We start from the raw sequence: 55,749 nt of genomic DNA on the forward strand, positions 1-55,749 counted from the left end.
CCGCCAGGCGCATCGGATCGGGCACCACCTCGTAGCTGGTGACCTTGCCGCCCAGCGTGTTCACATCGGCCACGCCGGGCACCGAACGCAGGGCCGGGCGTATCACCCAGTCGAGCAGGCTGCGCCGCTCCGCCAGCGTCATGGTGGGCGATTCCACGGTGAACATGAACATCTCGCCCAGCGGGGTGGTGACCGGCGCCATGCCGCCGCTCACGCCCTCGGGCAGCTGGTCGCGGGCATTGGCCAGGCGTTCGGCCACCTGCTGGCGGGCCCAGAAAATGTCGGTGCCGTCCTCGAAATTCAGGGTCACGTCCACCAGCCCGTACTTGGACATGGAGCGCAGCATCTGCTGGCGCGGAATGCCCAGCAGCTCGATCTCCAGCGGCACGGCGACCCGGGTCTCGATCTCCTCCGGCGGCATGCCGGGGGATTTCATGATGATCTTCACCTGCGTGTTCGACACCTCCGGGAAGGCGTCGATCGGCAGGTTCTGGAAGGCGAACCAGCCCGCCACACCCACCGCCAGCGCGGCGAGCACGACGAACAGGCGCTGCGAGAGCGCCGCTTGCACGATCCTGGCCAGCATCTCACTTCTCCGCCGGGTGGGCGGCCTGCCAGGCCGATTTCAGCGCGGCGATGGCGCCGATGGCGATCTCCTGCCGCGCATCGAGCGCGCCGCGGATGCGGGTGGTCTCGCCCGCGGCGGCCAGCACCTGCACCGGCGTGGCCACCAGGCCGGCCGCCGAACGCACGAAGACCAGGGTGCGGCCCCGGTCGCGCACGACGGCCTGGGTGGGCACCGCCCAGCCGTCGGCCGAGGCCTGGCTGGCGAAGGGCACACGCACCTGCACATATTCGCCGGGCCGCAGCTGGGCGGCGCCCCTGGCGACTTCGGCGCGCAGCACGAAGGTCTGGCTGGCGCTGACGGTGGCCGAGGCGCTGGTCAGCTTCGCCCGGGCGTCATGGCCGACCACCACGACCGGCGTGCCGGGCGCGGAGGCGACGGCGTCGCGCCGCACGCTGGGCACCTGGATGTCCAGCCAGAGCGTGGACACATCGGCCACCCGCAGCAGCGGCTCGGTCTGCGGCACCCGCTGGCCGGGCTTGGCCAGCATCTGGGTGACGATGCCGGCCGAGCGGGCGCGCACCAGCACGGCGGATTCGGCCTCGCCGCCGGCCATCACGCGCTGGATGCTGTCGCGGTCCAGCCCGGCCAGGCGCAGCGCGGCCTGGGCCTGGCGCAGCCGGGCATCGCTCTGGGCTGCGGCGGCCTGGGCTTCCTGCACCCGGCGCTGGGGCACGATGCCTTCCTGGAACAGCGACTGCTCGCGCTGCAGGGTGCTGCGGGCCAGCCGGTCTTGCGTGGCGGACTCCATCAGGCGCAGCTGCAGCTCTCCGACCTCGGGGCTGGCCAGTCGCACCAGCGGCGTGCCGGCCTTCACCGCCTGGTTCTCGGTGACGAATATCTGCTCGATCACGCCGGGCAGGGGCGCGCTGACCACCTGGTCGTTGGCCGGCGGCAGCACCACCTGGGCGGGGTAGGCGCTGCCTTCTATGTCGCCGGGCGCACCCAGGGGCTTGAATTCAACGCCCAGGGTCTTGAGCTGGGCGGGGCTGAGCTTGAGTTCCTGCGCATGGGCGGCGGGCAGGGCGGCGCACAGCAGGGCAAGGGCCAGCGCGATGGCTGGCCTGGGGAAACACGACATGAAAACTCCACGGCCGAGGCTCGGCCAAGCATGAGGAAAGCGAAAAAGGGCTTCTCAGGCTTGGACGGGCGGCGCGTGGGGTGGAGGCGGCAGGCTTCGCCAGCTGTCGGGCGGGGCGCGGGGGCCGCCGGCGCCCCAGCGCATGGCGATGGCCTCGCGCGGCGATGCAGCTTTGGCCACCTGCGGGTTGGCCGGCGCCAGGGCGATCTCGTAGCTGCCGTGGTCGGGCTGGGCGATGGCCGCGCGGCCCACGGTGGTGGAGGCGGTGCCCAGCAGCGGCACTTCCTCGTCCTGGCTGCCCGCATAGGCCTGGCCGTCGGCGGGCGTGGGTTGGTGCCAGTGGCTCAGCCAGTCCATGTCCACGCAGGAGTCGCGCTGGAAGACGTGCCAGGGCGAGGAGGCCTGCTCGACGATCGCGAAGAGCACGAACAGCCAGCGGGCCAGCAGGATCATCCAGGCGCGGCGGCCTGCGGTGCTCGACATGGGGCGAAGGAGAGGGGAAAGAAGGGGCCGGTGGAACTGCAAAAACGGTGCCAGCCGGGCAGGTCCCGCCCGCGGCAGGCGGCGAGTATAGGCAGGCCGCATGCCGGTTCGATGACAGCCCCGCGCGGGGGCCGGGCTTCAGGCCGCGGGGTCGAAGGGCACCCGCACCCAGCCTTCCATCAGCACCCGGGCGCTGCGGCTCATCAGGGCCTTGGTGACCTGCCACTGCCCATCGACCAGCCGCGCCTCGGCGCCCACCCGCAGGCTGCCCGAGGGATGGCCGAAGCGCACCGCCTGGCGCTCGCCGCCGCCGGCCGCCAGGTTGACCAGGGTGCCGGGAATCGCCGCCGCGGTGCCGATGGCGACCGCCGCCGTGCCCATCATGGCGTGGTGCAGCTTGCCCATGGAGAGCGCCCGCACCAGCAGGTCCACGTCGCCCGCCGCGACCTGTTTGCCGCTGGAAGCTGTGTAGCCGACGGGTTTGGCGACGAAGGCCACCTTGGGTGTGTGCTGGCGTTTGGCGGCTTCGTCGATGGTGGAGATGAGGCCCATGCGGACGGCGCCGTGGGCGCGGATCGTCTCGAAGCGTTCCAGCGCCTTGGGGTCGCCGTTGATGGCGTCCTGCAGCTCGGTGCCGGTGTAGCCGATGTCCTCGGCGTTGACGAAGATGGTCGGGATGCCGGCGTTGATCATCGTGGCCTTGAAGGTGCCGACGCCGGGCACCTCCAGGTCATCGACCAGCTGGCCGGTGGGGAACATGGCGCCGCCGCCTTCGCCGTCGCCCTCGTCGGCCGGGTCGATGAATTCGAGCTGCACCTCGGCGGCGGGGAAGGTAACGCCGTCGAGTTCGAAGTCGCCGGTTTCCTGCACCGCGCCGTTCGTCATCGGGATGTGGGCGACGATGGTCTTGCCGATATTGGCTTGCCAGATGCGCACGGTGGCGATGCCGTCGCGCGGCACCTGGGCCGGGTCGATCAGGCCGTTGGTGATGGCGAAGGGGCCGACGGCGGCGGTGAGGTTGCCGCAGTTGCCCGACCAGTCGACGAAGGGCTGGTCGATGGAGACCTGGCCGAAGAGGTAGTCCACGTCGTGGCCGGGCCTGGTGCTTTTGGACAGCAGCACGGTCTTGCTGGTGCTGGAGGTGGCAGCTCCCATGCCGTCTATCTGCTTGCCGTAGGGGTCGGGGCTGCCTATGACCCGCAGCAGGAGCCTGTCTCTTGCGGGGCCTGGTTTTTGCGCTGCTTCCGGCAGGTCCGGGACGTGGAAGAAGACGCCCTTGCTGGTGCCGCCTCGCATGTAGGTGGCGGGGATCTTGATTTGGGGTGCGGTGCTCATTTTGTTTGGCTCCATTGGTGTTCAGGGCGAGGTCCGAGGCTGCCGGGTAGTCCCCTCCGCGAATGTCCCCCGGAATACGCTGCGCGTATTCCTCCTCCTTGATTTCGCTGCGGGGACTACCCGACACCCTCGGACCAGGACACGCTCTGCGTGCGCGCTGGTGAGGCACGCTCTGACCCGATCATGACGATGGCGTGCCCTGCGCAGCGAAATAAAGGAGGAGGCCGAAGGCCGGGGGACATTCGCGGAGCAGGGTACGCCGTCGGCATGATCCCGCGCGATGCCCGACGGCCTACGGTCGGTTTTCATGCCGCCTGTGTTTCAGCCAGGAAATCCTGAGCGAACCGCTGCAGCACCCCCCCGGCCTCGTAGATCGAAACCTCTTCGGCCGTATCCAGCCGGCAGGTCACAGGCACTTCCACCCGCTCGCCATCCCGGCGATGGATGACCAGGGTGAGATCGGACCGAGGCTGACGAAGCCCGACCACGTCATAGGTTTCGGTTCCGTCCAGACCCAGGGTCAGACGGTTGGTACCCGGCTTGAACTCCAGCGGAAGAACCCCCATCCCGATCAGGTTGGTACGGTGGATCCGCTCGAATCCCTCGGCCACGATGGTCTCCACACCCGCCAGCCGCACGCCCTTGGCCGCCCAGTCGCGTGAACTGCCCTGGCCGTAGTCGGCGCCGGCGATGATGATCAAGGGCTGCTTGCGGGTCATGTAGGCCTCGATGCCCTCCCACATGCGCACGACGGTGCCTTCGGGCTCCAGGCGGGTCAGCGATCCCTTCTTCACCTTGCCGTCGACCACGGCCATCTCGTTGACCAGCTGCGGGTTGGCGAAGGTGGCGCGCTGGGCGGTCAGGTGGTCGCCGCGGTGGGTGGCGTAGGAATTGAAGTCCTCCTCGGGCAGGCCCATCATGTGCAGGTACTCGCCGGCCGCGCTGTCGAGCAGGATGGCGTTGGACGGCGAGAGGTGGTCGGTGGTGATGTTGTCCGGCAGCAGGGCCAGCGGGCGCAGGCCGCGCAGGGTGCGTTCGCCCGCCAGGGCGCCTTCCCAGTAGGGCGGGCGGCGGATGTAGGTGCTTTGCGGGCGCCAGTCGTAGAGCGGGCTGATCGCCTCGCTGCTGGCCACGCCGATCTTGAACATGGGGTCGTACACCCGGCGGAAATGCTCGGGCTTGACGCTGCTGGCGACGATGGCGTCGATCTCCTCGTCGGTCGGCCAGAGGTCCTTCAAGGTGACCGGGTTACCCGCGGCATCGGTGCCCAGCACGTCCTTCTCGATGTCGAAGCGCACCGTGCCGGCGATCGCATAGGCCACCACCAGCGGCGGCGAGGCCAGGAAGGCCTGCTTGGCATAGGGATGGATGCGGCCGTCGAAATTGCGGTTGCCAGACAGCACCGCCGTGGCGTAGAGGTCGCGGTCGATGATCTCCTGCTGGATGGCAGGGTCCAGCGCGCCGCTCATGCCGTTGCAGGTGGTGCAGGCGAAGGCGACGATGCCGAAGCCGAGCTTCTCCAGTTCTGTCAGCAGGCCGGCTTCCTTCAGGTACAGCTCGACGGCCTTGGAGCCGGGGGCCAGGGAGCTTTTCACCCAGGGCTTGCGCACCAGCCCGCGCGCGTTGGCGTTGCGCGCCAGCAGGCCGGCGGCGATCACGTTGCGTGGATTGCTGGTGTTGGTGCAGCTGGTGATGGCCGCGATGATGACGGCGCCGTCGGGCATCTGCCCGGGCACTTCCTGCCAGGGCGCGGCGATGCCGCGGGCCGCCAGGTCGGAGGTGGGCAGGCGTTTGTGCGGGTTGGAAGGGCCGGCCATGTTGCGCACGACGGTGGACAGGTCGAACTTCAGCACCCGCGGGTATTCGGCGGTGGCCAGGGCGTCGGACCACAGGCCGGTGTGCCTGGCGTACAGCTCCACCAGGCGCACCTGCTCGTCTTCCCGGCCGGTCAGGCGCAGGTAGTCGATGGTCATCTGGTCGATCGAGAACATGGCCGCGGTGGCGCCGAACTCGGGGTCATGTTGGAGATGGTGGCGCGGTCGCCCAAAGTCAGCGCCGCCGCGCCCTCGCCGAAGAACTCCAGATAGGCTCCGACCACCTTCTGCTGGCGCAGGTATTCGGTCAGCGCCAGCACGATGTCGGTGGCGGTGATGCCGGGCTGCGGCCGGCCGCTCAGTTCCACGCCGACGATGTCGGGCAGGCGCATCCAGGAGGCGCGGCCCAGCATCACGTTCTCGGCCTCCAGGCCGCCGACGCCGATGGCGATCACGCCCAGCGCATCGACATGGGGCGTGTGGCTGTCGGTGCCGACGAGGGTGTCGGGATAGGCCACGCCGTCCTTGGCATGCACCACGGGGCTCATTCGCTCCAGGTTGATCTGGTGCATGATCCCGTTGCCCGGGGGGATCACCTCCACGTTCTCGAAGGCCTTCTTGGTCCATTCGATGAAGTGGAAACGGTCCTCGTTGCGGCGGTCTTCCACCGCGCGGTTCTTCTCGAAGGCGTCGGGGTCGAAGCCGGCGAATTCCACCGCCAGGGAATGGTCCACGATCAGCTGGGTCTGCACGACGGGGTTGACCTTGGCGGGGTCGCCGCCCATGTCGGCGATGGCGTCGCGCAGGCCGGCCAGGTCGACCAGGGCGGTCTGGCCCAGGATGTCGTGGCAGACCACGCGGGCCGGGTACCAGGGGAAGTCGTGGTCGCTCCGGCGCTCGATCAGCTGGCGCAGGGACTGCTCCAGCATCGCCGGATCGCAGCGGCGCACCAGGTTCTCGGCATGCACACGCGAGGTGTAGGGCAGCTTGTCGTAGGCGCCGGGCTGGATCGCGTCGACGGCTTCGCGGGTGTCGAAGTAGTCGAGTTGGGTGCCGGGGAGGGGTTTTCGGTATTGCTGGTTCATGGTGGGTGTTTGTGGTCTCCGGGCTATTCGGTGGCCTTGATGCCTGCGTCCCGGATGACCTTGCCGTAGCGGATGATTTCGGCCTGCAGCAGGGCGGCGAACTGCTCGGGTGAGCCGCCGCCCGCGCCCACGCCGGTGGGCTCCAGGCGGGCTTCCATTTCCTTGCTTTTCAGGCCGGTGTTGAGTTCCTGGTTGATCCGGGAAACGATGGCCGGCGGCACGCCGCGCGGGGCCACCAGGCCGTGCCAGGCGACCACGTCGTAGTCGGGCAGGCCGCTCTCGGCCACCGAGGGAATGTCGGGATAGGCCGCCAGCCGTTGTTTGGTGCCCACCGCCAGGGCGCGCAGCTTGCCTGCCTTGACGTGCTGCATCAGCGCCTCGGTGCCGGCGAAGAGCATGTCCACGCTGCCGGCCAGCAGGTCGTTGACGGCCGGGCCTGTGCCCTTGTAGGGGATGTGGGTGCACTTCACCTTGGCCATGTCCATCATGTAGGCGGTCACCACATGCAGGTGGCCGCCCGCGCCGCTGGAGGCATAGGTGAGCTTGCCCGGCTCCTTGCGCGCCAGGGCCAGCAGCTCCTGCAGGTTCTTCGCCGGCACCTTGGGGTTGACGCACAGCACATAGGCGCCGCGCGAGAGCTGGATCACCGGCGCGATGTCCTTGACCGGGTCGAAGTGCAGCGGATAGAGCGCCGGGTTCACCGTGTAGCTGCCGGCCACCAGCAGCAGGGTGTAGCCGTCCGGCGCGGTCTTGACCGCGTATTCGGTGCCCAGCAGGCCGCCGGCGCCGGGGCGGTTCTCCACCACCACCGACTGGCCCAGGCGTTCGGTGAGCACGCCGGCCGCCACGCGCGCCATGAAGTCCGAGCCGCCGCCGGGCGTGAACGGGCAGATGATGCGCAGCGGCTTGTTGGGAAAGCCCGTCTGCGCCCGCGCCAGGGGCGCGAAGGCGGCGGCTGCTGCTGCGGCGGTGAAAGTGCGGCGATCGAGGGTCATGCGGCTGTCTCCTGTCGGTGGTGTTCTATGGACACCCAGGAAGCTGGAGCCCTCAGGTCCGCTCGGCAATCGGTACAAACCGCAGGTCTTCCGGGCCGGTGTAGTTGGCGCTGGGGCGGATGATCTTGTTGTCGATGCGCTGCTCGATCACATGCGCGGCCCAGCCGGCGGTGCGGGCGATGACGAAGAGCGGGGTGAACATGGCGGTCGGCACACCCATCATGTGGTAGCTCACGGCGCTGAACCAGTCGAGGTTGGGGAACATCTTCTTGGCGTCCCACATCACCGTCTCCAGGCGCTCGGCGATGTCGAACATCTTGCGCGAGCCGGCCTCGTCGGAGAGCTTCTTGGCCACTTCCTTGATGACCACGTTGCGCGGGTCGCTGACGGTGTAGACCGGGTGGCCGAAGCCGATGACGACCTCCTTGGCCTCGACGCGGCGGCGCACGTCGGCCTCGGCCTCATCCGGGCTGTCGTAGCGCTTCTGCACCTCGAAGGCCACCTCGTTGGCACCGCCGTGCTTGGGGCCGCGCAGGGCGCCTATGCCGGCGGTGATGGCCGAATGCATGTCGGAGCCGGTGCCGGCCACCACGCGGCAGGCGAAGGTGGAGGCGTTGAACTCGTGCTCGGCATAGAGGTTGAGCGAGACATGCATGGCGCGCTCCCAGCTCTCGGAAGGCTTGTGGCCGTGCAACAGGTGCAGGAAATGGCCGCCGATGGATTCGTCGTCGGTGTCGGTCTCGATGCGCACGCCGTTGTGCGACCAGTGGTACCAGTACAGCAGCATGGAGCCGAGCGAGGCCATCAGCTTGTCGGCGATGTCGCGGGCACCGGGAACGTTGTGGTCGTCCTTCTCAGGCACCACGCAGCCGATGGCCGAGACGGCGGTGCGCATCACGTCCATGGGATGGGCGGCGGCGGGGATGTTCTCCAGCACGGTGCGCACGGCGGCCGGCACGCCGCGCAGGGACTTCAGCTTGGCCTTGTAGCCGCGCAGCTCGGCCTCGGTGGGCAGCTTGCCGTGCACCAGCAGGTAGGCGATCTCCTCGAACTCGCAGCGGGTGGCGATGTCCAGGATGTCGTAGCCGCGGTAGTGCAGGTCGTTGCCGGTGCGGCCCACGGTGCACAGCGCGGTGTTGCCGGCGGTGACGCCGGACAGGGCGACGGATTTCTTGGGCTTGAAGCCGGGGGTGGCGGTGGCTTCGGGGGTGGTCGTGCTCATGTGGCGGTCTCCGGTGCAAATCTGTGGTTGTGCTGCTTCGCAATCTACGCAAAATAGCGCTCCGCGTGAATAGCTGAAAGGGCGAAGATTTGCGAACGCTGACAACAAAGCTTGCGAATCCTGCGAATAACGGGGTGGCCCCATGAGGAAGATGTTCATGGGCGTGCGCCTGCGCCGCCTGCGTGCCGAGCGCGGCATGACCCAGGCCGCGCTGGCCCAGGCGCTGGACCTGTCGCCCAGCTACCTCAACCAGCTGGAGCAGAACCGCAGGCCGCTGACGGTGGCCGTGCTGCTGAAGATCCAGCATGCGCTGGGCGTGGACATCCAGGAGTTCTCCGAGGACGAAAGCTCGCGCCTGGTGGCCGGCCTGCGGGAGGCGCTGGCCGATCCGGCCGAGTCGATCACGCTGCCGGAGCTGCAGGAACTGGCCGCCCAGATGCCGGCGCTGGCGCGGGCGGTACTGGTGCTGCACCGGCGCAATGCCGCCCTGGCGGACCAGGTGGAGGCGCTGACCCTGCGCCTGGGCGACGACCGCACCGAACTCGGCGTGCCGCAGGCCACGGCCTTCGAAGTGGTGCGCGACTTCTTCTTCGCCCACGGCAACTACTTCGATGTGCTGGACCGCGCGGCCGAGGCGATGGCCGCGAAGCTCGGCACGGCCGTGGGGCCGGACTGGCTGGCCCGGCGCCTGCAGCGCGAGCACGGCGTGAGCATCCGCCTGGAAACCATGACCGACAGCAAGCGCCGTTTCGACTCCGCCGCGCGTGTGCTGCACCTGCCCGCCGGCCTGCAGCCGGCGCAGCTGGCCTTCCAGCTGGCCACCCAGCTCGCGCTGGCCGAGCAGGAGGAGGCCATCACCCGCCTGACCGACGCCCCCACGCTGCAGCAGGACGAGGCCGCCCGCAAGCTGGCGCGCATCGGCCTGGCCAACTATTTCGCGGGCGCGCTGCTGCTGCCCTACGGCGAATTCCTGCGGGCGGCCGAGGAGCTGCGTTTCGACATCGACCTGCTGGCCCAGCGCTACGGCGTGGGTTTCGAGACGGTGTGCCACCGGCTCAGCACCCTGCAGCGGCCGGGCACGCCGGGCGTGCCCTTCTTCTTCGTGCGGGTGGACCGGGCGGGCAATATCTCCAAGCGCCAGTCGGCCACGCATTTCCACTTCAGCCGCACGGGCGGCACCTGCCCGCTGTGGAATGTGTACGAAGCCTTCGGCCAGCCGGGGCGCATCATGCCGCAGCTCGCGCGCATGCCCGATGGGCGGGTCTACCTCTGGATCGCCCGCACCGTCACCGGCCATTCGACCGGCTTCGGCTCGCCGCAGAAGACCTTCTCGATCGGCCTGGGCTGCGATGTGCGGCACGCCGGCCGCATGGTGTATGCCAAGGGCCTGGACCTTCAGGACCCGGACGTGGCCACGCCCATCGGCATGGGCTGCAAGATCTGCGAGCGCGAGAGCTGCGCCCAGCGCGCCTTCCCCTTCGTGGGCCGGCCGCTGGCGGTGGACGAGAACCAGAGCCGGTTCGCGCCCTACGGCTTCAGCCCCTGAGCGGGCGGCTCAGGGCTTGGCGGTCTTCTTGATCTCGGCGGCCAGGGCCTCGAACTGCGGCCTTTCCTTGGCCACGAAGGCGCTGACTTCCTGGGTGTTCATGTAGCGGATGGTCAGGCCGCGGCTGCTCATGAAATCGGTGAAGGACTTCTCCTGCATGCCCTTGGCGAAGCCGTCGTGCAGCTGCTTGACGACCTCGTCGGACATGCCGGCCGGCCCGCCGATGGCGCGCCAGGTGCCGATGGACAGGTCGATGCCCTTCTCCTTGAGCGTGGGCACGTCGGGCAGGATGGCGCTGCGTTTGTCGGCCATCACCGCGATCACCCGCATCTTGCCGGCCTGCACCTGGGGCAGCACCTCGGGCGGGCTGGCCACGAAGGCCTCGATGAAGTTGCCCAGCAGCGCCTGCACCGTGGGTGCCGAGCCGTTGTAGGGAATCTGCAGCAGGTCCACGCCGGCCTTGTTGGCGAAGGCGGCGGCCGACAGGTGCCAGATGTTGCCGAAGCCCGAGTTGCCCACGCTGATGCGGCCCGGCGCGGCGCGCGCGGCGGCCAGGAAGGATTCGAGGCTGTCGTACTTGGAGTCGGCGGAGACCACCAGGCAGGCCGGATCCTCGTTGACCATGATGATGGGGCGGAAGTCCTTGCCGGAGAAGGTCAGCGGCTGGAACACCGGCAGGGTGAAGATCTCGGAGGTGTAGGAGTTGAGGAAGAGCCCGTTGGCCGGCTTGATCGCCGCCTGCGACAGGCCCACCGCGCCGCCGGCGCCGGGCAGGTTGAGGACCACGACGGTGCGGTCCAGGTGCTTGCGCGAGGCTTCCATCAGCGCGCGGAAGGTCAGGTCGGTGCCGCCGGCCGGCGGCACCGGGATGATGAAGTTGATCGGGCCTTCGGGCAGCGGCGCCGCCCGGGCTGCCGCGGGCAGCAGGGCGGCGATGCCCGTCAGGGCGAGGCTGGCGCAGAGGGTGCGGCGCTGGAACTTGGGGGTCATGTCTTGTCTCCTGCTGGTTTTATGCGGATCTTCTGGCGGGCTTTCGGGGCTGGCCCGCCGGCAGCTTCATGCCTCAGAGCGCCTGCACCAGGCGCTGCACGGCGACCATGCCGGGGTCGTCCAGGCCCACGCTGCGTTCGGCGAACATGCGGGCCCGGCCGATGCGGTTGGGCTGGTCGCGCAAGGTGTGCAGCGCGGCGTCCGTGGCCTGGCGCGCGGTGGCGGCGAGCGCGGCCGGCGAGGTGTCGGCGGCCGACTGCAGGGCGCGGGCGATGGCGTCGATGCTGTCGAGCATGGTCTTGTCGCCCGGCTTGGCGCCGCCGCGTTGCGACAGCGCCTGGCCGATGCGGTCGAGCAGGGCGACCAGGGCTTCGCGGTCCAGCGCCGGGGTGCCGGCCGTGGCCTTGGCCGCTTCCAGGAAGGCCACGGCCAGCAGGGTGCCGAAGCTGGACCCCGAAGCCTTGGCGCAGGCCTGGGCGCAGGCCTTGAAGAGGCTGGCCAGCGTGGCGGACGGCGCGGCCAGCACCGGGGCCAGGTGCTGCGCGCAGCGCGACAGGGTGGTGCCCAGGTCGCCGTCGCCCAGCCGGGCATCGAGTGCATTGAGTTCGGGCGCGGCGGCCTCCATGGCCTGCGCGCAGCGTTGCAGGCCGGCGTGCACGGCGGGCAGGTCGAGTGGGTGCAGGGTCTCGGTCGTCATCACACCCTCCAGAACGGGCAATGGGCGGGGGCCCGCAGCAGGCGTTCGAGTTCGCTGTCGAGCTTCAGCAGGCTGAGCGAGGCGCCGGCCATTTCCATGGAGGTGGCATAGCGCCCCACCAGCGGCATCACCGGCACCACGCCGCGTTCGCCCAGCACCTGCGCGACGCGGCGGTAGAGGATGTAGAGCTCCTCGTGCGGTGTGGCGCCCAGGCTGTTGACCAGCACCGCCACCCGGTCGCCGCGGACCAGCGAGAGTTCGGGCAGCAGCTGCTCCAGCATCTCGTCGGCCAGGCGGTCAGCGGTCTTCAGCGGACCGCGCCAGATGCCGGGTTCGCCATGGATGCCCATGCCGAACTCGATCTCGTCCTCTGCGATGCTGAAGCTGGGCTGGCCCGACTCCGGCACGATGCAGGGTGTGAGCGCCACGCCGATGGAGCGGCAGCCGTCCGCCGCGCGGCGGGCGGTGTCGGCCACCTCGGCGAGCGAGGCGCCTTCGGCCGCGCGGGCACCGGCGAGCTTGTAGGCATAGACCAGGCCGGCCACGCCGCGGCGCTTCTCACGCTCGGCCAGCGGCGCGCTGGCCACGTCGTCGGCCACCCGCACCGACTGCACGGGCACATCGTCCATCTCCAGGAACTCCTGGGCCATGTCGAAGTTCATGCGGTCGCCGCCGTAGTTGCCGTAGAGCAGCAGCACGCCGGCACCGCCGTCGGCGGCGCGCGCGGCCTCCTGGCAGTCGGCCACACGCGGGCCGGCGAAGACGTTGCCGACCGCGCAGGCGTCGAGCAGGCCTTCGCCCACGTAGCCGAGGAACACCGGCAGGTGGCCCGAGCCGCCGCCGGTGACGATGCCGACCTTGCCGGGCAGCGCGCCGCCGGCCCGGGCGATCACCCGGCCGTCGTCGCCCAGGCGGCGCAGCGCCTCGGGATGCGCGGCGACCAGGCCGTCGAGCATCTCGTCGACATAGGCCGCGGGCTGGTTGAGGATCTTCTTCATGGGAAGCGTCGCGCGGCTGCGGCGGTTCAGTTGTCGAAACGCAGCACGTTGACGATCTCGCGGCGGATGTGGGCCGCCTGCTCGTCCGAGGTGGCCGGCATGGGCATGCGCGGCAGGCCGGTCTCGCAGCCCTGCAGCGAGAGCGAGAACTTGATGTTGGCCGGCAGGTTGTCGAAGGCGATGGTGTTCCAGAAGCGCAGCAGGGCTTCGTGGATCTGCTTGGCCTTGGCATGGTCGCCGGCCTGCACCGCGTTCCACAGGTTCACGCAGACGCCGGGCACCGCCGCCGGGTTGGCGGCGATGGTGCCGTGGCAGCCCAGCACGAAGGAGGGATAGAGCAGGGCATCGACCGCGCTGTAGACCTTCTTGCCGGCGGGCAGGTCGAGCAGCAGGTCGGCCATCAGCTTCAGGTCGCCGGCCGACTGCTTCACGCCGATCACGCCCGACATGTCGCGCATGATGCGCAGCAGCAGCTTGGGGCTGAGGTAGTTCCAGGGCACGACGTTGTAGATGATCACCGGGAACTTGGTGGCATCGCACAGCGCCTTGAAGTGCTTGTAGGTGGCGTCCTCGTCGGGCTTGAAGACGTAGTGCACCGGCGTGACCTGCAGGCCGGCCACCGGCAGGTGGGCGATGCTGCGCACCCGGGCGATGGCGTCGCGGGTGCTGTTGACGATGATGCCGGCCACCACCGGAATGGCACCGGCGACTTCCTCGCAGGCGATCTCCATCAGGCGCTTGAATTCGTCCGGCGAATAGGTGTGGCCCTCGCCGCTGCTGCCGCCCACGCAGATGCCGTGGACCTTCTTCTGCACCATGAAGCGGCAGACGCCGCGGAAGGCTTTTTCATCCACCTCGCCGTCGGCGGTGAAGGGCGTGACGATGGGGGGATGATGCCGGTCAGGTCGGAACTCATGGCGTGCTGCTTTCGTTGGGCGGAGTGAAAAGACAGGCGCATGATGATCTGACATGTCTGTGACATGTCACGGGGAAATCCCTTGATGCCTTCGGATCACCGTACGGCGGCGTGCACGCGACAATCGCATTCAGGAGCCCACGAATGCCCGCCAAGAAGCCGCCGACCGAATCGATGATCCCCGCCGCCGCGCCGGCTGCCGCCGATGCCCCTGTGTCGTCCAGCCTGAGGACGCTGGCCTACGAGCGTTTCCGCCAGAACATCATGGGCGGGCAGTTGAAGGCGGGGCAGTTCGTCTCGCAGCGCGAGCTGGTGGACCTGCTGCAGGTGCCGCTGGGCGCCGTGCGCGAGATGATTCCCCGGCTGGAAGCCGGCCGCCTGCTGCTGACCGTGCCCAAGCGCGGCCTGCAGATCGCCCATGTGGACATGCGCCTGATCCGCAATGCCTTCCAGGTGCGCACCATGATCGAACGCGAGGCGGTGCAGGCCTATCTGCGGCAGGTGAGCGAGGCCGAGCTGTCGCAGGAGGAGTCCCGGCACCAGGCCATCCTGGACCGCGCCTTGTCAGGCAGGCCCGATCCGGCGCTGGACCAGGACGGCCTGGCGGTGGACTGGGCGCTGCACGACCGCATGGTGGACAGCCTGGGCAACGAGATCCTGTCGGACATCTACCGGGTCAACAGCATGCATGTGCGCATGATCCGGCTGGAGGCGCCGCTGGTGCTGCCCGAGCGGGTGATACCGGCGATGCAGGAGCACCTGCAGTTCATCGGCCTGCTGCGGGCGCGGGACGCTGAGGGGGCGGTGCGGGCGATCGAGGCCCATATCGACCAGTCGCGCCAGCGGGTGCTGAGCGCGATGCTGCGGATGGGGTGAACGGCCTCAGGCCGCCCGCCGGGCCCTGCGCTTGCGTCGCCAGACCAGCACGCCGGTGACGCTCAGCAGGGCCACGCCGAGGCCGGTGGCGCAGAGCAGCAGCTGCATCGGCCAGCCGCCGACCGAGGCCATGTGCAGGTCGCTCAGCCAGGTGCGCAGGGTGTCGCCGCTGGCCTGGCCGGTGGGCAGCCAGATGCCGCGCAGGGCGCCGGTGTCGCCGTCCAGCGCCATGCGGGTGTTGCCGCCGTGGCGGCGGATGTCGCGGCTGGTCCTGGCGTCGTAGCGGTAGAGGCCGCGGGCCGGGTCGTAGATCAGGGCTTTTTCTTCGAGCACGGTGAAGCCTTTTTCGATGGCCTGCCGGGCCATCAGCGCCCGGCCGGCGGCGAGGGCCTGGGGCCAGGCCAGCGCCGGCTGCAGGCGCGGTTGGGGAAGCCGGGCCAGGGTCTCCAGCCCGGGCTGGCGGCTGAAGGCGGCGTTCATCACCGGGTCGTAGACGGCCGGCAGGTTGAAGGCGACCGAACTCCAGGCGATCACGAAGAGCATCGCCCACAGCCACAGGCCGCCGGCGCGGTGCAGGTCGAAATGCAGCTTGTAGCCGCGTGCCCGGCGCACCCGCCATGCTCCGGCCCAGCGCCGCAGCGAGAAGGGCTGCGTACCGACGGGCAGGGTGAGCCAGGCGCCGACGAAGCAGTCCAGCGTCCACAGCAGGCCGACGGCGCCGAAGGCATAGGCACCGACCGGGCCCAGGGCGAAGGACTCGTGCAGGCGGTAGACGAAGGGCATGAGGTTGCGCCGGCCCTGGGAGATGTCGCCCCACTTGCGGTCTCCGAGCAGGCGGCCGGTGTAGGGATCGACGAAGACCTGGTCGGCCGACAGGGCCGGCGGACGGGCGCCCTTGGCCGATGGCATGGGGCGCAGCATGAAGAGCTGCGAACGGCCGGGCTCGACCCGCAGCGGCACCCGCAGCGCGAGCGCCTGCGGATACCGCGCCTGCACCCGCTCGCGCAGCAGCAGGGGATCGAGCGGCCGGGCCTCGGGCGTGGGCGGTTCGGCCCGGAACAGCTCCGGACTGAACAGCATCTCCAGCTCGTCGTTCCAGGCCAGCAGGCTGCCGCTCAGGCCCGACAGCAGCAGGAAGCCGGCCAGCACCAGCCCCACCCAGCGGTGCAGCAGCACCAGCCCCGCGCGCGTCCGCATCGCCCTGCGCCTTACCAGGCGTAGCTGAGCGTGGCGGTGGCCTGCCTCGCGTCGCCGTAGCGGCAGATGGCGAACTCGCAGTAGGTGAACTTCTTGTTGGTGAAGTTGCTGACGTTGGCTGTCAGGCTCCAGTGGGGGTCGATCCGCCAGCGCAGCATGGCGTCGTACAGCGTGTAGGCCGGGCGCGGGGAGGCGATGCCCGAGGGCTGGGTCTGGCCCTTGTAGCGGGCGCCCAGGCCGATCTTGAGCTGGGGCAGTCCCAGGCTGGCGAAGCCGTAGTCGATCCAGGCGGCGGCCTGGTTGTAGGGCGTGTCCTCGCTGCGCTGGCCGACCTCGGCGGCGATGGTGCTGCGGGTGATGCGGGCGTCGGTATAGGCGTAGGAGCCCAGCACGCTGACGTCGCGGCCGAGTTCGGCCTTGGCTTCCAGTTCGAAGCCGCGCGAGCGCACCTCGCCGGCCTGGCGGTAGACGTCGGCGCTGGCGTCGTACTTCAGCACATTGGTCTGGGTGAGTTCGTAGACGGTGCCGGACAGCAGCATCTTGCTGCCCTCGGGCTGGTAACGCACGCCGGCCTCGTACTGCTTGCCGCCGGTGGGCTTGAAGGTCTGGCCGCCGGCATCGGCCGCTGCCACGGGGAAGAAGGATTCGCTGTAGCTCACATAGGGCGCCACGCCGTTGTCGGCCTTGTAGACCACGCCGGCGCGCCAGGTGTTGGCCTGGTTGTCCATGCCGGTGCGGGCCTGGTTGCGGTGCTGGGTCTGGTCTTGGTCGGCCCAGTCGTGGCGGGCGCCGAGCAGCACCGTCCAGCGCTCGCCGAAGTTCATCTGGTCCTGCAGGTAGAGGCCCTTCTGCACCGTGTCGATGAGCGAGCCGCGGTCCAGGCTGGGGTCGCGGTTGACGACGACCGGCTGGCCGTAGTTGTAGGTGGCCAGGTTGAGGGAGGAGGCGTTGCCGCGGAAGTTGCGCGAGTCGTAGCGGGTCTTGTAGGCGTCCAGGCCCAGCAGCACGGTGTGGCGGGCGCCGAAGAGGTCCCACCGGGTCTCGACATGGGTGTCGGTGGCCACGCCGCGCGAATGTTCCAGGCGGTCGCTGTACTGGCGCGCGAGTACGCCGCGGGTGGCGGCGGCGGTGATGGCGGCGGCGGTGGTCTGGGCCTGCAGGTAGTTCCAGGTGACCTCGCTTTCGAAGTAGCGCAGCTTGTGGCTGATGCGGGCGCGGTCGCTGAAACGGTGCTCGAATTCGTAGCCGACGGTGGCCATGTCGCCCTTCATCTCGTCGTAGGAAGGTTCGCCGATGAAGGCCGTGCGGCCGATGCGGAAGGCGCCGGCGGTGCCCACGCCTTCGGTCAGCTGGTAGGGCAGGGGGCGGAGAAGCGGGTGTTGGTCTTTTGGTAGAAGGACAGCAGGGTCAGCGAGGTGTCCGCGGTGGGATGCCAGCGGATCGAGGGGGCGATGTAGAGGCGGTCGTCCTTGAGGAAATCCTGCGCGCTGTCGCTCTCGCGGCCGAGGAAGGTGAGGCGGTAGTCCAGGTCCTCGCGGCCGGCGAGCGGGCCGCCGAAGTCGCCCGAGACCTGGCGGCGGTCGTACTGGCCGGCCTGCAGGTTGATCTCGTGGATGGGCGTGGCGCCGGGCCGCTTGCTCACGGCGTTGATCACGCCGCCGGGCGAGAGCTGGCCGTAGAGCACCGAGGCGGCGCCGCGCAGCACTTCCACCCGCTCCAGGCCGTAGGGCTCCTGGATGCCGTCGTAGGAGTTGGTCTGCAGCCGCAGGCCGTCGCGCAGCGAGCCGCTGGTGGCGGATTCCACGTCCATGCCGCGGATGCGGAAACGGTCGGCGGTGCGGTTGAAGCTGGTGGGCTGGCTGGTGAAGCCGGGGGTGTAGTTGAGGGCCTGCGACAGGGTCTCGGCCTGGCGGTTGCGCAGCTCGTCGCTGGTGACGACGGAGATCGACTGGGGAATGTCGACGATGGCGCTGTCGGTCTTGCTGCCGGTGGCGCTGCGTCTGGCGACATAACCGGCGAGCGGGCCGGTGGCGGTTTCGCGCTCGGCCTCGGCCGTGACGGTGACCGGGGCCAGCGTGGCGTGCGGCGCGGCGCCGGGGAGCGGGCGCTGGATCGAGATGGTGGCTGGACCGCTGCGGACGGCGGCCAGGCCGGAGCCGGCCAGGGCCTGGTCGAGCGCCTGCTGCAGGGTGAGGCGGCCCTGCAGCGCGGGCGCGGTCTTGCCGGCGAGCAGCGAGCCTTCGGCGCCGATGGCCACGCCGGACTGGCGCGACAGGGCGGTGAGCGTCTGCGCCAGCGGCTGGGCGGGCAGGGCGATCTGCATGGCGGCGCCGGCCGCGGTCTCCTGCGCGGCGGCGGTCGTCGGTACGGCCAGCACGGTGGCGGCGGCGGAGCAGGCCAGCGCGATGGCGCAGCAGGTCTGTTGTCGGGTCATGGAAGCTCGTCCTCTTGTTGGTTCACGCAGAAGACCGGCGAGCGGCTCAAAACCTGACAAAACGAATTGAAACTATTTGTATCCCAGAGATGTCATCGCGCTTCGATGGAGATGTCGCCGTTGCTGGCGTGGACCACCCGTACCGGCAGCATGTCCGGCAGGCCGCGCAGGAAGGCCTGCGGATTGCGCAGCGGGAAGCTGCCGCTCAGGCGCAGCGCGGCCAGGCCCGGAGCGCTGCCCAGGCGCAGGGGCTGGCGCAGGTAGTCGTTCCAGCGGGCCAGGGCTTCGTCGAGCCGGGTGTTGTCGAACACCAGCCAGCCCTGGCGCCAGGCGGCGATCTGGCCTGCATCCACGCTGCGCTGCGGGCCGGCGCCGCGGGCGTCGGTCTCGATGGTGCTGCCGGCGCCGAGCACGGCGGCGGGTTCGGCGCCGATCTCGATGGGCCTGCCATCGGCTTGCGCCGGCCAGACCGCGACGCGGCCCTCCACCACCGCCACCCGCATATGGCCGCGGCCGGCGCTGACGCTGAAGGTGGTGCCCAGCACCCGCACGCGGCCCCAGTCGGTGGCGACGGTGAAGGGCCGGTCGGGATCGGGGCGGACCTGCAGCAGGATCTCGCCGGCATTGAGGCGGATCTCGCGGCGGTCTCGGTAGAGCGCGACGCTGCCCGAGGTGCGTGCGGCCAGGTTCAACACCGTGCCGTCGGGCAGGGTGTGTTCCTGCAGCTGGCCCTGGCCGCTGGCCAAGGCCAGCTGGAACACGGGCTGGGCCCGGTACCAGCGGCCGCCACCCACGGCCAGGGCGGCAGCGAAGCCGCCGATGCCCAGCGTTGCGATCATCCGGCGTCGGCCCGCCTGCCGCTCGGCATGGCTGCGCGGCAGGGCGAGGTCGGACTGCAGCGCGGCGCCATCGGTGCTGTCCCAGAGATGCTGCGCCGCCGCGAAAGCCTGGGCATGGGCTTCGTCGATGCTTCGCCAGTGCTGCAGCTGCGCCTGGGCATCGAGGGCGATGTCGGGGCGGGCCTTGTGGCTGCGGCCGATCAGCAGCAGGGCGTGTTCGACCATGCGGCGCGAGGGGGTGGCGTGGCTCATCGGCTCATGCCCGGCCGGGCGCCAGGCCGGCGCAATCGAAGATGCCGCGCATCACATGGCGTTCCACTGCCTCGTCGCTCAGGCCCAGGCGTTCGGCCGCCTCGTGGTAGCGCCAGCCGTGGATGCGCACCAGGATGAAGACTTCGCGCCGCTTGCGCGGCATGCGCTCCAGGCGCTCGATCAGGCGTTGCAGCTGCTGGCGTGCGATGGCCGTGCGTTCGACCGAGGGCGCGCTGTCGCTGCCGACCAGGGCCAGGGTGTCGAGCATGCGGCGCTCGGCCGCCTGCCGGGTGGCCGCGGTGGCGGCGATGTTGCGGCCCGCGTGGTAGAGAAAGGCCCTCGGCTCCAGCACCGCGCCGCCGGAGCGCTGCAGCGCATAGACCCGGGAATAGGCTTCCTGCACCAGGTCCGCCGCGCCATCGCCGTCGCCGGCGCGGCGGGTGAAGTAGCGCAGCAGCTCGCGGTAGTAACGCTCGGGCATGGTGCGTCAGGCGGGCCGCCGTGTCGGGGCGGCGCCTTGGAGCGGCAAGCGGGAAAGAAGGGCAAAGCGGGCCACGAACAGGGCGGATCGACGCGGGTCGATGCAAGGTATTTCATTTAATGAGAATTGTTCGTGATTGTATCGCCGGGAGGCCCGCCCCGTCCCGGCGTCATCGCCCCGGTCTCAGTCCACCGTCACCCCGGCCGACTTCACCAGCTTGCCCAGGCGCTCGGAATCGCTGCGGATCAGCTGGCCGAAATCGGCCGCGCTGCCGCCGACCACCGGGGTGCCGATGGCTTCCCAGCGCGTGCGGAACGCTGGGTCCTGGAAGATCGCGTTCACCGTCGCGTTGAGCCGGTCGACGATCTCTTTGGGCGTGCCGGCGCGCACCGCGATGCCGTGCCAGGCGCTGATCTCGTAGCCGGGCACGCCGGCCTCGGCCATGGTGGGCACCTGCGGCAAGGCCGGGCTGCGCTGGGCCGAGGTGACGGCCAGCGGCTGCAGCTTGCCGGTCTGCAGATAGGGCAGGGAACTGCCCAGGATGTCGAACATCACGTTGACCTGCCCGCCCAGCAGGTCGTTGAGCGCGGGGCCGGCGCCGCGGTAGGGGATGTGCTTCAGCTCGGTGTGCACGGTGGTGTTGAAGAGTTCGCCGGCCAGATGCTGCGGCGTGCCGTTGCCGGCCGAGGCATAACTCAGCGGCACCTTGCCGGCCTGGGCCAGGGCGATCAGCTCCTTGACGGTTTTCACGCCCAGCGAGGGGTGTACCTCCAGCACCTGCGGGAAGGCCGAGATCTGGATCACCGGCGCCAGGTCCTTGATCGGGTCGAAGGGCAGGCTCTTGTAGAGCGAGGCGTTGACCGCCATCGGGCCGCTGGCGGCCAGCAGCAGGGTGTAGCCGTCGGCCGGTGTCTGGCGCGCGACCTCGGTGGTGCCGAGGTTGCCGCCGGCGCCGCTCTTGTTGTCCACGATGACGTTGGTGCCCAGGCGCTTCTGCATCTCGGGCGCCAGCATGCGCGCCATCAGGTCGGTGGGACCGCCGGGCGGGTAGGGGACCACGAAGCGGATGGTCTTGCCGGGGTTGGGATAGGCCGTGGCGGCTTGCGCCAGGGCCGTGCCCATGGTGGCCAGGGGCAGCAGGCCGCCAGCGAGCCAGCGGTTGAGGTTTCTTCTGTTCATGGTGTTTTGTCTCCGTCGTTTTGTTTTCTGGTGGCGCGATCCGGTCGGGTGGGCTTTTGCTAGCCCGTGCGGAAGCGCTGCCGAATGTGGTCGGCCCCGGCCAGCGGCCGGCCGAGCGCTGCGGCGGCTTCGGCGGCCTGGCGCACCAGGGCGGCGTTGTCCGGCGCCCGGCTGCCGTCCTTCAGCAGCAGGTTGTTCTCGAAGCCCACACGCGCATGGCCGCCCAGTGCGGCGGCGGCGGTGATGCAGGCGTTCTCGGTGGCGCCGAAGGCGCACACGGCCCAGGGCTCTGTGCCTTCATGGGCGGCCAGGAAAGGCAGCAGGTCGCGCGGGTCGGAGGTCTGGCCGGCGGTGTAGCGGCCCAGCACGAAGAGCAGGAACCAGGGCGCGTCCGGCACCAGGCCGCGGCTGCGCAGGGACTGCCAGCGCTGCACATCGGCCACGTCATACAGGATCACCTGCACCATCACCCGTTCGCGCGCCAGCCAGCCGAAGAAGTCGGCCAGGCCGGCTTCGCCGATCCCGGGCTTGTCGATCTCGCGCAGGCCGATGGAGACGGCCTCGGGCCGCAGCTGGCGCACCATGGCGATCTGGGCCGGAGCCTGGTAGCGGCCGGCGGCTTCGCTGGTGACCTGCAGCACCATCGACTCGCCGACGGCGGCATGCACCACCCGCAGGGCCTCGCGGTAGCCCTCGGCGTCCAGGCTGTGGCGGCCGTTGGGCTCGCGGATGTGCATGTGCAGCATCGCGGCGCCGGCCTCGCGGCAGGCCTTGGCGGTGCTGGCCAGGGTGGCGGGGGTGATGGGGACTTCGGCGTGGTCGGCCGGCTGCTTGTAGGCGCCGTTGGGGGCGACGGTGACGATCAGCGGATCGGGGTGGGTCACGACGGTGCTCATGCGGCCTCGGCCTTCGCAGCGGGTGCATCGCTGCGGTCGATGGCCGGCAACTCCGGCGCCAGCAAGGCCAGGCCCTGGCGCAGCAAGGCGTCGTAGCGGGCGCGTTCGGCCAGGCGCCTGTCCTCCGGCCAGTCGAAGAAGCCCTTGCCGGTCTTCATGCCGAGTTCGCCGCGCGCCACCCGCTCGCTCAGCGCCAGCGCCGGCGCTGCCGTGTTCGACAGCGTGGGATACATGGTGGCGGCCGCCGCGCAATGCACGTCGATGCCGGCATGGTCGCGCTGCATCACCGGCCCGGCGGCCAGGTAGCGGAAGCCGAAGCCGAAACGCACGGCGGCATCCACGTCCTCGGCCGAGGCGATGCCTTCGTCGATCAGCGCGAAGGCCTCGCGAGACAGTGCATGCTGCAGGCGGTTGGCCAGGAAACCCGGCTTGTCCTTCTTCACCAGCACCGGCACGCTGCCGCAGGCGCGCATGAAATCGCACAGCCAGGCGGCGCGGGCCGCATCGCTGCCGGTGCCGCACACCACTTCCACCAGCGGCACCAGGTGGGCCGGCATGAAGAAGTGCAGGCCCAGCATGCGCTGCTGCGAGGCCAGGCCCTGGCCGATGGCGGTGATCGGAAAGCTGGAGCTGTTGCTGGCCAGCACCGCATCGGCCGGCGCCAGCGCTTCCAGGCGGGCGAAGAGCGCCCGCTTGGCATCCAGCCGCTCGGTGATGCATTCGACCACCAGCACCACACCCTGCCAGTCCAGGTCTTCGAGGGCGGCGACGCTGTCGATGAGGGCGGCGCGGTGGCCCAGTCCCGCGGCCTGCAGTTCAGTCGCGACATGCGGCGCCAGGCGTTCGCGCTGGGCGGCGCTGGGATCCACCACCGTGACCCGTGCGCCGCCGCGCGCCAGCACCACCGCCACGTCGGCGCCCATGGTTCCACCGCCGACGACCACGGTGCGCGCGCCGTGCGTCCTGAGGGCTTGATTCATCTGTCCTGTCTCCTGCTCCGGCTGCCCCGTGCAGCCGGTTTGCGGCGCAGTCTAGGGAGCGCCCCTGAAAAGATCCAGACGCATATTTCTATAGACTGATAAGCCATGAATATCAACTGGACGGCCCATGAACTCGAGGTGTTACTGGTCCTGGTGGAGACCCTGAGCTTTCGCCAGACCGCCCAGCGCATGCATCTGTCGCAGCCGGCGGTCTCGGGCACGGTGGCGCGGCTGGAGGCGATGCTGTCGGCCCGCCTCTTCGAACGCAGCACCCGCTCGGTGCAGCTGACCGAGGCCGGCCAGGTCTTCGCCGAGCAGGCGCGGTTCATGCGCCACCAGATGCAGGAGGCGGTGAACCGGGTGCGGGCGGTGTCGGATGCGCAGGTGGGCCGGGTGGCCCTGGCGGCGCTTCCCTCATTGGCTGCGACCGTCGTGCCGCTGGCCTTCGCGCGCTTCGCCCGGGACCATCCGGCGGTGCAACTGGAGCTGGTCGACCGCCTGGCCGGCTCGGCCTTCGAGATGGTGCGCGCCGGGCGGGTGGACTTCGCGCTGACCGCCGCCAACCCGGCCTATGCCGACCTGGACTACATCGCTTTGTCTTCCGACGCCGTCGGCCTGCTGCTGCCGGCCGGCCACAAGCTGGCACGCGGCAAGACCGCCCTGGCCTGGAGCGATATCGCCGAACTGCCCCACATCTCGATGCCCGCCGGCACCAGCGTGCGCCAGTACGCCGATGCGGCCTTCCTCGCCCACAAGCTGCGGTTCGCACCGCGATTCGAGGTGGAGTACCTGGCGACCATCGCGGCGATGGTGGCGGCGGGCGTGGGCGTCAGCGCCTTGCCGGAACTGGCGGCGCGGGTGGCGGGCAATGCCGGTGTGGTCTGGCGCCGGCTGCGTTCGCCGGAGGTGCGCCGGCCGATCGGGTTGGTGAGTGCACGCAACCGGGCTTTCTCGCCCGCGGCGCTGCGGATGATCGATTGCCTGAAGGAGGAGATGCGCGTTTCCGGGGTCTGAGGCCCGGCCTTTGCGCGGCCTGGGCCTAGAAGTCCACCACCGCCCGCAGCACCGCCTGCCGCGACTCGCCCAGCGTCACATACAGCGGGCTGCCCGAGGACGAGACATAGTTCTTGTCGAACAGGTTCTTCACGTTGAACTGCAGGCGCAGGCCGTGGTTGTTCCAGCGGGTGTCGTAGCTCACGAAGGCATCGACCACCTCGTAGGCATCGTTGGTGAAGCTGTTGGCGCTGTCGCCCGCGCGCTTGCCGATGTGGCGCACGCCGGCGCCGGTGCGCCACTGGCCGCCGCCGGTGGCGCGGGCGAACTCGTAGGTGGCGAAGACCGAGGCTTGCTGCTGGGCGACGTTGGCCAGGCGGTTGCCGCTGTATTGCGGGTCGTCGGTGACGTAGGCGTCGGTGAAGGCATAGCTGCCGATCAGCTTCCACTGCTTCGCGATCTGGCCGGCGGCGTCCAACTCCAGGCCGCGCGAGCGGGCGCCGCCCACGGCGCGCTGGGTGGTGATGCCGGCGACGGTCTCGCTCACCACCACGTTCTTCTTCTTGATGTCGTAGAGCGCGGCGGTGGCGGTGATGCCCTGCGGCATCTCCAGCTTGGTGCCGATCTCCCAGGACTTGCCTTCCTCCGGCGGCAGCGTGCCGATGACGGTGCCGGTGCTGGTCTGCGGGTTGAAGGATTCGCTGTAGCTGCCGTACACCGACCACAGCTTGCTCGGCTGCCACACCAGGCCGACGCGCGGGATGAACTTGGAGCCGTCCGACTGGCTGGCCACCACGAAGGGCCGGCCCTTGCCCGCCGTCTGCTCGTAGCGCTGCCAGCGGCCGCCGGCCTGCACGATCCACTGTTCGGACAGGCGGATCGAGTCCTGCGCGAAGAGCGCCTGCTGGTTGAGCAGGGCGTGCTGGTCGCTGGTGGTGGGGTCCACGACCAGCGAGTTGGCCAGGGTGCCGTAGACCGGGTTGTAGACGTTGAAGGCCGTGCTGTTGGTGCCGCGGATCAGGTCCTGGCGGTAGATGTCGGCATCCTCGGCATCGAAGCCGGCCAGGATCTGGTGCTTCACCCCGCCCCAGTTCACGTCGCCCTGCAGGTTGACCTGGGCCACATGCTGCTGGCTGTTGGCGCCGCGGGTGCCGTCGGGCCGGCGGGTGAGCACGCCGGTGACCGGGTTGTAGGCGACCGGGCGGGCCTGGAAGTCGCTGTAGGTGTTGCGGTTGAAGCTGTAGGTGCCGTTGAGCTTCCAGGCGGTGTTGAGCGTGTGCTGCGCCTGCACCGTGAAGAAGTCCGAGGTGCCGATGGTGCGGTTGTAGGCCTCGTCGAAACGGGTCTCGGGATTGGTATTGACCGGCTTGCCGGTGCGGGTGTCGATGACGGTGCCGCGGTCGAAGGGCTGTTCGTAGTCGGTGTGCTCGAAGGAGGCGCGCACATAGGTGCCGGAGCCGTACCAGGCGAGCGACGGCGCGATCACCTTCTGCTTGTTGGTGCCGAAGTTGCGCCAGTAGTCCACGTTGCTGATGTCGGCGATCAGGCGGTAGGCCAGGCCGTTGGTGCCGATCGGGCCGGTGAGGTCGATCTGCGCGTTGCCGCCGCCGTAGCTGGAGGCGCTGGCCGCGGCCTGGCCGGCGAATTCGAGCTGGGGTTTCTTGGTCACCATGTTGATGACGCCGCCCGGGTCCATGGTGCCGTAGACGATGGACGAGGGGCCCTTGAGCACCTCGACCCGGTCGGTCGTGTAGGTGAGGTTGCGCGCCAGCACGGTGCGCACGCCGTCGCGCAGGATGGAGCCGTCGCGGTTGAAGCCGAAGCCGCGCTTGATCAGCGCGTCCTGCGTGCCGCCGAGGGTGTTGGCCTGGGTGATGCCGCTGACGTAGTAGAGCGCCTCGTCGATGTTGCGCACCTGGGTGTCCTGCAGCACCTGGGCGGGCACCACGGCGACGGCCTGCGGCACGTCGCGCAGGTCGGCATCCACGCGGGTGGCGGTGGTGGCGCGTTTGGGCTGGTAGCCGATTTCCTGGGCGCGCTCCTGCACGATCACTTCCGGCAGTGCGGGCGACGACGTGGAGGAGGCCGGTGCGGATTGCGCCGCGGCGCTGCCGCAGGCGCCCAGCAGGGCGAGTTGGGTGAAGGTGAAGAGGCCGCTCGGGATGGGTCGCATGAAGGAAAAGCCAGGAAAAGTAACTTACGGTAATGTAAGTCATTCTCATCTGGCTTTGCCCCGCTCCCCATCAGGAGCGGCCTGCCGGCGGGCCGGTCAGGAGGTCTTGACCGACACCGTCTTGGTCCAGAGATAGGACTCCATGGCCTCCGGGCCGCCTTCGGAGCCGTAGCCCGAATCCTTGATGCCGCCGAAGGGCATCTCGGCGCTGGGCGTGGCCGGCTGGTTGATCCACAGCATGCCCACTTCCAGGCGGTTGGACAGCTGCTGCACCGTGCGGATCGACTCGGTGAAGGCATAGCCGGCCAGGCCGTAGGGCAGGCGGTTGCCTTCGGCGATGGCCTCGTCCAGCGTGTCGAAACCGCGGATGGCGGCGATCGGGCCGAAGGGCTCGTCGTTGAACACCGAGGCGTCCAGCGGCACGTTTGACAGCACGGTGGGCGTGAAGAAGTTGCCGTCGGCCTTGCCGCGTTCGCCGCCGGTCAGCACCTTGGCGCCGCTGGTGCGGGCGTTGGCCACGATCTGGTCCATGGCCTGCAGGCGGCGCGGGTTGGCCAGCGGGCCCATGCTGGTGCCCTGGGTCAGGCCGTCGCCGACGACCAGGCTTTCGGCATAGGCCACGAAGGCCTTTTCGAATTCGCTCCGGATGCCGTTGTGCACCAGGAAGCGGGTGGGCGAGATGCAGACCTGGCCGGCATTGCGGTATTTGGCGCCGGCGGCGGAGCGCACGGCAAGTTCCACGTTGGCGTCTTCCGCCACGATCACCGGCGCGTGGCCGCCCAGCTCCATGGTGGCGCGCTTCATGTGCTGGCCGGCCAGCGCGGCCAGCTGCTTGCCCACGGCGGTCGAGCCGGTGAAGGTGACCTTGCGGATGATCGGATGCGGGATCAGGTAGCTGGAGATCTCGTGCGGATCGCCGAACACCAGGCCGACCGTGCCGGGCGGCAGGCCGGCATCGACGAAGGCCTGCATCAGCGCGGCGGGCGATGCCGGGGTTTCTTCCGGCGCCTTGCACAGGAAGGAGCAGCCGCTGGCCAGGGCGGCGGCGAGCTTGCGCACCACCTGGTTGATCGGGAAGTTCCAGGGCGTGAAGGCGGCGACCGGGCCCAGCGGGAACCTCAGCACCTGCTGCTGCGTATCGGGCGCGCGGGCCGGCACGATGCGGCCGTAGACGCGCAGGCCTTCGTCGGCGAACCATTCGATGATGGCGGCGCCGGACATCACTTCGATCTTGGCCTCGGCCAGGGGCTTGCCCTGTTCCTGCGTGAGCAGCGGCGCGATCTCGTCGGCGCGGCTGCGCAGCAGGGCAGCGGCCTTGCGCATGGCGATGGCGCGCTCGGCAGGGGGATGGCGCGCCAGGCTTCGAAGCCGCGCTGCGCGGCTTCCAGGGCGGCGTCGAGGTCGGCGCGGCCGGCGTGGGCCACCTTGCCGATGGTCAGGCCGGTGGCCGGGTTGCGCACCGGCAGGCTGCGGCCGTCGGCGGCGTCGCGCCATTGGCCGCCGATGAGCAGGCCGGTGTCGGGATAGGAACGGGTTTGGGTGTCGGACATGGAGATCGAGCTGATGTGTTCGTTGCAAACGCGGCAGCCGCTGAGAGCGCCGCGACCCATCCCGGACTTTAGGCGATTGCGGCGCCGGCCGTGCGAGCGCGCCGCGTTACACCGCCGAACCGGCCGGCGCGCGCCGCGTCGGATGCTGTTGAGCATGCGCAATGCCCTCGATTTCTCCTCCCTGACCGGGCTGCTGTCCACGCTGCTGGGCCTGGTCGTCGTCTCCCTGGTGGCGGTGAGCATCCGCTTGCTGGTCATGACCGGCGTGCAGCAGCGCCGCGAAAGGCAGAACCGGCAGATCAACGAAAGGCTCAAGACCCTGATCGCCGCCTACAAGACGCTGGGCGGCTCCTTCACCGGCGACCTGACGGTGGACCCGAGCCACCTGCGCGACCTGCGTGCGCGGGCCGATGCGGCCGACGCCGCGCTGAAGCGGGCGGAGGTGGAGGCGGCCGTCGCGCCGGTGGAGGGCGCGGCGCCGCCGGCCGTCGTGCCTGCCCGGCCGCCCGAGACCGGCTCCGAGCGGCGCCGTCGCATCCGCGATGCCGTCGAGGCGGCCCTGTCGGATGTCGTGCTGCTGGGCACCCGCGAGCAGGTGGAGCTGGCGGCCCGGGCGGCCAACGACATGGTGGCCGGCCGGCCGGTGGAGACGGCCGAGCTGGTGGTGTCGCTGCGCGCCTTCATCCGCGAGGTGCTGGATCTGGAGGCGATGCCGGCCGGCCTGTCGATTCCCCGGCAGGGGCCCTTGCGCGGCGGGAGCTCGGGCAAGGGCGGTGGCGGGCAGGGCGAAGGGAAGTCCGGCGGGGGCGGGGGCGGAGGGGGCGGCGGCGCTGGAGGCGCTGGAGGCGGAGGCGGAGGAGGCTTCGCCGCCATCGGCGTCCACCACGATCCCGCCGCCGCCGACCATCCCCTTCAGCCGGGCTGAGCCGGGCGCTTCGCCCGGTGGTAGCTGCCGATGCCGCGGTGGATCACCCGGTCGCTCTCCAGCACCGTGCCGGGCGCATGCTCGGCCTGCCCGCGGATCGCCGCATAGACCGGCGCGAAATCGATGCGGGCCAGTTCCAGCAACTGCTCCAGGCTGTCGATGACGAAATAGCTCTCCTGGAAATCGTCGATCCGGTAGCGCGTGCGCATCACCCGCGCCAGGTCGAAGCCGATGCGGTGGGGCGAGGGTGAGTCCAGCGCGAACACACTCTCGGTGAAGGAACTGGCGATGCCGGCGCCGTAGATGCGCAGGCCGTCTTCCTGCCGCACCAGGCCGAACTCCACCGTGTACCAGTAGACACGGGCCAGCTGGTCCAGCACGCCGAGCTGCTGCGCCCGCAGGCCGCCTTCGCCGTAAGCCTGGATGTAGTCGGCGATGGCAGGGTTCATCAGCATCGGCACATGGCCGAAGACATCGTGGAAGACATCGGGCTCCTCCAGGTAGTCCAGCTCCTGCGGCCGGCGGATGAACTGGCCGGCGGGGAAACGCCGGTGGGCCAGATGGTCGAAGAAGACCTCGTCGGGCACCAGGCCGGGCACGGCGACGATCTGCCAGCCGGTGCGCCGCATCAGGCTGTCGCTGAGGCGGCGGAAATCCGGGATCTCGTCGGCGCCCATGGGCAGCCGGTGCATGCCCTCGATGAATTCGTCGCAGGCGCGGCCGACCAGCATCTTCGTCTGGCGCTCGAACAGGGTCTTCCAGGTGGCGTGGTCCTGGGGCGTGTAGTGCTCCCAGCCCTGGTCTATCGTCCAGTCGGCGCGCTCGGGCCGGAAGGCGTCTCCCGCCGCCAGGCCGTGCTTGCTGTCCGCGGGCATGGCGGGTTCAGGCGGTCTGCAGCACGCCGCGTTCGATCTGGTCGCGCTCCAGCGATTCGAACAGGGCCTTGAAATTGCCTTCGCCGAAACCTTCGCGGTAGTCGCCCTTGCGCTGGATGAACTCGAAGAAGACTGGGCCGAGCACGGTGCCCGAGAAGATCTGCAGCAGCAGGCGCGGGCTGCCGCCCTCGGTGGTGCCGTCGAGCAGGATGCCGCGCGACTTCAGCGCGGCCGGGTCCTCGCCATGGCCGGGCAGGCGGCCTTCGAGCATCTGGTAGTAGGTGTCGGGCGGCGCCTTCATCAGCGGCACGCCGGCCGCGCGCAGGCGGTCCACGCTGGCCAGCAGGTCGTCGCTGAGCAGGGCGATGTGCTGGATGCCCTCGCCGTTGAAGGCCATCAGGTATTCCTCGATCTGGCCCGAGCCCTTGGAGGACTCCTCGTTGAGCGGGATGCGGATCATGCCGTCCGGCGCGGTCATGGCCTTGCTGGTCAGGCCGGTGTATTCGCCTTTGATGTCGAAGTAGCGGATCTCGCGGAAGTTGAAGAACTTCTCGTAGAAGCCCGCCCAATAGGCCATGCGGCCGCGGTAGACGTTGTGGGTGAGGTGGTCCACCAGCTTGAAGCCGTGGCCGGCGGGCTTGCGGTCCACGCCCTCGATGAACTTGAAGTCGATGTCGTAGATCGACAGGCCTTCCTCGGAGCGGTCTATCAGGTAGAGCGGCGCGCCGCCGATGCCCTTGATGGCCGGCAGGTGCAGCTCCATCGGGCCGGTGGGCACATCGACCGGCTGGGCGCCGAGTTCGATCGCGCGGTAGTAGGCGGCATGCGCGTCGCGCACCCGGAAGGCCATGCCGCAGGCCGAGGGGCCGTGCTCGGCGGCGAAGTAGGCGGCGGGGCTTTTCTCCTCGCGGTTGACGATGAAGTTGATGTCGCCCTGGCGGTACAGGTCCACGTTCTTCGAGCGGTGGCGGGCCACCAGCGAGAAGCCCATCATCTCCAGGATGGGTTCGAGCACGCCCGGCGTGGGCGAGGCGAATTCGACGAACTCGAAACCCATGAGGCCCATTGGATTGTCAAAAAGGTCGGCCATGTTCTCTCGCTCCTGCTGCGCATGCGTGGTGGGGCCTCCATGCTAGGCGGGGCGGGGAGCGGGTTTCCTGCGCGCTGGTGCTTCTACCGGGCCCATGGCGCGGGATTCCTGTGAAAATCCGCGGATGGGTGAAGAAACAGGTCTCGATGCGGTCGATCTGCGCGTGCTTCGCGCGCTGCAGGCGCATGGCCGCGCCAGCTTCGAGGAATTGTCGGCGCTGGTGGCGCTGTCGCCTTCGGCCACGCAGCGCCGGGTGCGGCGGCTGGAGGAAGAAGGCTTCATCGCCGGCTATTCGGCGCGGGTGAACCCGGCCAGGGTCGGCATCCACCTCACCGCCTACATCAACGTGCGGCTGGAAAAACACCGCGAGAACGGCAAGCGCGGCCCGGCCGACGAGTTCGCCGCGGCGGTGCAGGCCTGGCCGGAGGTGGTCGACTGCATGGCGCTGACCGGCGAGATGGATTACCTGCTGCGGGTGCTGGTGGCCGACATGGAGCATTTCTCGGCCTTCGTGATGGACAAGCTGCTGCGCCATCCGGCGGTGCAGGACTGCAAGTCCAGCTTCGTGCTGAGCCAGGTCAAGGCCAGCGCGGTGCTGCCGATCTGAGCGGCGCCTGTCCCTTTGGAGGGAGCGCCGGGGTGGACCGGTTGGCGATGTGCCGCGGCGCTGCGCGGGCTAACTTTCCGGCTCGCATCACCTCCATAGGAAACACCATGTCCACCCAAGCCAAACTCGAAGTCCTGACCCCCAGGAACAGCCAGCTGATCTTCATCGACCACCAGCCGCAGATGGCCTTCGGCGTGCAGTCGATCGACCGCCAGACCCTCAAGAACAACACCGTGGGCCTGGCCAAGGCCGCGAAGATCTTCGACGTGCCGACCACCATCACCACGGTCGAATCGCAGTCCTTCTCCGGCTTCACCTATCCCGAACTGCTCGACGTGTTCCCCGGCAAGCAGGTGCTGGAACGCAGCTCGATGAACTCCTGGGACGACCAGAAGGTGCGCGACGCCCTGGCCGCCAACGGCCGCAAGAAGGTGGTCGTGGCCGGCCTGTGGACGGAAGTCTGCAACACCACCTTCGCCCTGTGCGCCATGCTCGAAGGCGACTACCAGATCTACATGGTGACCGACGCCTCCGGCGGCACCAGCAAGGAAGCCCACGACATGGCCATCATGCGTATGGTGCAGGCCGGCGTGGTGCCGGTGACCTGGCAGCAGGTGCTGCTGGAATGGCAGCGCGACTGGAACAACCGCGGCACCTACGACGCGGTGATGGCCGTGGCCAAGGAGCATTCCGGCGCCTATGGCATGGGCGTGGACTACGCCTACACCATGGTCCACAAGAGCGCCCAGCGCACCCAGACGCCGCACGAGGCGCTGGCGCCGGTGCATGCGCCGGTCATCGAACGCTGATCGCGCCCTTCAGTCGCGCTCGCCCGCGAAAGCATGGCCGGCGCGGGTGGCCCGGCGCTGGCGCTTGCTGCGGTACATGGCCTGGTCGGCCAGGCGCAGCAGCTCGTCCAGGCCCGAGGCGTTGAGCGGATAGCTGGCGATGCCCACACTCATGCCCACCGACAGGGCGCGGCCCTCGAAATCCACCGGCGCGGCGCAGCTCTCGGCCAGCCGCTCGGTGAGGGCGGCGAGCTGCGCACGGGTGGCGCCGCCCGGCAGCAGCAGGGCGAACTCGTCGCCGCCCAGGCGGGCCACCATGTCCTCGCCGCGCAGCAGCGCCTGCATGCGGCGCACCACGGCCTGCAGGATGGCGTCGCCCGCCGCATGGCCATGGCTGTCGTTCACCGCCTTGAAGCCGTCCAGGTCCAGCAGCATCAGGCTGAAGGGCCGGCCCTCGGCCAGCAGCGCCTCGGCCCGGCCGTGGAAGCCGCTGCGGCTGGCCGCGCCGGTGAGGGCATCGGTGCCCAGGGCCTCCACCAGCTGCTCGGTGCGGGCGCTGAGCCGGCGTTCGGACTGCAGCACCAGGCGCAGCCGCGAGGCGGTGGCGCCGGCGAAAACCACCAGTTCGGCCACCAGCGCGGCCTGGGTGATGTTCATCTGGTCGGGCGTCCACGCCACCCAGCCCCAGCTGGCCACGATGATGGCCGAGATGCCCGCCAGCAGCAGCGCCACGCCCAGCGAATACAGCACCGCCGGCCAGTAGCGCCGCCGCACCGCCGACAGCGCGCCCACCAGCAGCACCATGGTCGACAGCAGCACGCAGGCCTGCACCAGGCGGAACATCCACACCACCTGGATATTGGCGAAGGCCAGCACCGTGGCCAGCACCAGCGCGCCCAGCATCAGCCGCACGATGTGCTCCAGCCAGGGCGCGAAGTGGTGCAGGCGCAGCAGCCGGCGGCCGAACTGCAGCTTGCAGAAGACCCAGGCCGGCGGCATCGCCATGTAGCAGAACCAGGCCGCCTGCGGCCAGTGCGGGAACAGGTAGCGCAGCGAATGGCCGTTGAAGCCGGCCAGGGCCAGCAGGGCGCAGACCACCGAGGCCAGATACCAGCCGTAGATGCCTTCGCGGAAGATCGTCAGCAGCACCAGCGCATACACCACCAGCCCCAGCAGCATGCCGTAGCTCAGGCCGTCGAAGATGCGTTCGTCCTGGGTGTCTTCCAGGTAGCGCACGGTGCGCCAGATCCGCACGTCGTAGATGCGGGCGAAGGTGGAATCGACGCGGAAATACAGGGTGTAGGTCTGCGTGTCCGGCAGGCGCAGGCGCCAGGCCATCTGCTCGGAGCTGGCCGGCCGGGTGGACCAGGGATGCGACATGCCAGTGACCACCGGCTCGGCCAGCGCCCGGCCCTGGCTGTCGTAGGGGCCGTAGAAACTCAGTTCGTGGGTGGAGACGGTGGGCACCACCAGCAGCCACTCGCGGCCGGTGCTGGCCTGGTCGCTCAGGTGCACCTGCAGGCGGAACCACAGCACACGGTCGGATTCACGGCCGCGCAGCGGTGCGTCGGGGTAGGCGAAGCGGGCCTGGTTCGCCGGCTTCAACACATCGGCGATGCCGAGGCTGCGGCTCTCGTCCTCGAAGAAGGACAGGCCGGAGACAGCCGGCACACCGCCGGGCATGTCGGTGACCGCCACGGGACGAGATTCGGGACCATCGCCGGCCCGGGCGGTGGATGTGGCCGCCAGCAGGCCCAGCCAGCAGAAAACGATGAAGAACAAGCGCAACGCGCCACCTCACGGGCAGGTCGCCCACAGACAAAAGGGGCGCCGATTGTGCCGTGACGCCGCGGCGGGAAGAAAAAAGGCCTCCGCGGGGGAGGCCTGGTCAGCGGGGCGCATGGCGGGGCGGCCGGTCAGGCGGCCGCGGCCAGCAGGCTGCGGGCCAGCGCCTGGCTGTCCGCCGAATGGTCGGCGCGCGATGGCAGGCCGTGGTGGGTCAGCAGGCTCCACACCATGTCGTCATCGACCGGGAAGCGGCAGAGCAGGGTGCTGCCGGTGGCCAGCTTCACCATCTGGGCGGTGGAGAGCTGGCCCAGCAGCTCGGCGGATTCCTCGCTGATGCCCAGGCTCTGCACTGCCTCGGCCTTGTCCATGCGGATCAGGTTCTGCGCCACGCCGAGGTAGCTCAGGTTGGCGTCGCGGATCTCGGCGAGGATCTGTTCGGTGTTCATCGGTCGTCCCGTTTCGGTGTCCGACTCCAGCCGTTGCACGATTGCGGGGGGCTCGATTCGGTGAAGTGGATTGTGAAGACCGGCCAAACGGAACTGAAGTCGGGGACTGGATGTGCTTCGTGTCTGCCTGCGGGGTGGGGATGTAGGAGCTTGCCCTACATCCCCTGCTGTGCGCCCGGGCCCTGGTCAGAGGCGCTCGACCAGCTCCGGCACGATGGTGAACAGGTCGCCTTCCAGCCCGTAATCGGCCACGCCGAAGATCGGCGCTTCCGGGTCCTTGTTGATGGCCACGATCACCTTGGAGTCCTTCATGCCGGCCAGGTGCTGGATCGCACCCGAGATGCCGGCGGCGATGTAGAGCGTGGGCGCCACGATCTTGCCGGTCTGGCCGACCTGCCAGTCGTTGGGGGCGTAGCCCGCATCGACGGCTGCACGGGATGCGCCGAGTGCCGCGCCGAGCTTGTCGGCCAGGGGCGTGAGCACCTCGTTGAACTTGTCGCTGGAGCCCATGGCCCGGCCGCCGGAGACGATGATCTTGGCTGCGGTCAGCTCTGGCCGGTCGCTCTTGGTGACTTCACGTCCGACGAAGCTGCTCTTGCCGCTGTCGGCCACGGCATCGATCTTCTCGACCGATGCGCTGCCGCCTTCGGCCGCTGCCGCGTCGAAACCGGTGGTGCGCACCGTGATGACCTTGGTCGCATCGCCGCTCTGCACGGTGGCGATGGCGTTGCCGGCATAGATCGGCCGCTCGAAGGTGTCCGGCGAATCGACCTTGGTGATGTCGCTGATCTGCGCCACGTCCAGCTTGGCCGCCACACGCGGCGCGGCATTCTTGCCGGCGGCGGTCGCGGGGAACAGGATGTGGCTGTAGCCCGAAGCGATGGACAGCACCTGCGCGGCAACGTTCTCCGCCAGCCCTTCGGCCAGGCTGGGACCATCGGCCAGGATGACCTTGCTGACGCCGGCCACCTTGGCAGCAGCATCGGCCGCACCCTGGGCGTTCTGGCCCACGACCAGAACGGTCACATCGCCACCGCAGGCCTTGGCTGCGGTAATGGTGTTGAGGGTCGCCGGCTTGATCGCGGCGTTGTCGTGTTCGGCAATGACGAGGACGGCCATCAGATCACCTTCGCTTCGGTCTTGAGTTTGGCCACCAGCGTGGCGACATCGGGCACCTTGATGCCGGCGCCGCGCTTGGGCGGCTCGCTGACCTTGAGGGTCTTCAGGCGCGGGGCCACGTCCACGCCGAGGTCGGCGGGGGTGAGCGTGTCCATGGTCTTCTTCTTGGCCTTCATGATGTTGGGCAGCGTCACGTAGCGCGGCTCGTTCAGGCGCAGGTCGGTGGTGACGATGGCGGGCAGCGTGAGCTTGAGGGTCTCCAGGCCGCCGTCGACTTCACGGGTCACCTGAACGCCATCGGCGGACAGCTCGACCTTGCTGGCGAAGGTGGCCTGCGGCAGGTCGGCCAGGGCGGCCAGCATCTGGCCGGTCTGGTTGCTGTCGTCGTCTATGGCCTGCTTGCCCAGGATCACCAGGGTCGGCTGTTCCTTGTCGACCAGGGCCTTGAGGATCTTGGCCACGGCCAGGGGTTGCAGCTCCACATCGGTCTGGACCAGGATGGCGCGGTCGGCGCCGATGGCGAGCGCCGTGCGCAGCGTCTCCTGGCATTGAGCGACGCCGCAGGACACGGCGATGACTTCGGTCACCAGGCCTTTTTCCTTCAGCCGGACCGCCTCTTCGATGGCGATCTCGTCGAAGGGGTTCATGCTCATCTTGACGTTGGCGATATCGACGCCGCTGCCGTCCGACTTGACGCGGACCTTGACGTTGTAGTCGACGACCCGTTTCACGGGCACCAGGATTTTCATGGCGATGTTCCTTATCGATAGGGAGTGTTCAGGCCTGCCGGATCAGTCCGGCCAGGCGTTCATGGATGAGGGCATGGGCTTCGGCCATGATCCGGTCCATCAGCTGGCGCACGGTGGGCACGTCGTGGATCAGCCCGGCCACCATGCCGCAGGACCAGATGCCGGCGTCCATCTCGCCGCCCTGCATGATGCGCGGATAGACACCGGCCACCTCGGGCAGGATGTCGGCGAAGCTGATGGCGGCGCCCAGCTCGCGTTCCTTGTCCAGCAGCCGCTCGGTGGCGGCGTTCACCAGCACCCGCTCGGTATTGCGCAGCGGGCGCATCACCAGCCGGGTATCCAGCTCGCTGGCCGCGACGATGGCCTGCTTGACGTTCTCATGCACCGGCGCTTCCTGCGTGGCGATGAAGCGGGTGCCCATGTTCACGCCCTCGGCGCCCAGTGCCAGCGCGGCCACCAGCGAGCGTCCGTCGGCCATGCCGCCCGAGGCCACGAAGGGAATCTTCAAGGCCTCGGCCGCGCGCGGCAGCAGGATGAAGTTGGGGATGTCGTCCTCGCCCGGATGGCCGCCGCATTCGAAGCCGTCCACGCTGATCGCATCGCAGCCGATGGACTCGGCCTTCAGCGCATGGCGCACCGAGGTGCACTTGTGGATGACCTGGATGCCGTGCTCCTTGAGCCCCGGCAGCCACTTCTGCGGATTGTTCCCGGCCGTCTCGACGATCTTCACCCCGCCTTCGATGATGGCGCGGATATAGCCCGCATAGTCCGGCGGGTTCACCGAGGGCAGGAAACTCAGGTTCACGCCGAAGGGCTTGTCGGTCATCTCGCGGCAGCGGGCGATCTCGCGGGCCAGCAGCTCGGGTGTGCGCTGGGTCAGCCCGGTGATGATGCCCAGGCCGCCGGCATTGGAGACGGCCGAGGCCAGCTCCGCCAGGCCGACATGGTGCATGCCGCCTTGGATGATGGGATGCTCGATGCCGAAGAGTTCGGTGATGCGGGTCTTCATGGCGCGCCCTCAGTCCGACACGATGTTCTTGTCGCGGATCAGCTGCCCCCACTTGGCGTAATCCTGCTGCACATGCTGGGCCATGCCGGCCGGATGCTCGAAGCGGGCGATGGCGCCGGCGTTGAGCAGCCGCTCCTGCGTGTCCTTCTCGGCCAGGATCTGCCTGACCTCGGCGGCGATGCGTTCGGCCACCGCCTTGGGTGTGCCGGCCGGCGCCAACAGGCCGCCCCATGACACGGCGTCGTAGCCCTTGAAGCCCTGCTCGGCGATGGTCGGCACGTCCGGCAGCATGGCCACGCGCTGCGGCGAGCCGATGGCCACGGCACGCAGCTTGCCGGCCTGGATATGCGGCAGCGCGGCGACCAGGTCGGAGTACATGACCGGCACCTGGCCGCCGATGGTGTCGGTGATGGCCGGCACGCCGCCCTTGTAGGGCACATGGTTCATCTCGAAGCCGCCCATCTGCTTGAGCAGCTCCATGCTGAGGTGGCCGAAGCTGCCCACGCCGGAGCTGGTATAGGCCATGGGCACCTTCTCGGCCTTGGCATGGGCGATGAGTTTCTTCAGGTCCGTCACCTCGGGCAGCAGGCGCGGGTTGACCACGATGACGATGGGCAGGTCGTACACGCCGGCCACCGGCGTGAAGTCCTTCACCGTGTCGTAGCCGCTCTTCTTGTAGAGGTGCGGCGCCAGCAGCGTGGGCGTGGCCAGCATCATCAGCGTGTAGCCGTCGGGCTCGGCCTTGGCTACCTGCAGCGCGGCGATGGAGCCGGAGGCGCCGGGGCGGTTGTCCACCAGCACCGGCTGCTTCAGCCGCTCGCCTAGCTTCTGGCCGACGATGCGGGAGGCGGTATCGGTGGGGCCGCCGGGCGGGAAGGGGACGATCAGCTTGATCATCTTGTTGGGCCAGGGCGCGCTGTTCTGGGCGAGGGCGCTGCCGGCCAGCAGCGGCGCGGCCGCCAGGGCGAGCAGGGCGCGGCGGCTGGCGAGGGATTCGAAAGGCATCTTGTCTGTCTCCGTGCTATTGATGATTCTTCTCAGGCCTGGGGCGGCGGCGGCTCCGGCAGCGTCAGCACGCCGCGTTCCTGCAGGGCCTGCAGTTCGGCGTCGTCCATCGCCAGCAGGCGCTGCAGCACCTCGCGGGTGCCTTCGCCCAGCGTGGGCGGGGCGTTGCGGATCGGCAGGCGCTGGCCGTCCAGGCGGTAGGGCGGGGCGAACACGGGCGTGGTGCCGACGACCGGATGCGGCATGTCCTGCAGCAGGCCGCCGCGGCGGGTGCGTTCGCTGGTCAGGGCTTCGTGCAGGCCGGCGACCCGGCCGCAGGGGATGCCGGCGGCGGTCAGGCGCTCCAGCAGCAGCTCGCGCGGGAAGGCACGGATCAGGCCGGCGATCAGCGGGGAGATCTCCAGGCGGTTCTTGGCGCGGTTGACGTTGGTGGAGAAGCGCGGGTCCTCGACGATGTCGGGGCGCTCGATCACCTGGCGGCAGAACTTGTCGAACTGGGCGTTGTTGCCGACGGCGATGATCAGCGGGCCGTCGGCGGCCTCGTACATGCCGTAGGGGACGATGGAAGGGTGGGCGTTGCCGTAGCGTTGCGGGTCCTTGCCGAGCTGCATGGCGTCGAGGCCGTAGTAGCCGGTGACCATGAGGCCGCAGTCGTAGAGGGCCATCTCGATCAGCTTGCCCTTGCCGGTGCGTTCTCGCTGGAACAGGGCTGCCAGGACTGCCTGGGCGGCGTACATGCCGGTCATCAGGTCGACCACCGCGACGCCGAATTTCAGCGGGGGCTGGCTGTTCTCTCCGTTGAGGGCCATGAGGCCTGTTTCGCCCTGGATGACGAGGTCGTAGCCGGGGCGTTTGGCTTCGGGGCCTGTGGTGTCGTAGCCGGAGACTGCGCAGTAGATGATGTCCTGCTTGACGGCTTTCAGCTGTTCGTAGCCGAGGCCCAGCTTTTCTGCGCCGCCTGTCTTGAAGTTGTGGATGACTACGTCGAACTGCGGGAGCAGGTTCTTGACGATCTGCAGGCCTTCCTGGGTTTGCAGGTCGAGGGTGATGGACCGCTTGTTGCGGTTCATGCTGTTGTAGTAGGTGGTCTCTGTTTTTCCTATGCGGATGCCCCAGTCTCTGGTGTCGTCGCCTCTGCCGGGGTGTTCCACCTTGATGACTTCTGCGCCGAAGTCGGCCAGGACCTGGCCGCAGAGGGGGCCTGCGAAGACTCTGGAGAGGTCTAGGACCTTGATGCCCTCTAAGGGGAAGTCTTGTTTGGCTGTCATTTGTCTGTGCCTCCGTTTTTTGAGTTTGGTTCTACTGCGTAGGGCGGAGCTGGGGCTGCGCGCCCCAGACCGCGCTCACTTTCTTTGCTTCGCCAAAGAAAGTAAGCAAAGAAAGGCGACCCGACACCCGAGGCCCTTCGGGCACCGCTGCGGTACTCGCAAAGGCGGGGTCCACGACAACTCGCTTCGCTCAAACAGGTCGTGGCCCTGATCCGCCTTTGCTCCGTTCCTCGCTCTCGGGCTCACGGGACCCGGGGAGCGGGAGCGGGGACAGCCACTGCTTCGCAGGGCGACGGGCCGTCGCTGCGCTCGGCCTGGGCTTGAAATGCGGCGCAAAGCGGAGGGCGGGTATTCATCAGCCAGAGGCCGAGCGCAGCGAAGGCCCGTTGCGCTGCGAAGCAGCCGCTGCCCCGCTCCCGGGTCCCGTCTGCGGGTGAGCGAGGAGCGGAGCAAAGGCGGATCAGGGCCACCGTCTGTTTGAGCGAAGCGAGTTTAGGCGGACCCCGCCTTTGCGAGCACCGCAGCGTGCCCCCTCCGCACGAGGGGGACTCCCGCAGCCGGGTCGCCTTTCTTTGCTTACTTTCTTTGGCGAAGCAAAGAAAGTGAGCGCGGTCTGGGGCGCGCAGCCCCAGCTCCGCCCTCCGCAGGAGAACAGCCGCCAGCAAGAAGCGCATCACCCCACCCGCCGGAGCGAAACAAAGTCAGCCCGCCGCTTCCCCATAAAAGCAGCAATCCCTTCAGCCGACTCCTCAGTAGCCTGGGAAAGCACCATGAGCCGAGCCTCATGCTCCAACTGCTCTTCAAGAGAGGCCTGAGAAGCACTCCGGCAAAGCGCCTTGATCCGAGCCATGGCCATCAAAGGCCCCTCGGCCACACTGCCAGCCAGCGCAACGGCCACACCCAGCGCCTCGCCAGACTCGACCAGCCGATTGACGGCCCCCAGCGCATGCAGCCGCTCACCAGAAATCCGCTCCCCGGTCAGACAAAGCTCAGTCAACACCTGCCGCGAAACAAACTCGGCAAGAAAGGCAGTAGCCCCCCCATCCGGCGTCAACCCCACCTTGACGTAGGCAACGGAAAAGACGGAATCGCGCGCCGCCACGAGCATGTCGCAAGCCAGCGCCAGGGAAAGCCCGGCCCCGGCCGCAGCCCCCTCCACAGCCGCCACCACAGGCTTGCCGCAATCCCGCACCGCCCGAATCAGGTCATGCAGCCCTTCGAGCAACTCCCGCCGCTCGGCCACAGGCAAATCCCGCCGCGTAGCCAGCTTGCGCAAATCCCCGCCCGAGCAGAAATGCCCACCTTCCCCGGTCAGCACGACAGCCCCAACGGAGCCATCCTCCTGCGCATCCCGCAAGGCCTGCGTCAACGCCGCGTAGAAGGCCGGCGACAGGGCATTACGCGCCTGCGGATTGTTATTGCTCAGCACCAGCACAGCACCCTCGCGCCGCTGCAGAAGCACGGGCAGGGCATCGCTCATGCAAGGGCTCCGAGCGCCATGTAGCGCGCCAGGTGATGGTCCTCGTCGCCCAGCTGGTGGTCGATCATGACCAGGCGCTTGGCATAGTGGGCCAGCGGCAGCTCCCAGGTCATGCCGATGCCGCCATGCATCTGGATGCTCTCCTCGGCCACCAGGGTGCCGATGCGCCCGATCGAATACTTGGCCGCCGACAGCGCCTTCTCGCGCACCACCCGATCCTCGCCATCCACCGCAGCCGCCGCGTTGATGACCGCCGAGCGTGCCTGCTCCACCTCCAGCAGCAGGTCCGCCATGCGGTGCTGCAGCGCCTGGAAGCTGCCGATCGGCACGCCGAACTGCTTGCGGGTCTGCAAATACTCCAGCGTGAACTGCTTGGCCACGTCCATCGCGCCGACCGCCTCGGCGCACAGGGCCACCAGGCCCCAGCCCACGATGCGTTCCAGCAGCGCGGCGCCCTGGCCTTCGGCGCCCAGCAGGGCATCGGCAGCGACGGCCACGCGCTTGAATTCGAGTTCGGCGACCCGCCCGCCATCGATGCGGCCCAGGCTGCGGCGCGCCAGGCCGGCGCTGTCGCCCGGCACCAAAAAGAGCGAGATGCCGTCCGCATCGAAGGTCGAGCCGCCCGTGCGGGCCGACACCAGCAGCCAGTCGGCCGAGGCGCCGAACAATGCCACGCCCTTGGCCCCGTCCAGCACCCAGCCCGCGCCTTCGCGGCGGGCGGTGGTGGCGACACGGGTGAGTTCGTAGTGGCTGCCCGGTTCGTCATGCGCCAGCGCGGCCACCGCCTCGCCGCCGATCAGCGCGGCCAGCACCTGCTCCTTCTGCGCTGCGCTGCCGGCGGCGGCCACGGCCCGGCCGACCAGCAGGGCGCCCAGCAAGGGCTCGGCGACCAGGCCGCGGCCCAGGCTCTCGAACACCACGCTGACATCGAATCCGGCGCCGCCGAAGCCGCCGTCGGCCTCGCCGAAGAGCGCGCCGATCACGCCCAGCTCGGCGAACTGACGGTACAGCTCCGGGCCGTGGCCGGCCTCGCCGTAGGCCAGATGGTTGCGCTGCTCGAAGCCGTACTGCTCGGAGACGAAACGGTTCAGGGTGTCCGCCAGCATGCGGCGGTCTTCGGTGTGCACGAAGTTCATGGTGTGTGTCTCCTCACAGTCCCAGGATCATCTTGGAGATGATGTTCTTCTGGATCTCGTTGGAGCCGCCGAAGATCGACAGCTTGCGGTAGTTGAAGTAGTTGGCCGCCGCGGCAGCCGCGCCGTCCGGGCCCACGGCCAGGTCCTCGTGGCCGGCATGCAGCGCCTCCTCGGTGAAGGGCAGGGCGTAGGGGCCCATGGCGCGGCGGATCAGCGAGAGGATCTCCTGGCGGATCTCGGTGCCGCGGATCTTCAGCATCGAGCTTTCCGCGCCCGGCACGCCGCCGCCGGCGACAGCCGCGATCACCCGCAGGTTGGTGGTCTTCATGTTCTCCAGGTCGATCTCGACCTTGGCCACGCGGGTGGCGAACAGCGGGTCCTGCGCCAGCGGCTTGCCGTTGCACTGCACCGTGGCGGCCACCTGCTTCAACTTGGCCAGGGCGGCCACCGAGAAGCCGACACCGGCGATGTTGGTGCGTTCGTAGGTCAGCAGGTACTTGGCATAGGTCCAGCCCTTGTTCTCCTCGCCGACCAGGTTCTCCACCGGCACCTTCACGTCGGTGAAGAAGACTTCATTGACCTCGTGCTCGCCGTCCAGCGTGATGATGGGGCGCACTTCCACGCCGGGCGCGGTCATGTCCACCAGCAGGAAGCTGATGCCCGCCTGGGCCTTGGCCTCGCGGTTGGTGCGCACCAGGCAGAAGATCATGTTGGCGTGCTGGCCGAGGGTGGTCCAGGTCTTCTGGCCGTTGACGATGTAGTGGTCGCCCTCGCGCACGGCGGTGGTCTTGACCGAGGCCAGGTCGGAGCCGGCGCCGGGCTCGCTGTAGCCCTGGCACCACCAGTCGGCGCCATTGAGGATGCGGGGCAGCCAGTAGTCCTTCTGCGCCTGGTTGCCGTACTTGATCATCACCGGGCCCAGCATGCTCAGGCCGAAGGGCACGATGCGCGGCGTGCCGGCCAGGGCGCATTCATGCTCGAAGATGAACTTCTCGACCGGCGTCCAGCCCGGGCCGCCGTATTCCTGCGGCCAGTGGTTGGCCAGCCAGCCGCGTTCGTTGAGGATGGCGTGCCAGCGCTCCAGGTCCTGCTTGGACAGCCGCAGGCTGTTGCGCACCTTGTGCGCCAGCTCGGGCGGCAGCTGGTCCTTCAGGAAAGCCTGGACTTCGGCGCGGAAGGCCTGTTCCTGGGGGGTGAATTGCAGATCCATGGTCAGTCTTGCCTTGCGCTGGAATTTCAGAAGATCTCGAACAGGCCCGCGGCGCCCATGCCGCCGGCGATGCACATGGTCACCACGCCCCACTTGGCCTTGCGGCGCCGGCCTTCCAGCAGGAGGTGGCCGGCCAGGCGGGCGCCGGTCATGCCGAAGGGATGGCCGATGGAGATAGCGCCGCCGTTGACGTTGAGCCGCTCGTTGGGAATGCCCAGGGTGCGCTGGCAATACAGGGCCTGCGAGGCGAAGGCCTCGTTGAGTTCCCACAGGTCGATGTCCTCGACCTTCAGGCCGTGACGCTCCAGCAGCTTGGGCACCGCGAAGACCGGGCCTATGCCCATCTCGTCGGGCTCGCAGCCGGCCACCGCCATGCCCCGGAAAGCGCCCAGGGCTTGCAGGCCCTGGCGCTCGGCCTCGCGGGCCTCCATCAGCACGCAGGCCGAGGAGCCGTCCGAGAGCTGCGAGGCATTGCCGGCGGTGACAAACTGGCCCGGGCCCTTCACCGGCTCCAGCTTGAGCAGGCCTTCGAGGGTGGTGGAAGGGCGGTTGCAGTTGTCGTGGGTGGCGATGACGTCGCGGTAGGTGATCTCGCCGGTGTCCTTGTTCTTCTCGGCCATGCGGGTGGCGCAGGGCACGATCTCGTCGGCGAAGACGCCGGCCTTCTGCGCGGCGGCGGTGCGCTGCTGGCTCTGCAGGGAGAAGGCGTCCTGGTCCTCGCGCGAGATGCGGTAGCGGTGGGCCACGATGTCGGCGGTGTCGATCATGGCCATGTAGAGCGCGGGCTTGTGCTCGACCAGCCAGGGGTCCTGGTCGCTGGGCAGGTTGTTGCCCGGACGCAGGCCGGAGATGGTCTCCACCCCGCCCGCGATCATGGCCGGCACGCCCTCGGCCACGATGCGGCCGGCCGCGATGGCGATGGCCTGCAGGCCGGAGGCGCAGTAGCGGGTGACGGTGGCGCCGGCCACCGACAGCGGCAGGCCGGCGCGCAGGGCGGCCTGGCGGCCGAGGTTGCGGCCCTGGAAGCCGTCGGGGTTGCCGCAGCCCAGGATCAGGTCCTCGAACCGGTCCGGGTCCACGCCGGAACGCTCGACGGCGGCGGTGATGGAGTACGCGGCCAGCTGGGCGGCCGGGGTGATGTTGAACTCGCCGCGGTGCGACTTGGCCAGCGGCGTGCGGGCGGTAGAAACGATGACGGCTTCGCGCATGGGTGCTTGTCTCTTGGTTCTTATGGGAAAAGCCGGCCGCGTGCGCGGCCGGTGCAGGGCCTTCAGGCCTGGGCCGAGGCCTGGTTCAGGCTGTCGAAATTCCGGCCCTCGGCCACCAGCTTCTGCAGCAGCGGCGCGGGCTTCCAGAAGAGGGCGTCCTCTTTGGCGAACTCCTGGATGTCGGCCAGGATCTTCGGCAGGCCCACCATGTCCGCATACTTCATCGGGCCGCCGCGAAAACGCGGAAAGCCGTAGCCGGAGATGAAGGTCACGTCCACATCCAGCGGGCGCAGGGCGATGCCTTCTTCCACCACCTTGGCGCCTTCGTTGACCATGGCGGCCATGTAGCGGCGCATGATTTCCTCGCCACTGAAGGCGCGCGGCGTGACGCCTTTTTTCGCGCGCTCGGCATCGACGATGGCCAGCACTTCCGGATCGGGCTGGCCGATGCGGGCGCCCTGCGGGTAGAGGTAGAAGCCCCGGCCGGTCTTCTGGCCGAACCAGCCGTTCTCGCATATGCGGTCGGCGATCTCGACGTAACGCGCCTGGGGGTCGCGGGTGGCGGCGCGGCGCTTGCGGGTGGCCCAGCCGATGTCGCCGCCGGCCAGGTCGGTGACCTGGAAGGGGCCCATGGCGAAGCCGAAATCGCGCACGGCGGCATCGATCTCGTAGGGGCTGGCGCCGTCCTCCATCAGGTAGTCGGCGGCCTGCTTGTAGACGGCCAGGATGCGGTTGCCGATGAAGCCGTCGCAGACGCCGGCGCGCACCGGCACCTTCTTGAGCTTCTTGGCCAGTTCGAAGGCGGTGGCGACCACGTCGGCGCTGACCTGGGAGGGCACCACGATCTCCAGCAGCTTCATGATGTTGGCCGGGCTGAAGAAGTGCAGGCCGATCACGTCCTGGGGCCGCGACGTGGCGGCGGCGATCGCGTCGATGTCGAGGTAGGAGGTGTTGGTGGCCACCACGGCGCCGGGCTTGCAGACGCGATCGAGTTCCTTGAAGACGGCCTTCTTCACTTCCAGGTCTTCGAAGACGGCTTCGATCACCAGGTCGGCTCCGGCGATGTCGTCATAGTGGATGCTGCCGGTGTAGCGGGCCATGATGGCGGCCTTGGCTTCGGCGCTGAGGCGGCCCTTGGCGATCAGGCCGTCGTAGACCTTTTCCACATGGGCGCGGCCGCGGGCGATGGATTCGGCGTCGCGCTCGATCATGGTGACCGGCAGGCCGGCGTCCAGCACCGAGACGGTGATGCCGGCGCCCATGGTGCCGCCGCCGATCACGGCGATGGAGGCGAAGGCGCGCGGCGCGGCGGCCTTGGCTTCGGGGATCTTCACCACTTCGCGTTCGGCGAAGAAGGCATGGACCAGGCCGGCGCGCTGCGGGCTGTCCACGCAGGCCAGGAACTGCTCGCGTTCGAAGGCCATGCCTTGGTCGAAGGGCAGGTCGATGGCGGCATTCACGCAGTCGATGATCTTCATCGGCGAGAACAGGCCGCGTGCGGACTTGGTGGTGGCGGCCCGCAGGGCTTCCAGCCCGGCGTGGGCGGCTGCCTTGTCGGCCAGGCGGCCGGCGCTGGCACTGATGGGACGCGTCGGCGCCTGGCTGGCGAGCAGCTGCTTCGTGTAGGCCAGGCCTGCGGCGACGGGGTCGGTGCCTTCGGCCAGCTGGTCCACCAGGCCGGCGGCCAGCGCGGCCTTGGCCGACAAATGCTTGCCGCTCAGCATCATCTCGGTGGCGGCCTTCACACCCATCAGGCGCGGCGCGCGCTGGGTGCCGCCGGAGCCGGGCAGCAGGCCCAGGTTCACTTCGGGCAGGCCGAGCAGGGCTGCCGGCAAGGCCAGGCGGTAGTGGGCCGACAGGGCGACCTCCAGGCCGCCGCCGAGCGCCGCGCCGTGGATGGCGGCGATCACGATCTTGGCGCTGGACTCGATGCGTTCGCAGACCTCGGGCAGGCTGGGCGGCACACGCGGCTTGCCGAATTCGCGGATGTCGGCACCGCCGATGAAGGCCTTGCCCGCGCCGACGATCAGCACCGCCTGCACATCGGCGCGCGATTCGGCCTCCTGCATCGCGGCCAGCAGGCCCTGGCGCACGGCGGCGCCCAGGGCGTTGACGGGCGGGTTGGCGATGGTCACGACCAGCACGCCGTCCTGCGTTTGCAGTTGAACCACAGAAGCCGATGCTTCAGAAGCCATGCAGATATCTCCGTTATTGGTATGGAAGGCCAGGGGCCCATTCTTGCGGCGACAATGGATTTTGGTAATCCCCTGAATCATTGACAGACTGTCAAATCGTTTTGACCAATCCATGGATTCCCAATCCCTGACCCTGCTGATGGAAATCATCGACAGCGGCAACCTCAGCCAGGCGGCCCGCAAGCTGAAGATGACCCGCGCCAACGTGAGCTACCACCTCGCCAAGCTGGAGAAGGACGCGGGTGTGCAGCTGGTGCAGCGCAGCACCCGCCGCATGGAGCCCACCGAGATCGGCCTGCGGCTCTACGAGCACGGCCGCGCCATCCACAACGAGATGCAGGCGGCGCAGGAAGCGATCACCAACCTGGGCGAGGGCCTGCGCGGCCGGGTGGGCATCAGCGTGCCCAGCGGCTACGGGCAGATCGTGATGAGCGACTGGCTGATCGAGTTCAAGCGCAGCTATCCGGGCATCGTGCTGGATGTGCTGTTCGAGAACCGGGCGGACAACCTGCGCGACGAAGTCGATATCGCGATCCGCGTGATGCAGGAGCCGCCCCTGTCGATGGTGGCGCGCAGCCTGGGCAATGTGCGTTACCTGGCCTGCGCCTCGACCGACTACGCCAGCCGCCACGGCCTGCCGCGCACGCTGTACGACCTGCGCACCAGCCCCTTGATCACGGCCGGTGTGTCAGGCCGCCAGCTGCGGCTGACGGCCTACCAGGGGGAAGAGCGGCAGGAGGTGAGCCTGGAGCCGACCATGATCTCGGAGCATTTTCCCTTCCTGCGCCAGGGCATCCTGGCCGGCCTGGGCGTGGGGCTGGTGCCGGACTATGTGGTGCAGGACAAGCTCGACAGCGGGGAGATCCTCACCACGCTGGACGAATACCGGCTGAGCATCTTCGGCACGCACATGTACCTGCTGTACCTGCCGAACCGGCACCGCACCCGGGCTGTGCGGACCTGTATCGACTTCCTGATGGGCAAGGCCAGGCCGAACGAAGGGCTATCGGCCTAGCCAGACGGCGGCGACGCCCTTGACCAGACCGGGCAGGGCCGGCAGCACTTGCGTGAGAAAGGCCGAACCGACGACCCACAGGATGATGCTGGTCTTGGCTTCGGACACATCGGCGCGGGTGGCGAAGTAGTCGGCGCGGGTCTCGATCTTCGTCAGCCGGGTTTCGATGGCGGTGAGTTTCTCGCCGGTTTTCTCGGCGAGGTTCTCGAGCTTTTGAACGCGTGCATCCATGTCGGCATTATCCGGCGGTCCGCCACCGGGAGGCAGGTGGGACTTGATCGAATCGGATATGACCAGGGTTGGCAAGCGCAGTTGGCCCATGAATGACATGCTTTCTGATGTGCCACCGAAAGGGGTGAGGCAGAAAGTCTAGGACGGCCGGCCGCGGGTGGCAGACCGTCCGTCGGGTCAGCATCGACGCCTATTCGGGCTTGGCCCCGGTGGCGGTGACGACCTTGCCCCAGCGAACGATCTCGCTGCGCACGAACTTGTCGAACTCGGCCGGCGGCAGGTTCATCGGCACCAGGCTCTCGGAGGCCAGGCGCTTCTGCACCGTGGCGCTTTCCAGCGCCTCGCGCGCCGCCTTGGCGTACTGCTGCACCAGGGCGGGCGGCATGTGGGCCGGGCCGAACAGGCCGTACCAGGCGCTGTATTCGAAGCCCGGCAGCACCTCGGAGATGGCCGGCCAGTCCGGATACAGCGGCAGGCGCTTGCCGCTGCTCACGCCCAGGGCCTTGAGTTTGCCGCCCTTGATCAGCTCCTGCGCCGAGGCCACGCCCGAGAACACCAGGTCGATCTGCCCGGCCATCACGTCGGCCAGGGCCGGGCCGGTGCCCTTGTAGGGGATGCTCACGATGTCGATGCCGGCGCTGCGCTTGAGCATCTCGCCGGCCAGGTGGTTGGCGCTGCCGATGCCGGCGATGGCGATGTTGAGTTTGCCCGGCTGCGCCTTGGCCAGGGCGATCAGCTCCTTGATGTCCTTGGCCGGCAGGTTGGGCCGGGTCACCAGCACGGCCGGCGCGCTGGCCACGCCGTACAGCGGCGTGAAGTCCTTGACCGGGTCGAAGGGCAGGTTGGGATAGAGCGTGGCGTTGATCGCATGGCTGGTGTAGCTCAGCAGCAGGGTGCTGCCGTCCGGCGCGGCGCTGGCGGTGGCCTGGGCGGCGATGTTGCCGGCGGCGCCGGGGCGGTTGTCCACGATGAACTGGCGGCCCAGGGTGCGGGTCATTTCCAGGGCCATGGAACGGGCGACCAGGTCGGTGCCGCCGCCGGGCGTGGCGCCCACCAGCAGGCGGATGGCCTGGGGCTGGGCCAGCGCCTCGTGTATCGGCAGGCCAGTGGCCGAGGCCGCCAGCAGGACGAGTAGCTCGCGTCTTTGCATCTCTGTCTCTCTCTTTCTATTTCTCTTACCGCCCGTGGGGGGCGGGGTCGCGGCGGCGGTGTTTCAGGCGGCCAGCAGCTCGGCCATTTCTTCCTTGCGCACCACCGGCGCCCAGGGACGCATCGGCATGCCCATGACGGCGGCCTGGCGCTTCTCGTAGTCCAGGAACTCCTGCGTGATCGAGCTGCCGCGCACGCCGCCGCGCACCGCGCCGGCACGCACGTCGCCGTAGTACTCCTCCCACTGCGCCGGCAGCGGTTGCGAGTGGGGCACCGACAGCCACAGGCGCAGCAGGTGGCGCTTCAGGTCCGGCTGCTCGAAGTCCTCGAAGGGCGTGCGCGAATGCAGGATCACGTAGTTGTTGAGCAGCTGCAGGTCGCCGCGCTCCAGCTCCATCGAGTAGCAGAGTTCGTCGCTGGGCATCAGCTGGTCGAGCAGGTCCAGGGCCTCTTCCTGCCGGGCCGTCAGGCGCGGCACCTCGGGGAAGTCGCGCTGCGCCGCCACCGTGTTCTTGCGGTTGGTGCGGGCGCTGAAATGCTGCGGGTCGTCGCCGAAGATGGGGCAGCGGTAGAAGGGCGGCTGGCTCGGGTCCTGCGTGCCCTGGTAGCTGTGGAACCAGGGCTGCTGCAGCACCGGGATCAGGTCCGGGCGCAGCTGCTGCACCTTGTCGCGCAGGGCGATGGAGCTGATCACCTTGCTTTTGCCGCCGGTCTTGGCGGTGCGGCGGCAGAGCAGGGCGACGACATCGCAGGAGTCCTGGTGGAAGTCCAGGCCTGCATTGGTGTTGTAGCCCCGGCCGCCCTTGACCTTGTAGTCGGCGCCCTCGTCGCGCACGTCGTTGATGCACTGGCTGGCGCGGTTCTGGGTGCGGCCCACGCCCATGTAGAGGCTCATGCCCCAGTAGGCGAGGCGGCATTCGGCCTCGGTCCACTCATCGGTGGGGAAACCCTTGACCAGGCACATGCCCCAGCGGTCCTGGGTGGTGGCGACGGCGCGCACCAGGGCATCGCGGGACGCGGCGGGCAGGGGGAAATCGGCCTGCTCCAGCTGCAGGATGTCCTTGCCGGTGGCGCGGGCGTGGATCAGGGCTTCGCGAAAACCCTGTACTTCCTCTTCGCTCAGGCGCTGTACCCAGCCGGTGTCCTGGGCGGCCTGCTGCGCGGTCCAGGCGCGGGGCCCGGTGTGTGCCGTGGATACGGTCATGTCTTGTCTCCTGGTCTGTTCGATCCGATCAATACAGTCTAGGCAGGCAAACCCTTTCAGAATAGCGAGGGTATTTCACGTTCTTCCTAAGAGTTCTTGATGAAGATCGACACTTTCACCACTCTGGCCGCCGTGCTGCGCAACGGATCCTTCGCTGCCGCGGCGCAGGAATGCAACATCACGGCCAGTGCCGTCAGCATGCAGATGAAGCAGCTGGAGCTGTACCTGGGCCAACCCTTGTTCGACCGCTCCGGCCTGCAGGTGCGGCCCACCGCCCTGGCCCGCGAGCTCGGCGCCTTGATGCAGGCACCGCTGATCGGCCTGGAGCAGCTGCGCAAGCGCAGCGGCCTGGTGGTGCAGGGGGTGGTGCGGCTGGGCGTGATCGAGTCGATGCAGCCGGTGGTGCTGCCGGCCACCATGCGGCAGCTGCGCGAGCAGCATCCCTCGCTGGAGCTGCGGCCGGTGCGCGGCCGCAGCGCGGGGCTCACGGCCAGCGTCAAGGCTGGCGAGCTGGATGCGGCGCTGGTCGCCGAGCCCGAGGGCGGCGGCTCGGCCCGCCTGCTGTGGCAGCCGATGCTGCGGCGCGAACTGGTGATGGTGGTGCCGCCGAACGCCACCGAGTCGTCTCTGGCGGCGCTGTTCCGCAAGTACGAATGGATCCGCTACGACCGCAACACCATCACCGGCGCGATGGCGGCGCAGTTCGTCAATGCGCAGGTGGGCGAGATCCGCAGCAGCCTGGAGTTCGACAGCGCCGCGGCCATCGTGGCCATGGTCAGCGCGGGCCTGGGCATTTCCATCGTGCAGATCGCCGACCCGGCCATCCTGCAGAGCTACCCGGTGCGCACCGTGCGGCTGGGGCGGGCGGCGCCGGTGCTGCAGCTCTCGCTGGTGATGCGCAAGACCGAGGGAGAGAACCGGGCGCTGCAGGCCCTGCACGACGCGATGCGCACGGCGCTGCATGCGCCGGCGCGCTGATGCCGCCTCACTCCAGCCTCACGCCGGCCGACTTGATCACCTGGCCCCATTTGCGTTTGTCGTTGGCCAGGAAGGTCTTGAATTCCTCGGGCGTGTTGCCGATGGGCTCCACCCCGTCCTGCAGCAGGCGCTGCATCACCTCGGGCTGGCGCAGGGCCTTGACCAGGGCCTTCTGCAGCAGCGCGATATTGGCCGCGGGCATGCCCTTGGGTGCGCACAGGCCGGTCCAGGGCACCGGGTCGAAACCGGGCAGGCCGGCTTCCACCATGGTCGGCAGGTCGGGCAGCGAAGGCAGGCGTTTCAGGCTGGCGATGGCCAGCGCCTTGAGTTTGCCGGCCTTGACGTACTGGTAGGAGCTGACCGGCTGGTCGAACATCATCGAGACCTCGCCGGCCAGGATGTCGGCGATCACCTGGCCGGTGCCCTTGTAGGGCACGTGCACGATGTCGATGCCGGCCTGGGTCTTGAACATCTCGCCGGCCAGGTGGCCGGTGGTGCCGTTGCCCGAGGAGGCGAAGTTGAGCTTGCCCGGATTGGCCTTGGCATAGGCGATCAGCTCGGCCACGTTGTTGGCCGGCACCTTGGGGTTGATCGCCAGGAAGAGCGGCGTGTTGGCGATCAGCGAGACCGGCAGCACATCGGTCTCCGGATTGAAGTTCGGGTAAGGCTGCAGGTGCGGCAGGATGGAGAGCGAGCCGGCGGTGCAGATCATCACCGTGTGGCCGTCGGTCGATTTCACCATCAGGTCGGCCGCGATATTGCCGCCCGCGCCGGGCCGGTTCTCGATCAGCACCGGCTGGCCCAGCGCCTCGGCCATGCCCGGCGCCACCAGGCGCGCGATGATGTCGTTGGAGCCGCCCGGCGAGAAGCCGACCAGCATGCGCACCGTGCGGTTGGGGAAGGCGGCCTGGGCATTGGCCGTCTGCACGGCCAGCGCCGGCAGCAGCAGGGCGGCCGCGGCGGCCAGGCGAAACCATCGGGGAACGAGTGAGTGGCTCATGGTGGTTCTGGGCAGGACAGGGGCAGTGGAAAAAATCGTCAGTCGCCGAGCGCGGCCACGGCCGCGGCGATGCGGCGGTTGGCTTCGGCCAGGCGCTCCTCGCTGGTGGCGAAGGAGATGCGGAAATGCGTGGGCACGCCATAGGCGCTGCCCTGCAAAACGGCCAGGTCCTGGCTCTCCAGCAGGTATTCGGTGAAGTCGTCGCTGCTGGCGATGGTCTTGCCCTCGGGCGTCCTGCGGCCGAACAGCCCCTGGCAGGAGGCGAAGGTGTAGAAGGCGCCGTTCGGCACCGGGCAGGCGATGCCTTCGATGGCGTTGAGGCCACCCACCACCAGGTCGCGCCGGCGCTGGAACAGCTGGCGGTGCGGCGCTATGAAATCCTGCGGCCCGGTCAGCGCCGCCAGCGCGCCGGCCTGGCCCACCGAACTGGGGTTGGAGGTGCTCTGCGACTGCAGCTTCACCATGGCCTTGATCAGCGCCTGCGGGCCGGCCGCGTAGCCGATGCGCCAGCCGGTCATGGCGTAGGCCTTGGAGGTGCCGTTGACCGTCAGCGTGCGGTCCCGCATGAAGGGCGCGGCCTGCACCATGGTGGAAAAGGGCTGGTCGTCGTAGATCAGATGTTCGTAGATGTCGTCCGTCATCACCCACACCTGCGGATGGCGTGCCAGCACCTCGGCCAGCGCGGCCAGTTCGGCGGCGGTGTAGGCCGCGCCGCTGGGGTTGTTGGGCGAGTTCAGCACCAGCCACTTGGTGCGCGGGGTGATGGCGCGCTCCAGGTCGGCCGGCTGCAGCTTGAAGCCGGCCGCGGCCGGGCAGTCGACGAAGACCGGCTTGCCCTCGGCCAGCAGCACGATGTCCGGATAGGACACCCAGTAGGGCGTGGGCACGATCACCTCGTCGCCCGCCTGCACGGTGCACATCAGGGCGCTGAACACCACCTGCTTGGCGCCGGTGCTGACGATGGTCTCTTCGGTGCGGTAGTCCAGGCCGTTCTCGCGCCGGAACTTGGCCGCCACCGCTTCGCGCAGCTGCATGGTGCCGCCGACGTCTGTGTAGCGGGTCTGGCCGGCCAGCATGGCCTGGTGGGCGGCCTCGATGATGTGGGGCGGCGTGGGGAAGTCGGGCTCGCCGGTGGTCAGCGAGACGATGTCGCGGCCCTGGGCCTTGAGGGCCCGGGCGCGCTGGCCGGCCATGGAGCTGGGCGAGGGTTTGATCCGTTGGAGGCGGTCGGCAATCTGGATAGCTTGGGTCATGCGCCGCAGTTTCGAGTGCGGCGGCCCGGTTCGCGAAACGATTAATCCGCTTGCCGGCCCATTCCATTTTTTCCTGGCACCGAATTTGCCTCCTTCCTTTTCGGATCAAGGCACCCCGGCATGAACCTCACCTTCAAACAGCTCGAAGCCTTCTATTGCGCGCTCACCCTCGGCAGCTTCAGCGCGGCGGCGGCGCGGCTGCACACCACCCAGTCGGCGATCTCCAAGCGGGTGGCCGAGCTGGAGGAGGACCTCGGCGAGCGTTTGCTGCACCGCATGCCCCAGGGCCTGCTGCCGACCGCCGCGGGCCACCGCCTGCTGCCGCTGGCCCGCCAGACGCTGCAGCTGCGCGAACGCATCGCCAGCGAGATCCGCCCGGGCCGCCAGCTGCACGGCACCTTCAAGCTGGGCGTGACCGAGCTGACCGCGCTGACCTGGCTCACCCGCCTGATCCAGTCCCTGCACGCCGACCATCCGGAGCTGGTGGTGGAGCCGGTGGTGGACGCGGGCCTGCATCTTTTCGAGGCGCTCAAGGCCAACCGCATCGACATCGCCCTGCTGCCCGGCAGCTTCTGGGGCGAGGGCTACAGCGTGCGGGAGATCGGCCGGGTGGACGATCCCTGGATGGCCAGCCCCTCGCTGGACATCCCGCGCCGTCCCCTCAAGCCAGCCGAATTCGCGCCCTTTACTGCACTGGAGCAATCGGCCGGCTCGGCCAAGGGCCGCTTCTACGCGGCCTGGCGGGCCCAGCACGGCTTTCGTTTCCACAAGGCGCTGGAGACCAACAGCCTGACGGTGCTGCGCGAACTCACCATCGCCGGCATGGGCATCACCCAGCTGCCGCTGGCTTATTTCCTCGACGACATCGCCGCCGGCCTGATCCGCGTGGTGGAGAGCGACCCCGCGCCGCCGCCGATGGCCTTCAGCGCGGTCTGGCACCAGGACCAGTTCAATCCGGCGCTGCAGGTGATCGCCGACCGGGCGGCGGCGGTGTGCGATTTCCATCGGCCGCCGGCGCATCGGGGGGCTCAGCCGCAGGAGGTGGGCGCTGCCCTGCGCGAATTGACGGACAGCGTGTCCGCCTGAGCCTGCGTGCCGGCTCAGCTGCGCTGGGCGCGGTTGACCGGCAAGGCCAGGTCCTGGAGCTTGCGGCCCAGGACATCGTCGGCAGCCAACAGCTCGATGTCACTGTCGAGGCCCAGGACACGCAAAGCACGCATGAAGCTGCCCATCGCAATCGTGGGGTCGCCCTTTTCCAGGCGTCGCAGGGTTTCGCGCGAGACTCCCATACGCTCGGCGAACAGCGCCTGGCTCAGCTTTCGGCGTTCCCGCGCCATCCGCAGACGCAGGCCCAAGGCTGCGAGTTGCTTGGCCGCGCCAGGAAAAGTGGGAACAGTTGCTTTTGGCATGGCGTACATATTGGCCATATATGACCAAACTGCCAAATTTATAAGGCTGTGTGCGTGTCGGCGGACATCGCCAACGCCGGCGACGATACGGCTACGATTGGCCTGCCTCCCACTGACCCTCCGCCACCATGACCCCTCGTATCGTTGGGACACCCGCGCCCGGTGCCGTGCCCGCCACCTTGTCCGACCCGCAGCCGCTGCCCGGTCTGGCGCCGCAGCAGGTGGCGATTCCCGCCAACCTGGGCTTCACACCGCCGCCCGAGGCGCTGGATGCGGTCGCGCGGCAGGTGGACGGCATCGATCCCGCCGCCACGCCCCTGCTGGCGCTGGCCTCGCTCGGCAGCGATGCCGACGTGGCCCTGCACCGCAGCCTGGGCGCCTTTCTCGACCGCATCGACAAGGCGCAGAACCCGCAGCTCTTCAAGCTGGTCGCCGAACTCAACCGCGAAGTCGCTGCGCAGGACCTGCCGGGGCTGGCCGACCGCATCCTCGACGGCAAGCCCGGCTTCCTGGAAAAGCTCGGCGGCCTGTTCAGCCGCCGCGGCGCGGCCGCCAGCGCCAACGCGCTGTTCGAGCAGCTGCGCGCCCTGGTGGCCGGCCGCACCGCCACCCTGAAGACGCTGATGGACCGCATGGAGCGCGACATCGAGGCCGAGAAGAAGAACGCGATCGCCGAGGCCCAGAACCTGGAGTCGCTCAAGAACCAGTACCGGGCGCACTTCAGCGAATTCGCCATGGCCACCATCCTGGTCAACACCCTGGCGCACAAGGCCCAGGCGCAGTTCGATGCCGCCCAGGCGGCGGTGGCCTCCAGCGCGCCCGATGCGCTCGACAGCGGCAGCCTGCAGGACCTGCAGGACAAGGTGCTCGCCCTGCAGAACCGCGCCCTGGCCCTCGAAGGCGTGTTCACCAAGCTGCCGGCCGAGCAACTCGTCATCCGCCAGGTGCAGACCGCCGCCGTGCAGACGGTGCTGG

At 69.0% G+C, this 55,749-nt stretch carries 49 protein-coding genes and 2 pseudogenes (2 of these 51 only partly in view); 10 read left to right on the plus strand and 41 right to left on the minus strand.

The window, feature by feature from the left end; translation table 11 throughout:
- From GT347_RS22135 to prpC, 7 genes and pseudogenes are all read right to left on the minus strand, one after another.
- Positions 1 to 586 carry the 5' end (the start) of an efflux RND transporter permease subunit gene (locus tag GT347_RS22135; RefSeq protein WP_160554247.1) on the minus strand. It extends 2,516 nt beyond the left edge of the window, so 586 of the gene's 3,102 nt are visible here — the first part of the coding sequence; it begins with the start codon at positions 584 to 586; its stop codon lies beyond the left edge, outside the window.
- Position 587: 1 nt separating this feature from the next.
- A complete protein-coding gene (locus tag GT347_RS22140; RefSeq protein ID WP_160554248.1) occupies positions 588 to 1,706 on the minus strand; it encodes an efflux RND transporter periplasmic adaptor subunit in 1,119 nt (372 codons plus the stop codon).
- 54 nt (positions 1,707 to 1,760) lie between these two features.
- Positions 1,761 to 2,189: a hypothetical protein gene (locus tag GT347_RS22145; protein ID WP_160554249.1), complete on the minus strand. Its 429-nt coding sequence runs from the start codon at positions 2,187 to 2,189 to the stop codon at positions 1,761 to 1,763.
- A 138-nt stretch (positions 2,190 to 2,327) separates the two neighbouring features.
- The gene (prpF, locus tag GT347_RS22150; RefSeq protein WP_160554250.1) at positions 2,328 to 3,524 is read right to left on the minus strand and encodes a 2-methylaconitate cis-trans isomerase PrpF; all 1,197 of its coding nucleotides are present in this window, start codon (positions 3,522 to 3,524) and stop codon (positions 2,328 to 2,330) included.
- Positions 3,525 to 3,829: 305 nt separating this feature from the next.
- A pseudogene (gene acnD / locus GT347_RS22155) lies at positions 3,830 to 6,423 on the minus strand (Fe/S-dependent 2-methylisocitrate dehydratase AcnD).
- Between the two features lie 23 nt (positions 6,424 to 6,446).
- Positions 6,447 to 7,418, minus strand: coding sequence for a tripartite tricarboxylate transporter substrate binding protein (locus GT347_RS22160; RefSeq protein WP_160554251.1), 972 nt, complete (start codon positions 7,416 to 7,418; stop codon positions 6,447 to 6,449).
- Positions 7,419 to 7,470: 52 nt separating this feature from the next.
- The gene (gene prpC / locus GT347_RS22165) at positions 7,471 to 8,640 is read right to left on the minus strand and encodes a bifunctional 2-methylcitrate synthase/citrate synthase (RefSeq protein ID WP_160554252.1); all 1,170 of its coding nucleotides are present in this window, start codon (positions 8,638 to 8,640) and stop codon (positions 7,471 to 7,473) included.
- A gap of 142 nt (positions 8,641 to 8,782) precedes the next feature.
- Between prpC and GT347_RS22170 the strand changes: the two genes are divergently transcribed.
- Positions 8,783 to 10,186, plus strand: a complete 1,404-nt coding sequence (locus GT347_RS22170) for a short-chain fatty acyl-CoA regulator family protein (protein ID WP_160554253.1) — start codon at positions 8,783 to 8,785, stop codon at positions 10,184 to 10,186.
- A 9-nt stretch (positions 10,187 to 10,195) separates the two neighbouring features.
- Here the strand turns inward: GT347_RS22170 and GT347_RS22175 are convergent, their stop codons facing one another.
- The 4 genes from GT347_RS22175 to GT347_RS22190 all read right to left on the minus strand — a co-directional run bounded on the left by GT347_RS22175 (position 10,196) and on the right by GT347_RS22190 (position 13,725).
- Positions 10,196 to 11,176, minus strand: a complete 981-nt coding sequence (locus tag GT347_RS22175; RefSeq protein WP_160554254.1) for a tripartite tricarboxylate transporter substrate binding protein — start codon at positions 11,174 to 11,176, stop codon at positions 10,196 to 10,198.
- Positions 11,177 to 11,249: 73 nt separating this feature from the next.
- Positions 11,250 to 11,873: a DAK2 domain-containing protein gene (locus GT347_RS22180; protein WP_160554255.1), complete on the minus strand. Its 624-nt coding sequence runs from the start codon at positions 11,871 to 11,873 to the stop codon at positions 11,250 to 11,252.
- Positions 11,873 to 12,871 (minus strand): dihydroxyacetone kinase subunit DhaK, encoded by a 999-nt coding sequence (locus GT347_RS22185; RefSeq protein ID WP_160554256.1) that lies wholly within the window; start codon positions 12,869 to 12,871, stop codon positions 11,873 to 11,875. Before GT347_RS22185 ends, GT347_RS22180 begins: the two co-directional genes overlap by 1 nt.
- Before the next feature lie 26 nt (positions 12,872 to 12,897).
- Positions 12,898 to 13,725, minus strand: coding sequence for a dihydrodipicolinate synthase family protein (locus GT347_RS22190; protein WP_229722427.1), 828 nt, complete (start codon positions 13,723 to 13,725; stop codon positions 12,898 to 12,900).
- A 206-nt stretch (positions 13,726 to 13,931) separates the two neighbouring features.
- On the opposite strand from GT347_RS22190, the gene GT347_RS22195 reads away from it, so the two are divergent.
- Positions 13,932 to 14,663 (plus strand): GntR family transcriptional regulator, encoded by a 732-nt coding sequence (locus GT347_RS22195; protein WP_229722428.1) that lies wholly within the window; start codon positions 13,932 to 13,934, stop codon positions 14,661 to 14,663.
- Positions 14,664 to 14,669: 6 nt separating this feature from the next.
- Here GT347_RS22195 and GT347_RS22200 read toward each other — a convergent pair whose 3' ends face one another.
- The 8 genes from GT347_RS22200 to GT347_RS22230 form a co-directional block, all read right to left on the minus strand.
- Complete coding sequence (locus GT347_RS22200; RefSeq protein WP_160554258.1) at positions 14,670 to 15,860, minus strand: PepSY-associated TM helix domain-containing protein; 1,191 nt, start codon at positions 15,858 to 15,860, stop codon at positions 14,670 to 14,672.
- A gap of 11 nt (positions 15,861 to 15,871) precedes the next feature.
- Complete coding sequence (locus GT347_RS27675) at positions 15,872 to 17,197, minus strand: TonB-dependent siderophore receptor (protein WP_229722429.1); 1,326 nt, start codon at positions 17,195 to 17,197, stop codon at positions 15,872 to 15,874.
- A gap of 8 nt (positions 17,198 to 17,205) precedes the next feature.
- Positions 17,206 to 18,294, minus strand: a complete 1,089-nt coding sequence (locus tag GT347_RS27680) for a TonB-dependent siderophore receptor (RefSeq protein ID WP_229722430.1) — start codon at positions 18,292 to 18,294, stop codon at positions 17,206 to 17,208.
- 92 nt (positions 18,295 to 18,386) lie between these two features.
- Positions 18,387 to 19,385, minus strand: a complete 999-nt coding sequence (locus GT347_RS22210; protein WP_160554259.1) for a FecR family protein — start codon at positions 19,383 to 19,385, stop codon at positions 18,387 to 18,389.
- Between the two features lie 4 nt (positions 19,386 to 19,389).
- A complete protein-coding gene (locus GT347_RS22215; RefSeq protein WP_160554260.1) occupies positions 19,390 to 19,866 on the minus strand; it encodes an RNA polymerase sigma factor in 477 nt (158 codons plus the stop codon).
- A gap of 183 nt (positions 19,867 to 20,049) precedes the next feature.
- Positions 20,050 to 21,045, minus strand: a complete 996-nt coding sequence (locus tag GT347_RS22220; RefSeq protein WP_160554261.1) for a Bug family tripartite tricarboxylate transporter substrate binding protein — start codon at positions 21,043 to 21,045, stop codon at positions 20,050 to 20,052.
- Between the two features lie 59 nt (positions 21,046 to 21,104).
- A complete protein-coding gene (locus GT347_RS22225) occupies positions 21,105 to 21,941 on the minus strand; it encodes a BKACE family enzyme (RefSeq protein WP_160554262.1) in 837 nt (278 codons plus the stop codon).
- Complete coding sequence (locus GT347_RS22230; protein ID WP_160554263.1) at positions 21,938 to 22,921, minus strand: 3-hydroxyacyl-CoA dehydrogenase family protein; 984 nt, start codon at positions 22,919 to 22,921, stop codon at positions 21,938 to 21,940. The genes GT347_RS22225 and GT347_RS22230 overlap by 4 nt, the downstream gene beginning before the upstream one ends.
- A 105-nt stretch (positions 22,922 to 23,026) precedes the next feature.
- Here GT347_RS22230 and GT347_RS22235 point away from each other — a divergent pair, with 105 nt between their 5' ends.
- The gene (locus GT347_RS22235) at positions 23,027 to 23,935 is read left to right on the plus strand and encodes a LysR family transcriptional regulator (RefSeq protein ID WP_160554264.1); all 909 of its coding nucleotides are present in this window, start codon (positions 23,027 to 23,029) and stop codon (positions 23,933 to 23,935) included.
- A gap of 25 nt (positions 23,936 to 23,960) precedes the next feature.
- On the opposite strand, the gene GT347_RS22240 is transcribed toward GT347_RS22235, so the two are convergent.
- Together GT347_RS22240 and GT347_RS22245 are read right to left on the minus strand one after the other, a co-directional pair.
- The gene (locus GT347_RS22240; RefSeq protein ID WP_160554265.1) at positions 23,961 to 26,087 is read right to left on the minus strand and encodes a TonB-dependent siderophore receptor; all 2,127 of its coding nucleotides are present in this window, start codon (positions 26,085 to 26,087) and stop codon (positions 23,961 to 23,963) included.
- Between the two features lie 96 nt (positions 26,088 to 26,183).
- Positions 26,184 to 27,637 (minus strand): annotated as a pseudogene (locus GT347_RS22245) (NAD-dependent succinate-semialdehyde dehydrogenase).
- Positions 27,638 to 27,791: 154 nt separating this feature from the next.
- Between GT347_RS22245 and GT347_RS22250 the strand changes: the two are divergent.
- Entirely contained in the window at positions 27,792 to 28,562 is a 771-nt protein-coding gene (locus GT347_RS22250) for a hypothetical protein (RefSeq protein WP_160554266.1), read from the plus strand.
- On the opposite strand, the gene phhA is transcribed toward GT347_RS22250, so the two are convergent.
- Entirely contained in the window at positions 28,550 to 29,437 is an 888-nt protein-coding gene (gene phhA / locus GT347_RS22255) for a phenylalanine 4-monooxygenase (RefSeq protein WP_160554267.1), read from the minus strand. The genes GT347_RS22250 and phhA overlap by 13 nt on opposite strands.
- 7 nt (positions 29,438 to 29,444) lie before the next feature.
- Positions 29,445 to 30,527: a 4-hydroxyphenylpyruvate dioxygenase gene (gene hppD / locus GT347_RS22260; RefSeq protein WP_160554268.1), complete on the minus strand. Its 1,083-nt coding sequence runs from the start codon at positions 30,525 to 30,527 to the stop codon at positions 29,445 to 29,447.
- Positions 30,528 to 30,651: 124 nt separating this feature from the next.
- On the opposite strand from hppD, the gene GT347_RS22265 reads away from it, so the two are divergent.
- Together GT347_RS22265 and GT347_RS22270 are read left to right on the plus strand one after the other, a co-directional pair.
- Entirely contained in the window at positions 30,652 to 31,134 is a 483-nt protein-coding gene (locus GT347_RS22265) for an Lrp/AsnC family transcriptional regulator (RefSeq protein WP_160554269.1), read from the plus strand.
- Between the two features lie 107 nt (positions 31,135 to 31,241).
- A complete protein-coding gene (locus GT347_RS22270) occupies positions 31,242 to 31,943 on the plus strand; it encodes a hydrolase (protein WP_160554270.1) in 702 nt (233 codons plus the stop codon).
- A 9-nt stretch (positions 31,944 to 31,952) separates the two neighbouring features.
- Here GT347_RS22270 and GT347_RS22275 read toward each other — a convergent pair whose 3' ends face one another.
- From GT347_RS22275 to GT347_RS22330, 12 genes are all read right to left on the minus strand, one after another.
- The gene (locus tag GT347_RS22275; protein WP_229722431.1) at positions 31,953 to 33,704 is read right to left on the minus strand and encodes a diguanylate cyclase; all 1,752 of its coding nucleotides are present in this window, start codon (positions 33,702 to 33,704) and stop codon (positions 31,953 to 31,955) included.
- A 134-nt stretch (positions 33,705 to 33,838) separates the two neighbouring features.
- Positions 33,839 to 34,156 carry a flagellar transcriptional regulator FlhD gene (flhD, locus tag GT347_RS22280; protein WP_160554271.1) on the minus strand — a complete coding sequence of 106 codons (318 nt, stop codon included), beginning with the start codon at positions 34,154 to 34,156 and terminating at the stop codon, positions 33,839 to 33,841.
- Between the two features lie 186 nt (positions 34,157 to 34,342).
- Positions 34,343 to 35,275, minus strand: a complete 933-nt coding sequence (locus tag GT347_RS22285) for an electron transfer flavoprotein subunit alpha/FixB family protein (protein ID WP_160554272.1) — start codon at positions 35,273 to 35,275, stop codon at positions 34,343 to 34,345.
- Positions 35,275 to 36,024, minus strand: coding sequence for an electron transfer flavoprotein subunit beta/FixA family protein (locus tag GT347_RS22290; RefSeq protein WP_160554273.1), 750 nt, complete (start codon positions 36,022 to 36,024; stop codon positions 35,275 to 35,277). The genes GT347_RS22285 and GT347_RS22290 overlap by 1 nt, the downstream gene beginning before the upstream one ends.
- A 28-nt stretch (positions 36,025 to 36,052) precedes the next feature.
- Positions 36,053 to 37,033 (minus strand): NAD(P)H-dependent flavin oxidoreductase, encoded by a 981-nt coding sequence (locus GT347_RS22295; protein WP_160554274.1) that lies wholly within the window; start codon positions 37,031 to 37,033, stop codon positions 36,053 to 36,055.
- A 9-nt stretch (positions 37,034 to 37,042) separates the two neighbouring features.
- Positions 37,043 to 38,038, minus strand: coding sequence for a Bug family tripartite tricarboxylate transporter substrate binding protein (locus GT347_RS22300; RefSeq protein WP_160554275.1), 996 nt, complete (start codon positions 38,036 to 38,038; stop codon positions 37,043 to 37,045).
- Positions 38,039 to 38,070: 32 nt separating this feature from the next.
- On the minus strand, positions 38,071 to 39,306 hold the full coding sequence (locus GT347_RS22305) for a CaiB/BaiF CoA transferase family protein (RefSeq protein WP_160554276.1): 1,236 nt from the start codon (positions 39,304 to 39,306) through the stop codon (positions 38,071 to 38,073).
- 673 nt (positions 39,307 to 39,979) lie between these two features.
- Positions 39,980 to 40,786, minus strand: coding sequence for an oxepin-CoA hydrolase, alternative type (locus tag GT347_RS22310; protein ID WP_160554277.1), 807 nt, complete (start codon positions 40,784 to 40,786; stop codon positions 39,980 to 39,982).
- The gene (locus tag GT347_RS22315; protein WP_160554278.1) at positions 40,783 to 41,922 is read right to left on the minus strand and encodes an acyl-CoA dehydrogenase family protein; all 1,140 of its coding nucleotides are present in this window, start codon (positions 41,920 to 41,922) and stop codon (positions 40,783 to 40,785) included. The genes GT347_RS22310 and GT347_RS22315 overlap by 4 nt, the downstream gene beginning before the upstream one ends.
- A 13-nt stretch (positions 41,923 to 41,935) precedes the next feature.
- Positions 41,936 to 43,132: an acyl-CoA dehydrogenase family protein gene (locus GT347_RS22320; RefSeq protein WP_160554279.1), complete on the minus strand. Its 1,197-nt coding sequence runs from the start codon at positions 43,130 to 43,132 to the stop codon at positions 41,936 to 41,938.
- Between the two features lie 26 nt (positions 43,133 to 43,158).
- Positions 43,159 to 44,340 (minus strand): acetyl-CoA C-acyltransferase, encoded by a 1,182-nt coding sequence (locus GT347_RS22325; RefSeq protein ID WP_160554280.1) that lies wholly within the window; start codon positions 44,338 to 44,340, stop codon positions 43,159 to 43,161.
- A 62-nt stretch (positions 44,341 to 44,402) separates the two neighbouring features.
- Positions 44,403 to 46,535: a 3-hydroxyacyl-CoA dehydrogenase NAD-binding domain-containing protein gene (locus GT347_RS22330; protein WP_160554281.1), complete on the minus strand. Its 2,133-nt coding sequence runs from the start codon at positions 46,533 to 46,535 to the stop codon at positions 44,403 to 44,405.
- 112 nt (positions 46,536 to 46,647) lie between these two features.
- On the opposite strand from GT347_RS22330, the gene GT347_RS22335 reads away from it, so the two are divergent.
- Positions 46,648 to 47,550, plus strand: coding sequence for a LysR family transcriptional regulator (locus GT347_RS22335; protein ID WP_160554282.1), 903 nt, complete (start codon positions 46,648 to 46,650; stop codon positions 47,548 to 47,550).
- On the opposite strand, the gene GT347_RS22340 is transcribed toward GT347_RS22335, so the two are convergent.
- The 3 genes from GT347_RS22340 to GT347_RS22350 all read right to left on the minus strand — a co-directional run bounded on the left by GT347_RS22340 (position 47,539) and on the right by GT347_RS22350 (position 50,134).
- The gene (locus tag GT347_RS22340) at positions 47,539 to 47,871 is read right to left on the minus strand and encodes a hypothetical protein (protein ID WP_160554283.1); all 333 of its coding nucleotides are present in this window, start codon (positions 47,869 to 47,871) and stop codon (positions 47,539 to 47,541) included. The genes GT347_RS22335 and GT347_RS22340 overlap by 12 nt on opposite strands.
- Before the next feature lie 100 nt (positions 47,872 to 47,971).
- A complete protein-coding gene (locus tag GT347_RS22345; protein ID WP_160554284.1) occupies positions 47,972 to 48,931 on the minus strand; it encodes a Bug family tripartite tricarboxylate transporter substrate binding protein in 960 nt (319 codons plus the stop codon).
- Between the two features lie 63 nt (positions 48,932 to 48,994).
- On the minus strand, positions 48,995 to 50,134 hold the full coding sequence (locus GT347_RS22350; protein ID WP_160554285.1) for a TauD/TfdA family dioxygenase: 1,140 nt from the start codon (positions 50,132 to 50,134) through the stop codon (positions 48,995 to 48,997).
- 99 nt (positions 50,135 to 50,233) lie between these two features.
- Here GT347_RS22350 and GT347_RS22355 point away from each other — a divergent pair, with 99 nt between their 5' ends.
- Positions 50,234 to 51,112, plus strand: a complete 879-nt coding sequence (locus GT347_RS22355) for a LysR family transcriptional regulator (RefSeq protein WP_160554286.1) — start codon at positions 50,234 to 50,236, stop codon at positions 51,110 to 51,112.
- A gap of 7 nt (positions 51,113 to 51,119) precedes the next feature.
- On the opposite strand, the gene GT347_RS22360 is transcribed toward GT347_RS22355, so the two are convergent.
- Together GT347_RS22360 and GT347_RS22365 are read right to left on the minus strand one after the other, a co-directional pair.
- The gene (locus GT347_RS22360) at positions 51,120 to 52,112 is read right to left on the minus strand and encodes a Bug family tripartite tricarboxylate transporter substrate binding protein (RefSeq protein WP_160554287.1); all 993 of its coding nucleotides are present in this window, start codon (positions 52,110 to 52,112) and stop codon (positions 51,120 to 51,122) included.
- Between the two features lie 38 nt (positions 52,113 to 52,150).
- On the minus strand, positions 52,151 to 53,365 hold the full coding sequence (locus GT347_RS22365; RefSeq protein WP_229722432.1) for a pyridoxal phosphate-dependent aminotransferase: 1,215 nt from the start codon (positions 53,363 to 53,365) through the stop codon (positions 52,151 to 52,153).
- Between the two features lie 120 nt (positions 53,366 to 53,485).
- Between GT347_RS22365 and GT347_RS22370 the strand changes: the two genes are divergently transcribed.
- Positions 53,486 to 54,451, plus strand: coding sequence for a LysR family transcriptional regulator (locus GT347_RS22370; protein ID WP_160554288.1), 966 nt, complete (start codon positions 53,486 to 53,488; stop codon positions 54,449 to 54,451).
- A gap of 14 nt (positions 54,452 to 54,465) precedes the next feature.
- On the opposite strand, the gene GT347_RS22375 is transcribed toward GT347_RS22370, so the two are convergent.
- Positions 54,466 to 54,792 carry a helix-turn-helix domain-containing protein gene (locus GT347_RS22375; protein WP_229722433.1) on the minus strand — a complete coding sequence of 109 codons (327 nt, stop codon included), beginning with the start codon at positions 54,790 to 54,792 and terminating at the stop codon, positions 54,466 to 54,468.
- Between the two features lie 110 nt (positions 54,793 to 54,902).
- Here GT347_RS22375 and GT347_RS22380 point away from each other — a divergent pair, with 110 nt between their 5' ends.
- Positions 54,903 to 55,749 carry the 5' portion of a hypothetical protein gene (locus tag GT347_RS22380; protein WP_160554289.1) on the plus strand. It continues 383 nt past the right edge of the window, so the window shows 847 of its 1,230 coding nt (coding positions 1-847); it begins with the start codon at positions 54,903 to 54,905; its stop codon lies beyond the right edge, outside the window.

This window comes from Xylophilus rhododendri (genome assembly GCF_009906855.1).
Classification (GTDB): domain Bacteria; phylum Pseudomonadota; class Gammaproteobacteria; order Burkholderiales; family Burkholderiaceae_C; genus Xylophilus; species Xylophilus rhododendri.

Bases quoted from the DNA above. Each gene is read 5' to 3' on its own strand.
- GT347_RS22145 (WP_160554249.1), bottom strand. From the start codon at position 2,189: ATGTCGAGCACCGCAGGCCGCCGCGCCTGGATGATCCTGCTGGCCCGC.
- GT347_RS22185 (WP_160554256.1), bottom strand. From the start codon at position 12,871: ATGAAGAAGATCCTCAACCAGCCCGCGGCCTATGTCGACGAGATGCTC.
- prpF (WP_160554250.1), bottom strand. From the start codon at position 3,524: ATGAGCACCGCACCCCAAATCAAGATCCCCGCCACCTACATGCGAGGC.
- GT347_RS22330 (WP_160554281.1), bottom strand. From the start codon at position 46,535: ATGGCTTCTGAAGCATCGGCTTCTGTGGTTCAACTGCAAACGCAGGAC.
- GT347_RS22140 (WP_160554248.1), bottom strand. From the start codon at position 1,706: ATGTCGTGTTTCCCCAGGCCAGCCATCGCGCTGGCCCTTGCCCTGCTG.
- GT347_RS22160 (WP_160554251.1), bottom strand. From the start codon at position 7,418: ATGACCCTCGATCGCCGCACTTTCACCGCCGCAGCAGCAGCCGCCGCC.
- GT347_RS22210 (WP_160554259.1), bottom strand. From the start codon at position 19,385: ATGAGCCACGCCACCCCCTCGCGCCGCATGGTCGAACACGCCCTGCTG.
- GT347_RS22345 (WP_160554284.1), bottom strand. From the start codon at position 48,931: ATGCAAAGACGCGAGCTACTCGTCCTGCTGGCGGCCTCGGCCACTGGC.
- flhD (WP_160554271.1), bottom strand. From the start codon at position 34,156: ATGAACACCGAACAGATCCTCGCCGAGATCCGCGACGCCAACCTGAGC.
- GT347_RS22230 (WP_160554263.1), bottom strand. From the start codon at position 22,921: ATGAATCAAGCCCTCAGGACGCACGGCGCGCGCACCGTGGTCGTCGGC.
- GT347_RS22170 (WP_160554253.1), top strand. From the start codon at position 8,783: ATGAGGAAGATGTTCATGGGCGTGCGCCTGCGCCGCCTGCGTGCCGAG.
- GT347_RS22360 (WP_160554287.1), bottom strand. From the start codon at position 52,112: ATGAGCCACTCACTCGTTCCCCGATGGTTTCGCCTGGCCGCCGCGGCC.
- GT347_RS22225 (WP_160554262.1), bottom strand. From the start codon at position 21,941: ATGAGCACCGTCGTGACCCACCCCGATCCGCTGATCGTCACCGTCGCC.
- GT347_RS22315 (WP_160554278.1), bottom strand. From the start codon at position 41,922: ATGAACTTCGTGCACACCGAAGACCGCCGCATGCTGGCGGACACCCTG.
- hppD (WP_160554268.1), bottom strand. From the start codon at position 30,527: ATGGCCGACCTTTTTGACAATCCAATGGGCCTCATGGGTTTCGAGTTC.
- GT347_RS22195 (WP_229722428.1), top strand. From the start codon at position 13,932: ATGCCCGCCAAGAAGCCGCCGACCGAATCGATGATCCCCGCCGCCGCG.
- GT347_RS22375 (WP_229722433.1), bottom strand. From the start codon at position 54,792: ATGGCCAATATGTACGCCATGCCAAAAGCAACTGTTCCCACTTTTCCT.
- GT347_RS27680 (WP_229722430.1), bottom strand. From the start codon at position 18,294: ATGACCCGACAACAGACCTGCTGCGCCATCGCGCTGGCCTGCTCCGCC.
- prpC (WP_160554252.1), bottom strand. From the start codon at position 8,640: ATGAGCACGACCACCCCCGAAGCCACCGCCACCCCCGGCTTCAAGCCC.
- GT347_RS22335 (WP_160554282.1), top strand. From the start codon at position 46,648: ATGGATTCCCAATCCCTGACCCTGCTGATGGAAATCATCGACAGCGGC.
- GT347_RS22270 (WP_160554270.1), top strand. From the start codon at position 31,242: ATGTCCACCCAAGCCAAACTCGAAGTCCTGACCCCCAGGAACAGCCAG.
- GT347_RS22235 (WP_160554264.1), top strand. From the start codon at position 23,027: ATGAATATCAACTGGACGGCCCATGAACTCGAGGTGTTACTGGTCCTG.
- GT347_RS22320 (WP_160554279.1), bottom strand. From the start codon at position 43,132: ATGGATCTGCAATTCACCCCCCAGGAACAGGCCTTCCGCGCCGAAGTC.
- GT347_RS22300 (WP_160554275.1), bottom strand. From the start codon at position 38,038: ATGCCTTTCGAATCCCTCGCCAGCCGCCGCGCCCTGCTCGCCCTGGCG.
- phhA (WP_160554267.1), bottom strand. From the start codon at position 29,437: ATGCCCGCGGACAGCAAGCACGGCCTGGCGGCGGGAGACGCCTTCCGG.
- GT347_RS22365 (WP_229722432.1), bottom strand. From the start codon at position 53,365: ATGACCCAAGCTATCCAGATTGCCGACCGCCTCCAACGGATCAAACCC.
- GT347_RS22250 (WP_160554266.1), top strand. From the start codon at position 27,792: ATGCGCAATGCCCTCGATTTCTCCTCCCTGACCGGGCTGCTGTCCACG.
- GT347_RS22290 (WP_160554273.1), bottom strand. From the start codon at position 36,024: ATGAAAATCCTGGTGCCCGTGAAACGGGTCGTCGACTACAACGTCAAG.
- GT347_RS22265 (WP_160554269.1), top strand. From the start codon at position 30,652: ATGGGTGAAGAAACAGGTCTCGATGCGGTCGATCTGCGCGTGCTTCGC.
- GT347_RS22325 (WP_160554280.1), bottom strand. From the start codon at position 44,340: ATGCGCGAAGCCGTCATCGTTTCTACCGCCCGCACGCCGCTGGCCAAG.
- GT347_RS22215 (WP_160554260.1), bottom strand. From the start codon at position 19,866: ATGCCCGAGCGTTACTACCGCGAGCTGCTGCGCTACTTCACCCGCCGC.
- GT347_RS22310 (WP_160554277.1), bottom strand. From the start codon at position 40,786: ATGAGCGATGCCCTGCCCGTGCTTCTGCAGCGGCGCGAGGGTGCTGTG.
- GT347_RS22200 (WP_160554258.1), bottom strand. From the start codon at position 15,860: ATGCGGACGCGCGCGGGGCTGGTGCTGCTGCACCGCTGGGTGGGGCTG.
- GT347_RS22180 (WP_160554255.1), bottom strand. From the start codon at position 11,873: ATGACGACCGAGACCCTGCACCCACTCGACCTGCCCGCCGTGCACGCC.
- GT347_RS22175 (WP_160554254.1), bottom strand. From the start codon at position 11,176: ATGACCCCCAAGTTCCAGCGCCGCACCCTCTGCGCCAGCCTCGCCCTG.
- GT347_RS22350 (WP_160554285.1), bottom strand. From the start codon at position 50,134: ATGACCGTATCCACGGCACACACCGGGCCCCGCGCCTGGACCGCGCAG.
- GT347_RS22285 (WP_160554272.1), bottom strand. From the start codon at position 35,275: ATGGCCGTCCTCGTCATTGCCGAACACGACAACGCCGCGATCAAGCCG.
- GT347_RS22340 (WP_160554283.1), bottom strand. From the start codon at position 47,871: ATGGGCCAACTGCGCTTGCCAACCCTGGTCATATCCGATTCGATCAAG.
- GT347_RS22305 (WP_160554276.1), bottom strand. From the start codon at position 39,306: ATGACAGCCAAACAAGACTTCCCCTTAGAGGGCATCAAGGTCCTAGAC.
- GT347_RS22240 (WP_160554265.1), bottom strand. From the start codon at position 26,087: ATGCGACCCATCCCGAGCGGCCTCTTCACCTTCACCCAACTCGCCCTG.
- GT347_RS22295 (WP_160554274.1), bottom strand. From the start codon at position 37,033: ATGAAGACCCGCATCACCGAACTCTTCGGCATCGAGCATCCCATCATC.
- GT347_RS22370 (WP_160554288.1), top strand. From the start codon at position 53,486: ATGAACCTCACCTTCAAACAGCTCGAAGCCTTCTATTGCGCGCTCACC.
- GT347_RS22355 (WP_160554286.1), top strand. From the start codon at position 50,234: ATGAAGATCGACACTTTCACCACTCTGGCCGCCGTGCTGCGCAACGGA.
- GT347_RS22220 (WP_160554261.1), bottom strand. From the start codon at position 21,045: ATGAACAGAAGAAACCTCAACCGCTGGCTCGCTGGCGGCCTGCTGCCC.